At 66.3% G+C, this 57,099-nt stretch carries 49 protein-coding genes and 3 pseudogenes (2 of these 52 cut by a window edge); 33 read left to right on the top strand and 19 right to left on the bottom strand.

All coding sequences use genetic code 11. The features are described from left to right. The 6 genes in view from fdnG to selB are tightly spaced (at most 38 nt apart) and all read left to right on the top strand, a layout consistent with a single transcriptional unit that may run on beyond the window. Nucleotides 1-1,255, top strand: the 3' portion of a protein-coding gene (fdnG, locus tag H1S04_RS01655) for a formate dehydrogenase-N subunit alpha (RefSeq protein WP_181743828.1). 1,823 nt of this gene lie to the left of the window's left edge; 1,255 of the gene's 3,078 nt are visible here — the last part of the coding sequence; its start codon lies beyond the left edge, outside the window; it ends in the stop codon at nt 1,253-1,255. Then, nucleotides 1,252-2,268, top strand: coding sequence for a formate dehydrogenase subunit beta (gene fdxH / locus H1S04_RS01650; RefSeq protein ID WP_220185067.1), 1,017 nt, complete (start codon nt 1,252-1,254; stop codon nt 2,266-2,268). Before fdnG ends, fdxH begins: the two co-directional genes overlap by 4 nt. Further along, nucleotides 2,268-2,954, top strand: coding sequence for a formate dehydrogenase subunit gamma (locus tag H1S04_RS01645; protein ID WP_181743827.1), 687 nt, complete (start codon nt 2,268-2,270; stop codon nt 2,952-2,954). Before fdxH ends, H1S04_RS01645 begins: the two co-directional genes overlap by 1 nt. Nucleotides 2,955-2,992: 38 nt before the next feature. After that, nucleotides 2,993-3,904 (top strand): formate dehydrogenase accessory protein FdhE, encoded by a 912-nt coding sequence (fdhE, locus tag H1S04_RS01640; RefSeq protein WP_181743826.1) that lies wholly within the window; start codon nt 2,993-2,995, stop codon nt 3,902-3,904. A gap of 1 nt (nt 3,905) precedes the next feature. Further along, nucleotides 3,906-5,282 carry an L-seryl-tRNA(Sec) selenium transferase gene (gene selA / locus H1S04_RS01635; protein ID WP_181743825.1) on the top strand — a complete coding sequence of 459 codons (1,377 nt, stop codon included), beginning with the start codon at nt 3,906-3,908 and terminating at the stop codon, nt 5,280-5,282. After that, nucleotides 5,279-7,165 carry a selenocysteine-specific translation elongation factor gene (gene selB, locus H1S04_RS01630; RefSeq protein ID WP_181743824.1) on the top strand — a complete coding sequence of 629 codons (1,887 nt, stop codon included), beginning with the start codon at nt 5,279-5,281 and terminating at the stop codon, nt 7,163-7,165. Before selA ends, selB begins: the two co-directional genes overlap by 4 nt. On the opposite strand, the gene H1S04_RS01625 is transcribed toward selB, so the two are convergent. Further along, nucleotides 7,162-7,794 carry a hypothetical protein gene (locus H1S04_RS01625; RefSeq protein ID WP_181743823.1) on the bottom strand — a complete coding sequence of 211 codons (633 nt, stop codon included), beginning with the start codon at nt 7,792-7,794 and terminating at the stop codon, nt 7,162-7,164. The two genes, selB and H1S04_RS01625, sit on opposite strands and share 4 nt — an antisense overlap. 193 nt (nt 7,795-7,987) lie before the next feature. Between H1S04_RS01625 and fdhD the strand changes: the two genes are divergently transcribed. Continuing rightward, nucleotides 7,988-8,776 (top strand): formate dehydrogenase accessory sulfurtransferase FdhD, encoded by a 789-nt coding sequence (gene fdhD, locus H1S04_RS01620; RefSeq protein ID WP_298945567.1) that lies wholly within the window; start codon nt 7,988-7,990, stop codon nt 8,774-8,776. On the opposite strand, the gene H1S04_RS01615 is transcribed toward fdhD, so the two are convergent. Continuing rightward, on the bottom strand, nt 8,773-9,996 hold the full coding sequence (locus tag H1S04_RS01615) for a multidrug effflux MFS transporter (RefSeq protein ID WP_255435425.1): 1,224 nt from the start codon (nt 9,994-9,996) through the stop codon (nt 8,773-8,775). The genes fdhD and H1S04_RS01615 overlap by 4 nt on opposite strands. 122 nt (nt 9,997-10,118) lie before the next feature. On the opposite strand from H1S04_RS01615, the gene H1S04_RS01610 reads away from it, so the two are divergent. The 3 genes from H1S04_RS01610 to H1S04_RS01600 all read left to right on the top strand — a co-directional run bounded on the left by H1S04_RS01610 (nt 10,119) and on the right by H1S04_RS01600 (nt 13,548). Then, nucleotides 10,119-11,093, top strand: coding sequence for a glycosyltransferase family 2 protein (locus tag H1S04_RS01610; protein ID WP_181743822.1), 975 nt, complete (start codon nt 10,119-10,121; stop codon nt 11,091-11,093). A 102-nt stretch (nt 11,094-11,195) separates the two neighbouring features. Next, nucleotides 11,196-13,142, top strand: a complete 1,947-nt coding sequence (gene thrS / locus H1S04_RS01605) for a threonine--tRNA ligase (protein WP_181743820.1) — start codon at nt 11,196-11,198, stop codon at nt 13,140-13,142. Nucleotides 13,143-13,341: 199 nt separating this feature from the next. Then, nucleotides 13,342-13,548 (top strand): cold-shock protein, encoded by a 207-nt coding sequence (locus H1S04_RS01600; protein WP_166326223.1) that lies wholly within the window; start codon nt 13,342-13,344, stop codon nt 13,546-13,548. A gap of 21 nt (nt 13,549-13,569) precedes the next feature. Here the strand turns inward: H1S04_RS01600 and H1S04_RS01595 are convergent, their stop codons facing one another. Continuing rightward, a complete protein-coding gene (locus H1S04_RS01595) occupies nt 13,570-14,337 on the bottom strand; it encodes a hypothetical protein (protein WP_181743818.1) in 768 nt (255 codons plus the stop codon). Nucleotides 14,338-14,447: 110 nt separating this feature from the next. On the opposite strand from H1S04_RS01595, the gene H1S04_RS01590 reads away from it, so the two are divergent. Further along, the gene (locus H1S04_RS01590) at nt 14,448-16,127 is read left to right on the top strand and encodes a sialate O-acetylesterase (protein ID WP_181743817.1); all 1,680 of its coding nucleotides are present in this window, start codon (nt 14,448-14,450) and stop codon (nt 16,125-16,127) included. 156 nt (nt 16,128-16,283) lie between these two features. Next, complete coding sequence (locus H1S04_RS01585; protein ID WP_181743815.1) at nt 16,284-16,937, top strand: DsbA family oxidoreductase; 654 nt, start codon at nt 16,284-16,286, stop codon at nt 16,935-16,937. Nucleotides 16,938-17,045: 108 nt separating this feature from the next. Here the strand turns inward: H1S04_RS01585 and H1S04_RS01580 are convergent, their stop codons facing one another. After that, nucleotides 17,046-17,603, bottom strand: a complete 558-nt coding sequence (locus H1S04_RS01580; protein ID WP_181743814.1) for a DUF882 domain-containing protein — start codon at nt 17,601-17,603, stop codon at nt 17,046-17,048. A 285-nt stretch (nt 17,604-17,888) separates the two neighbouring features. Between H1S04_RS01580 and H1S04_RS01575 the strand changes: the two genes are divergently transcribed. The 4 genes from H1S04_RS01575 to H1S04_RS01560 all read left to right on the top strand — a co-directional run bounded on the left by H1S04_RS01575 (nt 17,889) and on the right by H1S04_RS01560 (nt 22,183). Further along, a complete protein-coding gene (locus tag H1S04_RS01575) occupies nt 17,889-19,484 on the top strand; it encodes a murein L,D-transpeptidase (protein WP_298945559.1) in 1,596 nt (531 codons plus the stop codon). Between the two features lie 69 nt (nt 19,485-19,553). Next, the gene (locus H1S04_RS01570; protein WP_181743811.1) at nt 19,554-20,639 is read left to right on the top strand and encodes a UDP-3-O-(3-hydroxymyristoyl)glucosamine N-acyltransferase; all 1,086 of its coding nucleotides are present in this window, start codon (nt 19,554-19,556) and stop codon (nt 20,637-20,639) included. Between the two features lie 12 nt (nt 20,640-20,651). After that, nucleotides 20,652-20,912, top strand: coding sequence for an acyl carrier protein (locus H1S04_RS01565; RefSeq protein WP_181743810.1), 261 nt, complete (start codon nt 20,652-20,654; stop codon nt 20,910-20,912). A 62-nt stretch (nt 20,913-20,974) separates the two neighbouring features. Then, nucleotides 20,975-22,183 (top strand): beta-ketoacyl synthase, encoded by a 1,209-nt coding sequence (locus H1S04_RS01560; protein WP_181745363.1) that lies wholly within the window; start codon nt 20,975-20,977, stop codon nt 22,181-22,183. Nucleotides 22,184-22,361: 178 nt separating this feature from the next. Here the strand turns inward: H1S04_RS01560 and H1S04_RS01555 are convergent, their stop codons facing one another. Further along, entirely contained in the window at nt 22,362-23,126 is a 765-nt protein-coding gene (locus H1S04_RS01555; protein ID WP_181743808.1) for a hydroxypyruvate isomerase family protein, read from the bottom strand. Continuing rightward, complete coding sequence (locus H1S04_RS01550; RefSeq protein WP_181743807.1) at nt 23,102-23,695, bottom strand: DUF1285 domain-containing protein; 594 nt, start codon at nt 23,693-23,695, stop codon at nt 23,102-23,104. Before H1S04_RS01550 ends, H1S04_RS01555 begins: the two co-directional genes overlap by 25 nt. 57 nt (nt 23,696-23,752) lie before the next feature. Between H1S04_RS01550 and H1S04_RS01545 the strand changes: the two genes are divergently transcribed. From H1S04_RS01545 to lpxB, 8 genes are all read left to right on the top strand, one after another. Further along, entirely contained in the window at nt 23,753-24,751 is a 999-nt protein-coding gene (locus tag H1S04_RS01545) for a MoxR family ATPase (RefSeq protein WP_181743805.1), read from the top strand. Next, on the top strand, nt 24,748-25,626 hold the full coding sequence (locus H1S04_RS01540) for a DUF58 domain-containing protein (protein ID WP_298945554.1): 879 nt from the start codon (nt 24,748-24,750) through the stop codon (nt 25,624-25,626). The genes H1S04_RS01545 and H1S04_RS01540 overlap by 4 nt, the downstream gene beginning before the upstream one ends. Next, nucleotides 25,626-28,337 (top strand): DUF4159 domain-containing protein, encoded by a 2,712-nt coding sequence (locus H1S04_RS01535; protein ID WP_366521892.1) that lies wholly within the window; start codon nt 25,626-25,628, stop codon nt 28,335-28,337. Before H1S04_RS01540 ends, H1S04_RS01535 begins: the two co-directional genes overlap by 1 nt. After that, a complete protein-coding gene (locus H1S04_RS01530) occupies nt 28,334-30,466 on the top strand; it encodes a hypothetical protein (protein ID WP_255435424.1) in 2,133 nt (710 codons plus the stop codon). Before H1S04_RS01535 ends, H1S04_RS01530 begins: the two co-directional genes overlap by 4 nt. A 79-nt stretch (nt 30,467-30,545) precedes the next feature. Next, nucleotides 30,546-31,022: a 3-hydroxyacyl-ACP dehydratase FabZ gene (gene fabZ / locus H1S04_RS01525; RefSeq protein WP_181743802.1), complete on the top strand. Its 477-nt coding sequence runs from the start codon at nt 30,546-30,548 to the stop codon at nt 31,020-31,022. Continuing rightward, complete coding sequence (gene lpxA / locus H1S04_RS01520; protein WP_181743801.1) at nt 31,015-31,797, top strand: acyl-ACP--UDP-N-acetylglucosamine O-acyltransferase; 783 nt, start codon at nt 31,015-31,017, stop codon at nt 31,795-31,797. The genes fabZ and lpxA overlap by 8 nt, the downstream gene beginning before the upstream one ends. Then, the gene (locus H1S04_RS01515) at nt 31,794-32,588 is read left to right on the top strand and encodes an LpxI family protein (RefSeq protein ID WP_181743799.1); all 795 of its coding nucleotides are present in this window, start codon (nt 31,794-31,796) and stop codon (nt 32,586-32,588) included. The genes lpxA and H1S04_RS01515 overlap by 4 nt, the downstream gene beginning before the upstream one ends. A 46-nt stretch (nt 32,589-32,634) precedes the next feature. Continuing rightward, nucleotides 32,635-33,801, top strand: a complete 1,167-nt coding sequence (lpxB, locus tag H1S04_RS01510; RefSeq protein WP_181743798.1) for a lipid-A-disaccharide synthase — start codon at nt 32,635-32,637, stop codon at nt 33,799-33,801. Between the two features lie 89 nt (nt 33,802-33,890). Here the strand turns inward: lpxB and mnmA are convergent, their stop codons facing one another. Then, nucleotides 33,891-35,048: a tRNA 2-thiouridine(34) synthase MnmA gene (mnmA, locus tag H1S04_RS01505; RefSeq protein WP_370470450.1), complete on the bottom strand. Its 1,158-nt coding sequence runs from the start codon at nt 35,046-35,048 to the stop codon at nt 33,891-33,893. 134 nt (nt 35,049-35,182) lie between these two features. Between mnmA and H1S04_RS01500 the strand changes: the two genes are divergently transcribed. The 6 genes from H1S04_RS01500 (at nt 35,183) to H1S04_RS01475 (ending at nt 42,275) form a co-directional block, all read left to right on the top strand. Continuing rightward, nucleotides 35,183-35,458: a DUF1153 domain-containing protein gene (locus tag H1S04_RS01500; protein WP_181743796.1), complete on the top strand. Its 276-nt coding sequence runs from the start codon at nt 35,183-35,185 to the stop codon at nt 35,456-35,458. Between the two features lie 96 nt (nt 35,459-35,554). Then, a complete protein-coding gene (ctrA, locus tag H1S04_RS01495) occupies nt 35,555-36,265 on the top strand; it encodes a response regulator transcription factor CtrA (RefSeq protein WP_181743794.1) in 711 nt (236 codons plus the stop codon). Nucleotides 36,266-36,466: 201 nt separating this feature from the next. After that, nucleotides 36,467-38,764, top strand: a complete 2,298-nt coding sequence (gene ligA, locus H1S04_RS01490; protein ID WP_181743793.1) for an NAD-dependent DNA ligase LigA — start codon at nt 36,467-36,469, stop codon at nt 38,762-38,764. Continuing rightward, nucleotides 38,737-40,851, top strand: a complete 2,115-nt coding sequence (recG, locus tag H1S04_RS01485) for an ATP-dependent DNA helicase RecG (protein ID WP_181743792.1) — start codon at nt 38,737-38,739, stop codon at nt 40,849-40,851. The genes ligA and recG overlap by 28 nt, the downstream gene beginning before the upstream one ends. 73 nt (nt 40,852-40,924) lie before the next feature. Continuing rightward, a complete protein-coding gene (locus tag H1S04_RS01480) occupies nt 40,925-41,062 on the top strand; it encodes a hypothetical protein (RefSeq protein ID WP_181743791.1) in 138 nt (45 codons plus the stop codon). A 145-nt stretch (nt 41,063-41,207) separates the two neighbouring features. Continuing rightward, the gene (locus tag H1S04_RS01475; protein WP_181743790.1) at nt 41,208-42,275 is read left to right on the top strand and encodes a patatin-like phospholipase family protein; all 1,068 of its coding nucleotides are present in this window, start codon (nt 41,208-41,210) and stop codon (nt 42,273-42,275) included. On the opposite strand, the gene H1S04_RS01470 is transcribed toward H1S04_RS01475, so the two are convergent. The 4 genes from H1S04_RS01470 to H1S04_RS01455 form a co-directional block, all read right to left on the bottom strand. After that, a complete protein-coding gene (locus tag H1S04_RS01470; protein WP_181743789.1) occupies nt 42,218-42,934 on the bottom strand; it encodes a DUF502 domain-containing protein in 717 nt (238 codons plus the stop codon). The two genes, H1S04_RS01475 and H1S04_RS01470, sit on opposite strands and share 58 nt — an antisense overlap. Nucleotides 42,935-43,031: 97 nt before the next feature. Further along, nucleotides 43,032-43,961, bottom strand: a complete 930-nt coding sequence (locus tag H1S04_RS01465) for a pseudouridine-5'-phosphate glycosidase (protein WP_181743788.1) — start codon at nt 43,959-43,961, stop codon at nt 43,032-43,034. Beyond that, on the bottom strand, nt 43,958-44,851 hold the full coding sequence (locus H1S04_RS01460) for a PfkB family carbohydrate kinase (RefSeq protein WP_181743787.1): 894 nt from the start codon (nt 44,849-44,851) through the stop codon (nt 43,958-43,960). Before H1S04_RS01460 ends, H1S04_RS01465 begins: the two co-directional genes overlap by 4 nt. 64 nt (nt 44,852-44,915) lie before the next feature. After that, a complete protein-coding gene (locus H1S04_RS01455; protein ID WP_181743786.1) occupies nt 44,916-47,369 on the bottom strand; it encodes a penicillin acylase family protein in 2,454 nt (817 codons plus the stop codon). A 125-nt stretch (nt 47,370-47,494) separates the two neighbouring features. On the opposite strand from H1S04_RS01455, the gene H1S04_RS01450 reads away from it, so the two are divergent. Next, nucleotides 47,495-48,361, top strand: a complete 867-nt coding sequence (locus tag H1S04_RS01450; protein ID WP_181743785.1) for an NAD(P)-dependent oxidoreductase — start codon at nt 47,495-47,497, stop codon at nt 48,359-48,361. A 26-nt stretch (nt 48,362-48,387) separates the two neighbouring features. On the opposite strand, the gene dctP is transcribed toward H1S04_RS01450, so the two are convergent. From dctP to H1S04_RS01425, 5 genes and pseudogenes are all read right to left on the bottom strand, one after another. Beyond that, on the bottom strand, nt 48,388-49,437 hold the full coding sequence (dctP, locus tag H1S04_RS01445) for a TRAP transporter substrate-binding protein DctP (protein ID WP_181743784.1): 1,050 nt from the start codon (nt 49,435-49,437) through the stop codon (nt 48,388-48,390). A gap of 32 nt (nt 49,438-49,469) precedes the next feature. Continuing rightward, entirely contained in the window at nt 49,470-50,759 is a 1,290-nt protein-coding gene (locus tag H1S04_RS01440; RefSeq protein ID WP_181743783.1) for a TRAP transporter large permease, read from the bottom strand. Continuing rightward, a complete protein-coding gene (locus H1S04_RS01435) occupies nt 50,760-51,350 on the bottom strand; it encodes a TRAP transporter small permease (protein ID WP_181743782.1) in 591 nt (196 codons plus the stop codon). It lies immediately after the preceding gene. Between the two features lie 460 nt (nt 51,351-51,810). Further along, nucleotides 51,811-52,704, bottom strand: coding sequence for an aldo/keto reductase family oxidoreductase (locus tag H1S04_RS01430; RefSeq protein WP_181743781.1), 894 nt, complete (start codon nt 52,702-52,704; stop codon nt 51,811-51,813). Then, nucleotides 52,704-53,860, bottom strand: a pseudogene (locus H1S04_RS01425) (LLM class flavin-dependent oxidoreductase). Before H1S04_RS01425 ends, H1S04_RS01430 begins: the two are co-directional and overlap by 1 nt. A 132-nt stretch (nt 53,861-53,992) precedes the next feature. Here H1S04_RS01425 and H1S04_RS18570 point away from each other — a divergent pair. Together H1S04_RS18570 and H1S04_RS01415 are read left to right on the top strand one after the other, a co-directional pair. Continuing rightward, a pseudogene (locus H1S04_RS18570) lies at nt 53,993-54,082 on the top strand (GntR family transcriptional regulator); the annotation flags it as partial. Nucleotides 54,083-54,113: 31 nt separating this feature from the next. Further along, nucleotides 54,114-54,530: pseudogene (locus tag H1S04_RS01415) on the top strand (Gfo/Idh/MocA family oxidoreductase); the annotation flags it as partial. A 469-nt stretch (nt 54,531-54,999) separates the two neighbouring features. Here the strand turns inward: H1S04_RS01415 and H1S04_RS01410 are convergent. The 3 genes in view from H1S04_RS01410 to H1S04_RS01400 are tightly spaced (each overlapping or abutting the next) and all read right to left on the bottom strand, a layout consistent with a single transcriptional unit that may run on beyond the window. Further along, nucleotides 55,000-55,740 carry an ATP-binding cassette domain-containing protein gene (locus tag H1S04_RS01410; RefSeq protein WP_181743779.1) on the bottom strand — a complete coding sequence of 247 codons (741 nt, stop codon included), beginning with the start codon at nt 55,738-55,740 and terminating at the stop codon, nt 55,000-55,002. Beyond that, entirely contained in the window at nt 55,737-56,750 is a 1,014-nt protein-coding gene (locus H1S04_RS01405) for an ABC transporter permease (protein ID WP_181743778.1), read from the bottom strand. The genes H1S04_RS01410 and H1S04_RS01405 overlap by 4 nt, the downstream gene beginning before the upstream one ends. After that, nucleotides 56,747-57,099, bottom strand: partial view of an ABC transporter substrate-binding protein gene (locus tag H1S04_RS01400; protein ID WP_181743777.1) — the 3' portion only. Its footprint extends 628 nt past the window's final position; 353 of the gene's 981 nt are visible here — the last part of the coding sequence; its start codon lies beyond the right edge, outside the window — the gene reads right to left on this strand; its stop codon occupies nt 56,747-56,749. Before H1S04_RS01400 ends, H1S04_RS01405 begins: the two co-directional genes overlap by 4 nt.

Here is a 57,099-nt window from a genome sequence, read left to right as displayed (position 1 = left end):
CGCATCGATCCAGACCGAAGTGATCCAGCTGCCCTCGACCTGCTTTGCCGAAGATGACGGCTCGCTGACCAATTCGGGGCGCTGGCTGCAATGGCACTGGAAGGCTTCGACCCCGCCGGGCCAGGCCAAGCTGGACACCTGGGTCATGGCGCAGATCTTCCTGCGCGTGCGCGAACTGTATCGTCAGGAAGGCGGGGTCTTCCCCGATCCGATCCTGAACCTGAACTGGGAGTATGCCGATGAAGGCGATCCCACCCCGGATGAGCTTGCGCGCGAGATCAACGGCCGGGCACTCACGACCGTCTATGACACCACCGATCCCACCAAGGTCGTGGTCGAGGCGGGCAAGCAGGTGCTGAACTTCAGCCAGCTGCGCGATGACGGCTCGACCATGTCCGGCTGCTGGGTTTATTCCGGCTGCTGGAACGAGGACGGCAACAACATGGCCCGGCGCGACAATGCCGATCCCTCGGGTATGGGCGTCTATCCGAACTGGACCTGGTCCTGGCCGCTGAACCGCCGGACGCTGTATAACCGCGCGTCCTGCGACATGGATGGCAAGCCCTGGGATCCCAGCCGGATGGTCATCGAGTGGAACGGCGAGAAATGGGTCGGCAATGACGTGCCCGACATTTCGCCCACCGCCAAGCCGCAGGATGTCGGCCCGTTCATCATGAACGCCGAAGGCACCTCGCGGCTGTTCAGCCGGGCGATGATGCGCGACGGGCCGTTCCCGACCCATATGGAGCCCTTCGAAAGCCCCGTCCCCAACGTTTTCAACGCCGAGATGCGGGGCAATCCGGTGGCGCGGGTGTTCGAAGCCGATGTGGCCGATCTGGGCACCTCGGAGGAGTTCCCGTATGTTGGCACCTCCTATCGCCTGACCGAGCATTTCCACTACTGGACCAAGCACAACCGGGTGAACTCGGTGCTGCAGCCGCAATTCTTTGTCGAACTCTCGGTCCAGCTGGCCGAGGAGAAAGGCATCACCAATGGCGGCTGGGTGCGGATCTGGAACAAGCGCGGTTCGGTCAAGGCCAAGGCGGTGGTGACGAAGCGGATCAAACCGCTGATTTGCGACGGCAAGACCGTCCATGTCGTCGGTATGCCGATCCATTGGGGGTTCACCGGCAATGCGAAGAAGGGTTTCGGCCCTAATTCGCTGACCGTGTTCATCGGGGACGCGAATATCGAGACCCCTGAATCCAAGGCCTTCCTTGTCAATATCGAACCGTCAGAGGAGCCGGTGGCATGAGCGAGAATATGGCCCCTCCGCCAACCACGGCGGTGTCGAACCCACCGGTCGAGGCGCTGGCGCCCAATCTGGGCGACGGTGATATCGTCCTCGCTTCGGCCACGCCGAACCTGCCGCCGCCCACGCGGCAGCTGGAGAAGCTGGCCAAGCTGATCGACATCAGCAAATGTATCGGCTGCAAGGCCTGCCAGTCGGCCTGCATCGAATGGAACGACACCCATCCCGAGATCGGGGTCAATTTCGGGTCCTACGAGAACCCGCATGATCTGAGTTCCGAGATGTTCACGCTGATGCGCTTCAACGAATACGAGGACCCCGAGACGGGGAATCTCGATTGGCTGATCCGCAAGGATGGCTGTATGCATTGCGAGGATCCGGGCTGCCTCAAGGCCTGTCCCTCGCCGGGCGCGATCGTGAAGTATTCCAACGGCATCGTTGATTTCATTCACGATAAATGCATTGGCTGCGGCTATTGTATTTCGGGCTGTCCCTTCGACATCCCGCGCATGTCGCCGACGAAACATGTCGTCGCGAAATGCACCCTGTGTTCGGACCGGGTGTCCGTGGGGCAGGGGCCGGCCTGCGCCAAGGCCTGTCCGACCCAGGCCATCGTCTTCGGCACCAAGGACGACATGATCGCCCATGCCGAGGAACGCATCACCGATCTGAACGGGCGTGGCTACGACCACGCGGCGCTTTATGACCCGCCGGGTGTCGGCGGCACGCATGTGATGTATGTGCTGCCGATCGGCGACAAGCCGGAACTCTATTCGGGGCTGCCGGCCGATCCGAAGATCTCGGATGTGGTGCAGGGCTGGAAGGGGCCGACCAAGTCCGTCGGCATGGCGGCGATCGGGCTGGCGGCGGTGGGCGCGGTGCTGCATTCGATCTTCACCAAGCCGAACCGCGTCACCGAACACGATCAGGTCGAGGCCGAGGAGATGGTCGAGGACATCCTCGGTCCGGTCGAGACAGCAGAGCTTGCCACCCCGCAGGATGAAGGGAAGGCCTGATGGCGGATCGCGAATATTCCGAAAGCAGCGACCGAATCATCGCGACCGAACCGGTCGAGGTGCGCCGCTACGCGGCCCATACCCGCATCAACCATTGGTTCACCGCCATCCTGATCATCCTGCTGATCCTGTCCGGTTTCGCGCTGTTCTGGCCGCGTTTGTTCTTCCTGACCGGGATTTTCGGCGGTGGTCAGAATGCGCGCTTCCTGCACCCGATCTTCGGTGTAGTCGCCTGTCTCAGTTTCCTGCTGCTGTTCCTGCAGCTGTGGAAACTGAACCTGATGCGGCGCGAAGATGTCGTCTGGGCCAGCAAGATCACCGATCTGCTGGCCGGCCACGAGGAGCGCCTGCCCGAGTTGGGCAAGTATAACCTCGGCCAGAAGCTGGTCTTCTGGGGCATGTTCTGGCTGCTGCTGACGATGGTGGCTTCGGGGCTGATGATCTGGCAGCAGTTCTTTCCCGATCTGGTCTCGATTCCGGTGCGGCGGTGGGCGCTGCTGGTGCATTCCATCGCGGCGGTGCTGTCGGTGCTGGTCATCATCGTGCATGTCTATGCGGCGATCTGGACGCGCGGCACGATCAGCGCGATGACCTCGGGCAATGTCACTGGCGGCTGGGCCTGGCGGCATCACCGGAAATGGCTACGCGAAGTCGCTAGACGTCAGGACAGCCCTCCGGCAGAATAGGGAAGCCGGCCCGCAAGGGCCGCGCCCCGGAATTGATGATGAGCCTGACACCAGACCCCTCCGTGATCGGTGGCGTTGCGACCCCGCAATTTGCCCGACTTCCCGACCCGCGCGCGCTGTTCCAGCGCCGGGCCACGCGCCTGCGCCATCTGGCGCAGTCATCGAAGCTGGCCCCTTACCTACGCTTCCTTGCCGATCTGTGCGACGCGCAGGGCAGGGTGGCGGCATCGCTGGATGCGCCGGCGCCCCCTGATTCCGCGATGATCGAACGGAACCGCAGCTATCGCATGCCGCCCATCGACCGTGCGGCGCTGATCGCCTCGGCAGGGACGGCGCGCATCGTCGATGCGCTTCTGACCGAGGCCGAAGCGATCGGAATGCCCGCCCCCGCCCGCGCCGCCCTGCAGGCGCTGCGCGCGGCGCCCGCCCCGGACCGGCAGGCTTTGCTGGCGGAACTGGCCGCCGACCGGGTGCCCGACGGCTTCGCCGCGCCGGCGGCATTTGTCGCGGCGGCGCTGCAGGTGGCGGCGGCCCGCGCGGCGCAGGTGCTGGAAGGCGCGAAGTTGGTCCCGATCAGGATCGGCACATGTCCGGCCTGCGGCGGGCGGCCGGGTGCCTCGATGGTCACGGCGACCCAGCATCAGGAAGGCGCGCGCTATGCCTGCTGCGCCACCTGCGCGACCCAGTGGAACGAGGTCCGGCTGAAATGCCTCTGCTGCGGCTCGACCAAGGGCATCGGCTATCGCGCCATCGACGATGGCGGCACCGATCCGGTCATCAAGGCCGAAGTCTGCGACGAATGCCATTCTTGGGTAAAGATATTCTATCAGAATCGCGACCCGGCGCTGGAAGCCGTCGCGGATGACATTGCCAGCCTCGGACTTGATGCGCTCTTGCGGGACAGCGCGTGGCGGCGAGGTGGGTTCAATCCCTATTTGATCGGCTACTGAGATGACGCTGCGCAGATTGCCTTCCGTGGACCGCCTGCTGGGCACCGATATCGGGGAAACGATGGTCGGGATGCATGGGCGGATCAAGACCACGGCGGCGATCCGCAGCGCGGTCGAGACAATGCGCGGCGAAATCCTGAACGGCGGTCCGATGCCGGTTGATCCTTCGGCCATCGCGCTGGCAAGCGCCTTTGCCCTGCTGGACAAGCTGGACCCGCTGCGGCCATGCCTTAATCTGACCGGCACGGTTCTGCACACCAATCTGGGCCGGGCACTGTTGCCCGAGGAGGCGATCGAAGCCGCCGCCGCCGCCATGCGCGCGCCGGTGGCGCTGGAATTCGATCTGGACAGCGGCGGCCGGGGCGAGCGTGACGACCACCTGCGCAAGCTGCTGCGCGAGTTGACCGGGGCCGAGGATGCCACCGTGGTCAACAACAATGCTGCCGCCGTGTTGTTGTCGCTGAACACGCTGGCGCTCGGCCGCGAGGCTGTGGTGTCGCGCGGCGAGTTGATCGAGATCGGCGGCGCCTTCCGCATCCCCGACATCATGGCCCGCGCCGGCGCCGATCTGGTCGAGATCGGCACCACCAACCGCACCCATGCGAAAGATTATCGGGCTGCGATCTCGGACGCGACCGGCGTGGTGATGAAGGTCCACACCTCCAATTACCGGATCGAGGGCTTCACCCATGAGGTCGCCGCCCCCGAACTGGCCGAGATCGCCCGCGCGGCCGGGGTGCCGTTGCTGAACGACCTCGGCTCGGGGTCGTTGATCGACCTGTCGCGCTATGGGTTGCGCAAGGAACCCACCGTGGCCGATGCGGTGACGGAGGGCGCCGATCTGGTGACATTCTCCGGCGACAAGCTGCTGGGTGGCCCGCAGGCGGGTTTCATCGTCGGGCGCGCCGATCTGATCGCGAAAATCAATGCCAACCCGATGAAGCGCGCCATGCGGCTGGACAAGATCCGCATCGCCGCGCTGGCGGCAGTGCTGAAGCTGTACCAAGACCCCGACCGGCTGGCCCAAAGGCTGCCGACCCTGCGGATGCTGGCGCGCCCGCAATCCGATATTGCCGAGCAGGCGGCCAGGCTGCTGCCGGTGGTGGCCGATGCGATGGGCCGGATCGGCTATACGGTCGCCGTCTGCGAATGCGAAAGCCAGGTCGGTTCGGGCGCGCTGCCCACCGATACGCTGCCAAGCGCGGGGCTTGCGCTGAGCGGGCCGACGGGGCGGGCACCGCAGACCCTCGCCGCCGCGTTTCGTGGCCTTGCCGTGCCAATCATCGGCCGGATCGAGGGCGGCGCGCTGATCCTCGACCTCAGGGCCCTGCGGGAGGATGGCGAGCTGGCCTCGGCGCTCACGGGACTGGGGCGGTGATTGTCGGCACGGCCGGCCATATCGACCATGGCAAGACCGCGCTGATCGAGGCTCTGACCGGAACCGATGCCGACCGTCTGGCCGAGGAAAAGGCGCGGGGCATCACCATCGATCTGGGGTTTGCCTATGCCGACCTGGGGGATGGCAGCCTCACCGGTTTCGTCGACGTGCCGGGACATGAAAAGCTGATTCACACCATGGTGGCCGGGGCAGGCGGCGTCGATCTGGCGCTGATCGTGATCGCCGCCGATGACGGCATCATGCCGCAGACGCGCGAGCATCTGGCCATCCTGTCGCTGCTGGGCGTGAGCCGCGCGGTGGTGGCGATCAGCAAGGCCGATCTTGCCGATGCGGACCGGATCGCGGCCCTTCACGCCGAAATCGCTGCGGAACTGGCAGCAACACCGATGGCGGGGGCACCGATGGTGGCGGTTTCGGCCCGCACCGGGCAGGGGATTGCCGATCTGCGCGGCCTGCTGGCGCAGGCGGCAGCCGATACCGTGCGCCGCGACGCCGCGGGGCAGCCGCGGCTGATTGTCGACCGGTCCTTTACCATGGAAGGCACGGGGACGGTGGTGACCGGCATTCTTCGCGCAGGCCGGATCGGGCCGGGAGATCATCTGACGATCTCGCCTTCAGGGCAGGCCGTCCGGGTGCGGGGTGTCAGGGCGCAGAACCGCCCCGTCGCGCGGGCGGAGGCGGGGATGCGGGTGGCGCTGAACCTCGCCGGGGTGGCGAAGGATCAGGTCGGGCGCGGCGATGTCGTGCTGGCGCCGGAGCTGCACGCCCCCACCGACCGGATGGATGCGGTGCTGCGCTGGATCGCGCCGACGCCCCTTCGCAGCGGGATGCGGGCGCGCCTGCATATCGGCACCGCCGAGGCGGAGGCCCGGATCGTGCCGCTGAACGCCTATCTGCCCGGCGGAGAACTGGTGCAGCTGGTGCTGGACCGGCCGCTGGCGCTTGGCTGGGGTGACGCCTTTATCCTGCGCGACGGCTCGGCGAGCCGGACCCTGGGCGGTGGCCGGGTGTTGGACCTGCGGGCGCCCGCGCGGCGCCGGGGGGTGCCCGATCGCCATGCCGCGTTGTCGGCGATGGCGCTGGCGGACCCTGCCGAGGCGCTGGCGGCGCTGCTGGAAATTGCGCCCTTCCACGTCGCCCTTGATGTGTTCCTGCGCGACCGCGCGCTTGCGCCCGACGCCCCGGTAACCGGCGCGGCTGTCATCCTCGGGCCGGCAGAGGCGCGGATCGCGCTGTCCCTCTCGCGGCTGGCGGCTTTGCAGGATCAGATGAGCGCGCTGCTGGCCAGTTATCACGCCGACAACCCGGATCATCAGGGGATCGGGCAAGAGGCGCTGCGGCTGTCGCTGACGCCCCGCCTGCCGGTGCCCGGCTTCGCGGCACTGCTGCGGCAGGAGGCCGACGCCGGGCGCATCGCGGTCGAGGCCGGGTTCGTCCGCCTGCCCGGACACGCCCCGAGCATGGGTCCCGAGGACGAGGCGCTTTACGCGCGCATCCTGCCACTGCTGAGCGGCGAGGGGCGGTTCCGCCCCCCGCGTGTGCGCGACCTTGCCGAAACGCTGGACGTCCCGGAAAGCGAGACCCGGCGGCTGCTGAAACTCGCCCAGCGGCTGGGGCGGGTGGACCAGATCGCCCGCGACCACTTCTTCCTGCGCACGACCACCGCCGAGATGGCGGCGATCATCCGGGCGCTGTCCGATGCGGCTTTGGACGGCTGGTTTGGCGCGCCCGCCTTTCGCGATCAACTGCAGAACGGCCGCAAGGTCGCAATCGAGATCCTCGATTTCTATGACCGGCTGGGCCTGACCCTGCGCCGTGGCGATCTGCGGCGCGTCAATCCGCACCGCGCCCGGCTGTTCTAGCTGCGGGGATTGCCCTTCAGATCGATGCCACTGGCAACCGGCGGCTGCCATGTCGTCGATTCCGGCAACGGGTCCGAGGCGTTGGTCGCCGGCTGTGTGGCGTCCGTGGCCCCGGCGCTCGCCGCTGCCGTGCTGTTCTCAACCGCCGCTGGCGGCGCCGTGGGCACGGCTTCGGGCGCCTCGTTTCCGGCCTTCGGCTGGGCCGCCGTCGCCGATTCGGGGGCCGCGTGCGGCGCGGTGCTGTCCGCAGCTGCGCTGTCTGGCCCCGGCGCGCTCTCGGCCGGTGCCGGGGCGGCGGTCGTGGTGGCGGTGCTCTCGGCCGGCTGTGGCGGATCGACTGGCGCGGCTGCCTCGGGCGACGCCTGCGTGGGCACCTCGACCACCGATTCCGTCTCGACCACGGTTTCGGTGGCCGGGTCGGCGGCGGGAATGGCGGGGCTGCTCTCGGCCTGTGCCGGCACGATTCCGGCCTGAGGGGTGGTTTGGGCGGCGGGATCAGGCTCGGGAATATCGGCCAGAATTTCCTCGATCGCCATGGCCGGGCCGTCCGGGATCGGCGTTTCCGAGACATCGGCGCTTGCAGAAAGTGCCGTCATCGCCAGCAGGGCCGAAACAGGAAGTATGTGCATGGCCGGGTCCTTTCTGCTGTGTCAGGCCCACCCTGTGCAACGTTCGGGTGTCGGGCGGGTTCCCGGATGGTAGGCTTGTCGGGCCCGCTGCGGCAAGGGATTCGTCACGCGTTTCCCGTCCGAGCGACACCTTGCGCCCTTGACCGCGCCCCCGGCTGCGGCTTCAGTCGCGCCAGTTTGACAGGAGACCCACGTGAGCGTTCTTGCTACCTCTGCCCGGCGGATGTCGGATAAATCCCCGGTCGAGGTCGACCTGGCCGAGGAAACCGCCATCGCCATCAGCTATGACGGCAGCACCCAGGCGGTGCTGATGGGCAGCCCCGCCGATCTGGAGGATTTCGCCTATGGCTTTTCGCTGACCGAAGGCATCGCTACCCCCGACGAGATCGAGGCCGTCACCCCCGAGCGGGTGGCGGATGGGATCGATCTGCGCATCTGGCTGGCGCGCGAAGCCGGGCAGCGCTTCATAGGGCGGCGGCGGCGGACGGTGGGGCCGGTGGGATGCGGACTTTGCGGGGTCGAGACGCTGGCCGCCGCCATGCGCGTGTTGGAGCCGGTTTCGGGGACCTGCGTGATTTCCCCCGATGATCTGGATTCGGCGCTGGCGCAGATGGATGCCGGGCAGCGCCTGCGCGATGCGACCGGGGCCAGCCATGCGGCGGGGTTTCTGGTGCCGGGGCGAGGGCTTATCGCCCTGCGCGAGGATGTCGGGCGGCACAACGCGCTGGATAAGCTGGCGGGCGCGCTGCTGCGGGGCCCGGATGCGGGGCTGATCGGGCAGGGGGCGGTGGTGCTGACCAGCCGCATTTCGGTCGATCTGGTGCAGAAAACGGCCACGCTCGGGGCGCCGGCGCTGATCGCGCTGGCGGCGCCGACCACGGCCGCGGTGGCGGCGGCGAACGCTGCGGGGATCGGGCTGGCCGGTCGCGCGCGCTCGGCCGCGCGGGCCGAGATCTATGCCCGGCCAGAGCGGTTCGGCTAGTCGCGCAACCGGCCCATCAGCAGCCACGCCAGCCCCGAACAGATCAGCGTGGCCAGCATGATCGGCAGCGGTGTACCGTTATAGGCCAGCCCGACCGGTGCCGCGATCAGCACCGCGCCAAGGCTGGACAGGGCGGCCACCACGCTGGCGGTCATCCCGGCCAGATGCGGCATGTTCTGCATCGCAAGGGCGTTCAGGTTGCCGAACGTCACCCCGGCCATGAAGAAGACGCTGACCGCCCAGACAAAGAATCCGTAAAAGGCCAGATCGCCCTTCAGAAGACCGGAGGCCACCAGGATCAGCGCTACCGTCGAGGACAGGATCTGCATCGCATAGGCCGAGCGCGCGATCCGCCGCATCCCGTAGCGCATGACGTAGCGGGCGTTGGCAATGGTGCCGATCCCCGACAGAAGCGCCATCAGGGCGAACCATTTGGTGAAGGTTTCGCTGCGGCCATAGGTATAACCGAACAACTGTTGTGAGCTGGACAGCAGCGCGAACATCTGGGCGAAGCCAAGCGTCAGGACCAGCGTGACCAGCATGACCTGCCGGTTCGACAGGACCTCGCGGGCCGAGCGGAAGATATTGCCGAGGCTCAGGGGAATCCGCCGCTCGGTCGGCAGGGTCTCGGGTTGGCGCAGCGCGACCCAGAAGCTGCCGAGCAGGCCGAACAGGATGAAGGCCACGAAGACCGCGCGCCAGCTTCCGGCCAGGTCGATGATGAACTTGCCCAGCGTCGGCGCAATCGCCGGGATCATGATGAAGATCATCATCACGAAGCTGGTGATGCGCGCCATTTCGCGCCCCGCATAAAGGTCGCGGATCAGCGCGGTGCCGGCGATGCGCGGGCCGGCCGCGCCAAAGCCCTGGATGAAGCGCAGGATCAGCAGCCCCTGCAGGCTCTGGGCATGGATCGCGGCGAAGGACGCACCGATATAGATCGCAGCGCCCAGCAGGATCGCCGGCTTGCGGCCGATGGCATCCGAGATCGCGCCCACGCCCGCCGTGCCCACCCCCATGCCGGCCACGAATGAGGTCAGCATCAGCTGGGCGCGGTTGATGTCGGTCGGCGACAGCTCGCGGGCAATTTCGGGAAGCGCGGGCAACATCGCGTCGATGGAAAAGGCGACCGTCGCGAACAGCACCGCCAACATGGCGACGAATTCGGGGATCGACAACGAACGCGCATTGGCCGGACGGTTCTGGGCCGTGCTTTGCATGAGTTTCCCCTGTCAGGAGAATTGCGCCTTATACCTCCTTGCGGGAATCAGCAAGCCGACTCGGCGACTTGCGCCGGTGGCGCGGGTTTGGCAATTTCGCCGCCGAACATCAGGATTCCCGCATGAGCAGCCCCCTCCGTCACGTGTTGCTGAGTTCCATGAAGGACGAGGGGCCGTTCATTCTGGAATTCGTGGCCCATCACCGGGTGCTGGGCTTCGACGCGATCCATATCGCCAGCAATGACTGCAGCGACGGCACTGACCTGCTGCTGGACGTTCTGGACGCCAACGGTATCGTGACCCATACCCGCAACCCGCTGAAGCCCGGCGATGTGCCGCAGCATCGTGGCTATGCGCGGATCAGGCGGAAGCATCACTTCGATGCAGATGCCGACTGGATCATGGTGCTGGACGCAGACGAATTTCTGTATGTCGCGCAGGGCGCCGGACGGGTCGGCGACCTGACTGCGCTCGCCGCACCCGAGGTGGACGTCATCGCGCTGAACGCGATGAATTTCGGCACCAGCGAGGGGATGGAGTGGCGTCCGGGCCGCGTGACCCGGCAATTCACCCGCCGCCTGCCCGAGAATGCCAGGCAGAATGGCCCGGTCAAATGCCTCAGCCGGGGACGCGGGCGGTGGCGCGGCCTGCACAATCATTATCCGATCGGCTTTCAGGGCGCAGGGGATGCCGTCCGCTATATGCGCGCCAACGGCGCTGAGGAGAGCTTTCCCGTTGCGGGCAGGACTTGGGACTATCTGCGCAATGTCCCGGCCGATCGGATCACCCACGAGCTGGCCTGGTATAACCACTATCCGATCAAGTCGATCGACGCCTACATGATGCGGCGCAAGCGCGGGCGCGGCGCCAGCGCCATCGACAGCCCATCCCAATTCGAACGTCACAGCGAGGCCTACTGGATGGGTTTCGCCCGCGCCGATATCGAGGATCGCCGCATCCTGGACCGTTACGGCGCCGAGACGGAGGCCGAGATGGCGCGCCTTCTGGCCCTGCCGGGCGTGGCAGCAGCGCAGGCCGAGACCGAGCGCCGCTATGGCGCGCTGATCGCCGAAATCGCCAACGATCCCGACATCTGACCGCCAGCCGGTTGACTTTGCGGTGCTTTCATCGCATTTCAGCATCCGACATAACCCGCAACCGGGCGTTCCGTGGGCGCCAAACCGACGAGGAGAACGGCCATGAGCCAGATTTCCCTGACATTCCCCGATGGCGCGAGCCGTGAATATCCGGCCGGCATCACCGCCGCCGAAGTGGCCGAGTCCATCGCCCCCAGCCTTGCCAAGAAGGCGATTTCCGCCAGCCTCGACGGGCGGCATATCGACCTGTCCTGGCCGATCACCGAAAGCGGGCGCGTCGCCATCAACACGGTGAAGGACGAAACCCCGGCGCTGGAACTGATCCGCCACGATTTCGCCCATGTGATGGCGCGTGCGGTGCAGGAGATCTGGCCGGATGTGAAGGTGACCATCGGCCCGGTCCGCGATTTCGGCTGGTTCTACGATTTCGACCGCGAAGAACCCTTCACGCCCGAGGATCTGGGCCGCATCGAGGCGAAGATGAAGGAAATCATCGCCGCCCGCGACCCGGTCCGCACCGAGGTCTGGGACCGCGACCACGCGCTCGCCTATTACAAGGAGCGTGGCGAGCCCTTCAAGCTGGAGCTGATCGACCGCATCCCCGAAGGCGAGGATCTGCGGATGTACTGGCATGGCGACTGGCAGGATCTGTGCCGCGGCCCGCATCTTCAGAACACCGGGCAGTTGCCCGCCGACGCCTTCAAGCTGACCCATGTGGCGGGCGCCTATTGGCTGGGCGACAGCTCGCGCCCGATGCTGCAACGGATCTATGGCGTGGCCTTCCGCAACCGCGACGATCTGAAGGCCCATCTGCACATGCTGGAGGAGGCCGCCAAGCGCGACCACCGCAAGCTGGGCCGCGAGATGGACCTGTTCCACATGCAGGAGGAAGCGCCGGGCCAGGTCTTCTGGCACCCGAATGGCTGGAACATCTATGTTGCGCTGCGCGACTACATGCGCCGTCGCCAGCGCGAGGACGGCTATGTCGAGGTGAACACGCCCCAGGTGGTCAGCCGCAAGCTGTGGGAAGAATCCGGCCATTGGGACAATTATCAGGATCACATGTTCATCGTCGAAGTCGACGAGGAACATGCCAGGCAGAAGACGGTCAACGCGCTCAAGCCGATGAACTGCCCGTGCCATGTCCAGATCTTCAATGTCGGGCTGAAATCCTATCGCGACCTGCCGCTGCGCATGGCCGAATTCGGCGCCTGCAACCGCTATGAGCCGTCGGGCGCGCTGCACGGGATCATGCGGGTGCGCGGCTTTACGCAGGACGATGCGCATATCTTCTGCACCGAGGACCAGATCGAAAGCGAATCGCTGCGCTTCATCCGGCTTCTGTCGCGCGTCTATGCCGATTTCGGCTTCGACAACTGGCGCATCAAGCTGTCGACGCGCCCCGAAAAGCGCATCGGGACCGAGGAAAGCTGGGATCATGCCGAGGCGGCGCTCGCCAATGCGGTTACGGCCGCCGGCCATACCTACGAGATTTTCGAAGGCGAAGGTGCATTCTACGGTCCGAAGCTGGAATTCGTGCTGACCGACGCCATCGGGCGCGACTGGCAATGCGGCACCCTGCAGGTCGATCCGAACCTGCCCGAGCGGCTGGATGCCAGCTATATCGGCGAAGACGGGGCCAAGCATCGCCCGGTCATGCTGCACCGTGCCGTGCTGGGCAGTTTCGAACGCTTCATCGGCATCCTGATCGAGAATTTCGCCGGCAAGCTGCCTTTGTGGCTGGCGCCGCGTCAGGTCGTCGTGGCCTCGATCGTGTCGGATGCGGATGATTACGTCCACGAGGTCGTGGCCGCCCTGCGCGCCGCCGGGATCCGCGCCGAGGCCGATATTCGCAACGAGAAGATCAACTACAAGGTCCGTGAACATTCCGTCGGCAAGGTGCCGGTGATTCTGGCCATCGGCATGAAGGAAGTCGAAGACCGCAGCGTTTCGATGCGGCGTCTGGACAGGCAGGGCAGTGAAACGCTGGACCTCGACGCGGTCATCGCTCAACTTGGCGTTGAGGCGACCCCGCCGGACTTGGGCTGATTTACGCCGATGCCAACAAAAGTTAACGCCGCAAGCCTGATTTGCGGCGTTTCCCGCTTGCGTTTCCGCCGCGCTCGTCCATGCTGCCGGTGTGAGCATGACTTTCTACCGCCTCCCTTCACGGGGCAGCCGGAATATCGAAAGGGCTGCACGGCCTGGTCGCAAACCCGCGATCGGGAAATTTGAAGGAGAGAACGGAATGGCCACTGGCACCGTCAAATGGTTCAACAATACCAAAGGCTACGGCTTTATCGCCCCCGATTCGGGTGGAAAAGACGTGTTCGTCCACATTTCGGCTGTTGAGCGCGCCGGCCTGACCGGTCTGCAGGACAACCAGAAAATCAGCTTCGAACTGCAGTCGGGCCGCGACGGCCGCGAATCGGCTTCGGATCTGAAACTGCTCTGATCCGAGATCTTCCGATTTCGATCACCGGGGGGGCCTTTTGGCCCCTCTTTTGTCTCTGGCATCCAGATAGGACGCCATGCCGTTCAGATACTCGATTGTTTCTTCGCGCTTTTTGCGGCGAATCTTGTGGAACCAAGCGGCCGGGCTGTCATCGCGGAACAACCGATAGCCGTATTTCCAATATTCCGATTTCGGCAGCAGAAACTTGTTCGCGGGATGTCCGGTGAACGGCGTCGCGACAAGCTGCATCCGTGGCGCGATGCGCCCCAATGCGCGGGCATGAAGAACGTCCATGCGAATACGGGGATCAAATACGATGACCCCTTCCAGATCGTGCTTTATGGTCTGATCCAGATCGTCGAGCGCTTCGTCATAGCTTTTCGAGATTCCGTTTCGCCGCTTGTCCCAGGGGGCTTTGGCGGGAAAAATGGAATATTGCGGCGAAAACATGACGGCCCGGCGCATATTCAATGCGCGCGACAACAGGGCGCATCCAAAACCACCCATGGAAAAGGTCATTGCGCGAATGTCGCGCGCATTTTCGCAATGTTTCTGAAGCGCATCCCGTAATGCCGGCAATTCCGGCGTCAGAAACCAGTTATTTTGCGACACCGTCACGGACAGGGTGCCAATACCTCTTTTGGCCATTTTCATTTGCTGGCCAATTACCGGGAAACCATCACGATCCTTACGGCCATGGTCGAAACTGACCACAATGCGTTCGGTTTCCCCGAAATGAACGGCGCGAATATCGTGTCCAGAGAATATCGGGGTGCCGTCGATGGTCATTACAATTTTACGCAAAATTCCGGCGGGTTAACGATGATTTGGTTGGCTCGGTAACGAAATTTTCTACTGGATGGGCTTTGCTAAGTCAAACGCCCGCCCAGGAGACAATGATGAAGAAGACGCCCATCTATGTGATCGCCGGGCAGTCGAACGCCAACAACAGCGCGATGATCGCGGCGGTGGAAGCGCGGGTGAAGGCGGAAGGCGGCGTTCTGGTCAATCTTGCGGTCAATGGGACTTCGCTCAGCCCCTATCTGGATGTTCACGGAAACGGTGACTGGTCCCCCGGTACCAAGGCGAACGAGGGGGAATTGCTGGACCAACTGACCGCGAAGATCAGGGCGGTGACGGCGGGTGGGCAGGCGGAACTGATCGGCATGATCTGGATTCAGGGCGAAACCGATGGTCGTTCCGCCAGTGCCGCGCGCGGTTATGGTGACCGGCTGGTTGAGCTTCACGACACCATGACGGCCAGGTTCGGCGCGCATCAGATGGTGGTCTCGGCCCTGTCGGACGACATCTCGACTTATCGCGGCGATAGCGCCGATATCCAGGCCAGTTGGGACAAGGTGCGCGAGGGGCAGGCATACGCGGCCGAGGCGCGTGGCTCGATCCTGCTTCTGCAGCCGGACGAGCTTGCTCGGATCAAGGGTTATGACACGGCCGAGATGTTTCGCAGCGACTTGCGCCACTACAAGACCGATTTCGCGATCGATCTGGGTCTGGCGCTTTATGATGTTGCGAAACTTCCCAAAGGGATTGCGAACAGCAATGGCGGAGGCGGGAATGACCGGATCGTTTATAACGGTAAGTTTAACGTTTTTATCGAAGGCGGAAAAGGCGCCGACACGCTTGTATTTTCCGTAAGCGGCGGCGCCACCTCGCTGGTCTTCAATGATTCGGGGACGGCGAAAGTTGCGTCTCATCTGGGGACATATGAAATCGGCGTCAGTTCGATTGAGAAGTTGGCGACATTTTCCGGAAATGATCGCGTGGTGATGGCCGGGTCGCTGTCGCATGTCGCGACCGCAGGGGGCCATGACACGGTCCTCGGCAGCGGCAGGGCGGATGATATCTGGTTGGGTGAGGGGAACGATCGCGGGCTCGGCCATGGTGGCGATGATCGGCTATATGGCGGCGGAGGCAATGACAGCCTCTCTGGCGGTAATGGCGACGATATCCTGCACGGACAGGGCGGCAACGACATCCTGGATCTCGGGGTCGGGGATGATCGCGGCTTCGGCGGTGATGGGCATGACTGGATCGCCGGCTATGCTGGCAACGATATCATCAATGGCGAGGCGGGGAACGACTCCCTTTATGGCTGGGGCGGCCAGGACCAGTTGAACGGCGGCCCAGGGAATGATGTCATCGACGGAGGAGGCGGCAATGACATGCTGTGGGGTGGCGCGGGGAACGACGCGCTGAGCGGCGGCCCGGGAAATGATGGTCTCTGGGCCGGACCGGGCCCCGATTTCCTGCGCGGGGACGATGGAAACGACACCCTGAACGGTGGCGACGGGAACGACACCCTGCGCGGAGGCCGGGGCGATGATATGCTGACGGGAGGGGCGGATGCCGATGTCTTCATCCTCGATCGCGGCCGTGACGTCATCCGCGATTTCAACGCGTCGGAAGATACGCTTATGTTCTTTTCGGGCGCCGAACTCGAACTGTCGCATCTCGGAACCAATACGGTGGTCGATTGGGCGATCGGCAACCTGCACGGCTCCGTCACGCTGCTGGGCGTCAATCTCACCCAAACCGCACTGGATATCGACTATTTCTAGATCCTGCTGCGCCAAGGGCTGATGGCACATGCGGACCTTTGCGCGGATGCGAGGCGATCAGGGTTGTTTGCGGTAGCCATGCCGGGGTATCGCAGCAAGGACGCGGCCGTGCAGGACATGCGCCGGCGCGGACTCAACTGCAAGGAGCCACCCCGGATGACGACCACGCTGGATATTTTCGCCGATCCAACCTGCCCCTGGTGCCTGATTGGCAAGGCCGAGCTTGACCATGCGCTGGAAACACGGCCCGACCATCCCTTCCAGTTGAACTGGCACCCGTTCCGGCTGAACCCCAACCTGCCGCCCATGGGTGCCGATCATCTCGACTATATGAAGGCGAGATTCGGGGATGAGGCGGGGATCATCGCGGCCAACAAGCCGTTCCTCGAAGCGGCCGAGCGCCTGGGGCTATCGATCAACATGGCAGCGATCCAGCGCGTGCCGCAGACCTTGGATGCATTTCGCCTTCTGCACTGGGCTGGGATCGAGTTGGCGCAGACACGGGTCATGTCAGGGCTGATGCGCGCCTATTGGCGCGAGGGGCGGAATATCGCTGACCATCAGGTGCTGGCGCAAATCGGGCAACAGGCCGGCATGGATCCCGAAATGATCCTGCGGCTGCTGGCGAGCGACGCCGACCGCGATGAAGTTCTGGCCCGCGAGGCCCATGCGCGCGAGCGCGGCATCCGCTCGGTTCCGACCTTCATCATCGGCAATAGCCATGTCCTGACCGGTGCGCAGCCTGCCGCGCTGTGGCAGCAGATCATCGATGAACTGGACGGGGCAGGGACGGCCGATGCGCAGTCGTAAGGGGCAAGCGCTTCCCGCGGGAAATTTGCAGAAGCGCGGCGGGCGCCGCCGATGTCGGAAATGCATCAGGCCCGTCATCTGACGGGCCTGATGCTGAGAGTACTGACCTCAGGCGCCCCAGGTCCGAATGGGACCGCAATCCATATGCACGAAGTTGGAGCGTGAGTATTTGCCGACGCCGCCGGCGCGGCAGGCCATCGCGGCCTTGTACATCTGGCTGACCGAGCGCGATTTCAGCCGCAGATCAGCGGCCTTCCCGCTCATGTGCAGCGAGTTCTTGGCCACCCCTTCCGAGCGCGAGCGCAGCATCGCGTTGGTCTTGGGCGAGCGGTAGCCCGACAGCATCATGTAGGGTTCGTTGGTCTGCAGCATCCGATGCGAGGCGGCAGCGATGTCGATGGCACGCGGATCGATCCCGATCGCCTGCCCACTGCGCCAGTCGCGCATGAAGTAGTTGATCTCATTCAGGGCGTCGCGGATGTATTTCCCGTCGATCCAGTAGACCGTGTCGATGCTTTCGCCGGTGCGCGGCGAATACATGCTGACGCGCCGATAGTCGCCGGCGCGGCGCAAAATGCCAAAGGCGTTGCTGGCTACGGGCGCGGCCACAACGGCGGTTGCGGCAAAAATCCCGAAGATGCCGCGGCGGGTGATGTCGATTGTCATTTCAGATCGCCTGTCCTGCTTTTCTTAACTCACCACGGTCGGTGGCAGGTCCCTGGTTATCCGGGACTGGTTAAGAATATGTCACCAAGCCCGCACGGCCTGAAAGCAATTCGTTCCCTCGACGGCGATTTCGTGCCAAAATCGGCGGAAATCCGCCAGTTTGTTGTTGGCTGGCAACGATTCGATCAGCAAGGATGCGTCAAGCCCCAAGACGTCGCAGCTTCACTGGACGATTCCGGTCGGCGCTGGCAAAAGGGGGTAAAAGCGCCGAGCAGAGGTCAAAACGTGAACAAGTTTGCGAATCGTATTCGCCGAATCACCCTGTCGGGTGCCTGTATGGCGCTGATCCCCGCACTCGCCGCGGCGATGCCCGCGCCCAGGCTCGATTTCAGCGAGGCCGAAATGGAACTGGCCCAGACCGTCGCGGGCGATCCGGGGCTGGCGGCCTTTTACGGCGCCCATGGCCTGCAGCCCGTCTTTCTGGGGTCAGAGGCCGAAGCGCGCCGTGCGGCGCTGCTGACCGCCGTCGCCACCGCACCGAGTCATGGGCTGCCCCCGGCCCGCTATGACGTGACGGGGTTGAGCGCCGGGGAAACGGCCCGGGACATCACTGCGGAGCTGCGTTACGCGCGCCTGCTTTCGCGTTGGGCCAATGATGTCTCGAACGGGCTGGTCGATCCGCAGCGCACCGATTCGATGAACAAGCGCAGCGTGATCCCGGTCGACATGGCGGCTCTGCTGAAGGGCTTGACCGGGGGCGATCCGGCCGCCGCGCTGGCGTCGCTGCCGCCGCATGACCCGGCATATCTGCGCTTGCAGGAGATGCTGGCGGAACACGCGGCACTGATCGCCCCGGCGGACGCGCCCGTGGTTGCCTCGGGTCTCTACAAGCCCGGCGTCACCGGACCCGAGGTCGCCAATCTGCGTGCGCGCCTGGCCAGCATCGGATTTGCCGCGCCGACCGCCCCGGCGGATGCGCAGGTCTTCGATGAGGGCCTCGGGCAGGCGGTCGCCCGGTATCAGCAAGCCGCCGGGCTTCCCGACGATGGGATTGCTGGCCCGAAGACGGTGGCGCGGCTGAACGGTGGCGATGCGGGACCGGACGTGCGCCGGCTGATGATCGCGATGGAACGTCTGCGCTGGCTGAATGGCCACGACCTGAACGCGCGCATGGTCTGGGTCAACATTCCCAGTTACATGGCCGAAATCCGCGAAAACGGGCAGACCGTTTTCGATACCCGCGTTGTTGTCGGCAAGCCCGATCCCGACTGGGAAACGCCCGAGTTCAGTGACGTGATGGAATTCGTCGTGCCCAACCCGCGCTGGAATGTGCCGCAATCCATCGCCGCGCAGTCCTATCTGTCGAAGCTGCGCGCAAACCGCTATGCGGTCGCGCATCTGGACGTGGTCGATCGCAAGGGTCGTATCGTGCCGCGCGATCAGATCGATTTCAGCAAGTACAGCGACAAGAACTTTCCCTATCGGCTGCGGCAGAAGCCCTCGGCCGACAATGCGCTGGGGCTGGTGAAATTCATGTTCCCGAACCCGTGGAATATCTATCTGCATGACACCCCGTCAAAGGGGCTGTTCGGCAATCGCGACCGTGCCGCCTCGCATGGCTGCGTGCGCGTGGCCAAGCCGTTCGAGCTGGCTTACCAGCTGCTGCGCGGCAATTCCGCGGACCCGAAGGCGCTGTTCCACAAGGTGCTGGACACCGGCGAGGAGCGCTGGCTGAAGCTGGACGAGCCGCTGCCGATCCACCTGGTCTATTTCACCGCCATTCCGGGGCCGGACGGGACGCTGCGGACCTATCCCGACACCTATGGGCGCGATGCCAAGGTCTGGGCGGCGATGCAGAAGGCGGCGGAGGCCGGGACCTGACGCGCGCAGGCGCGGGACTGGCAAAGCGGCGCGCGGATGTCTAGATCAGTCCGCGAAAAGGAGACCGCCATGCAGATCACGATCAAGGAACTCGCGCAGGCGCTGAACGCCCGTGCCTGGGGCGACCAGACGATGCTGATCTCTGGCGCGGCAGAGCCGGGGCAGGACCAGCCGGGCCAGATCGCGCTTGCCATGTCGCCCAAATATGCCGAGGCGCTGCGCCCCGGCGCCGCCGCCATCCTGTCCGAAGGCATGCAGCCCGAGGCTTACGGACTGGCTGCCGCCATCTTCGCGCCGCGCCCGCGTCTGGTCATGGCCGGGCTGACCCGCAGCTTTGATCCCGGCCCCGACATCGCCCCCGGCATCCATCCCAGCGCAGTCATCGACCCCTCGGCCACGATTGGCGCGGGCGCCGCCATCGGACCCTTCGTCAGCATCGGCGCGGACGTCGTGATCGGTGCGCGCGCCCGCATCGCCAGCCATGTCTCGATCGAGCGCGGAGCCCGGATCGGCGACGATGCGCTGATCCTGAACGGCGCACGCCTCCAGCACGGCATCCGCATCGGCGACCGGGTGGTGATCCAGCCCGGCGCGATCATCGGCGGGGACGGATTTTCCTTTGTCACGGCGGAAGAATCCGGTGTCGAGGAAATGCGCAGAAATCTTGGAAAACGCGAAAATTTCATGCCGCAATCCTGGGAGCGTATCCACTCGCTCGGCGGCGTCGAGATCGGCGATGATGTCGAGATCGGCGCCGGCGCGGCCATCGACCGGGGAACGGTCCGGGCGACCCGGATCGGGTCGGGGACCAAGCTCGATAACCTCGTTCATCTCGGCCACAATGTGGTGATCGGGCGCGACTGCCTGATCTGCGGTCAGGTGGGGGTTGCAGGATCCTCGGTGCTGGGCGACCGGGTGGTGCTGGCGGGCCAGGTCGGCGTTTCCGACAACATCACCATCGGCGATGACGTGATCGCGGGCGGTTCGGCCAAGATCTTCAGCCGGGTGCCGGCAGGGCGCGTGGTGCTGGGCAATCCGGCGGTCGAAATGACGACCCGGCTGGAAATGGATCGCGCCACCCGGCGCCTGCCGCGACTTGCCGCCACAGTCGCAAAGCTTCAGAAAACTGTTACAGACTTGATCGAAAAGGCCTGAACGGAGACCCACATGACCGATATTCGCGATCGCATCCGCAACATCATCGCCGAGCAGGCCATGCTGGACGTCGAACAGGTGACCGACGATTCCTCTCCCGCTGATCTGGGCATCGACAGCCTCGGGCTGGTCGAATCGATCTTCGCCCTGGAGGAGGAGTTCGACATCACCATCCCCTTCAACGCCAATGAACCCGAGAAATCGGAATTCGACATCAGCAGCACCGGCAGCATCATTGCGGCGGTGGAAAAGCTGGTGGCGGCGAAAGGATGAGTGTGAAGCAGGCCAAGGATGGCGCATCCGCAACCGTCGAGGTCGCCCGGCCCATGCGCGGGCTGCGCCGGGTCGCCATCACCGGAATGGGCACCGTCAATGCGCTCGGGCTGGATGTGCCTTCCACGCTGGAGGCGCTGCGCGAGGGGCGTTGCGGCATCTCGCAACTGGATTTTCGCGATGTAGACCGCTTGACCATCCAGATCGGCGGCCAGATCCATGACTGGCAGCCCGAGACCTGGTTCAACCGCCAGCAGATCCTGCTTTACGACAAATTCACCCAGTTCACGCTGCTGGCGGCAAAGGAAGCCGTCGCCCAGTCCGGGTTGGACTTTCAGGGCGAGCTGGGTCTGTCGGCGGGCGTCGTGCTGGGCACGGCCGCAGGTGGCATGAACACCTGGGACGAGAATTACCGCACCGTCTATGAGGAAGGAAAGAACCGCGTCCATCCCTTCGTGGTGCCGAAGCTGATGAACAATGCCGCCGCCTCGCATGTCAGCATGGAGTTCGGAATGCGGGGGCCGTCCTTCACCGTCGCCACCGCCTGCGCCAGCTCCAATCACGCGATGGGGCTGGCCTTCCAGATGGTGCGCTCGGGCGCGGCGCGGGTCATGCTGGCCGGCGGCTCCGAGGCAATGCTGTGTTTCGGCGGCGTCAAGGCATGGGAGGGCCTGCGCGTCATGTCCAAGGATGCCTGCCGCCCCTTCAGCGCCAATCGCAACGGCATGGTTCAGGGCGAGGGCGCCGGCGTCTTCGTCTTCGAGGATTACGACCACGCCCGCGCCCGTGGCGCAGATATCCTGGCCGAGGTGGTCGGGTTTGCGATGTCCTCCGATGCGCAGGATATCGTCATGCCGAGCGCGCAGGGTGCCGAACGCGCGATTACCGGGGCGATGCGCGATGCAGGGATAAACCCCGATGAAATCGGCTATATCAACGCCCATGGCACCGGCACCGCGGCCAATGACAAGACCGAATGCGCGGCCGTCGCCCATGCCTTCGGCCATCACGCGGACCGGCTGATGATTTCGTCGACGAAGTCGATGCACGGCCATGTCATCGGGGGCACCGGCGCGATCGAACTTCTGGCCTGCATCATGGCACTGCGCGATGGCATCATCGCCCCCACCATCGGCTATGAAGAACCGGACCCGGAATGCGCCCTGGATGTGGTGCCGAACGTGGCGCGCGAGGCCAAGGTGAATGCGGTCCTGTCCAATGCCTTCGCCTTCGGCGGCCTGAACGCGGTGATCGCGCTGAAGCGCGTCTGAACGCGGCGCCGGGGAGGGGTTCGGGGCGACGCAGCGGACGCGCCGCCTCTTTTTTGGCGCCCGCAACGGGGGCGTTGCCTCGTGGGCCGGGCCTCGTTCCGGAATATCCGGGTCGAAGTGAATTGGCCCGGCTTTCATTCTGGCAAAAATATCCGTTCGGCCGTTCGGCCGGGCGCGGTCAGATCCCGGCGCTCCGGGCCATCCAGCGCAGGCCGGCTTCGGTTGTGGTGCGCGGGGTATATTCCGCCGCCACCCAGCCGGGATAGCACGACGCGTCCACGGCGCGGAAGAAGGCCGGGTAGTCGATCTCGCCCTCGCGCGGTTCGTGGCGGCCGGGGGCGCCGGCGATCTGGATGTGGTGAACGCGGTGGCCGTGCTTTTCCCAGGTGCCCAGCACGTCGCCGGTGATCATATGGGCCTGATAGGCGTCGAATTGCAGTCCGAGATTGGGGGCGTCGACGGCGTCCATCACCTCGGCCGCCATGTCGAAGCAGGACAGGAAATAGCCGGGCATGTCGGTCTGATTCATCGGTTCGATCGTCAGGCTGGCATGGGGCGCTCGGTTGGCGGCCCAACGCAGATTGTCGATCATGCAGGCCATGGCGGCGGCGCCCTCGGCCTTGCCGGACATGATGTGGATATGGCGCGCCGACAGCGCCTCGGCCACGCGCAGCGCACGTTCGAAATCGCGCTGAAAGCGGTCGCTCAGTCCGGGGACGGCGGCGAAGCCGCGCGGTCCGCCGGCCCAGTTCGGCGGCGGGCAGTTGATCAGCACGATATCCATGCCGGCCTGTCGCGCGGCCTGCCGCAATTCGGGCGCCGCTAGGTCGTAGGGGAACAGGATCTCGACCCCCTGAAAGCCTGCGCGTTTGGCGGCATCGAATCGTTGCAGCATCGGAAGTTCGTTGAACAGTAGGGTCAGATTGGCGGCGAACCGTGCCATGATGGTAACTCCAACGGGTAGAAAACACCGGCCGAATACACCCCCATCAGCCCGTCCGGGCCTTTGGTGGCATGTTCGGCCAACCGATAAAAACTCTTGCGGTCGATCCGGGCGCGCAGGCCGCCGCGGATGTCGACATAGGGGCGCGGTCGCTCGGCCGTGCCCACCATGACGAGGGGATGATCGGCGTCCAGCCGGGCGCTGTCACCGATATTGGTGTGAAAGACGATCTCGTCGCCACCGATATCGACATCGGTGGCGATGAAGGGGGCGTCCACGACCCGGATGCCGATCTTTTCAACCGGGGTGACCAGATAGTGCCGACCGTTTTCGTATTTGAGGATATTGGCGAACATGCGGACCATGCCGGGGCGCGCGATCGGGCCGCCCTCGTGATACCACGTCCCGTCGGCGCGGATCTCCATATCCATCTCGCCGCAATAGGGGGGATTCCACAGATGCACCGGCGCCGGCCCGCGCTGTCCGATCTCGCGCGCGGCCTGCGAGATGCCGCTTGCGCGATCCCCCGCCGGGATGCCGCCTGGTGTGATGTCTGACGGATTGCCCATTTCGCCCGTGTTCGATCCGTGGTTTCATATGGCTTAGAGCAGAATGAGAGAATTGTCATGACCGAGGATGACAAACTGGTTGATGAGATCCTGACCCTGGGCGCCCAGCTGATCGCGGCGCGGTCCAGCATCGAGCGCCGCTTCGTCGGTCAGCACGACGTGGTCGAGCAGGTTCTGGCGGCGATCCTGTCGGGCGGCCATGCCTTGCTGGTCGGTCAGCCCGGTCTGGGCAAGACCATGCTGGTCGACACACTGGCCACGGTGCTGGGGCTTCAGGATGCGCGGATCCAGTTCACCCCCGATCTGATGCCCGCCGACATCCTCGGTTCCGAGGTGCTGGACCAGTCGCCGGACGGCCGGCGCGCGTTCCGTTTCGTCGAGGGGCCGGTGTTTACCCAACTGCTGATGGCGGATGAGATCAACCGTGCCAGCCCGCGCACCCAGTCGGCGCTGCTGCAGGCCATGCAGGAGGGGCAGGTGACCGTCGGCGGCACGCATCGCCCGCTTGGCCGGCCGTTCCATGTGCTGGCGACGCAGAACCCGATCGAACAGGAAGGCACCTATCCGCTGCCCGAAGCACAGCTGGACCGCTTCCTGATGCAGGTCGATGTGGACTACCCCGACCGCGACACGGAACGCGCCATTCTGCTGGCCACCACCGGGGTCGAGCGCGAGGATCCTCATCCGGTGATGAATGCGGACGGGCTGATCGCCGCGCAGGCGCTGATCCGGCGGATGCCGGTGGGCGAGACGGTGGTGAATGCGATCCTCGATCTCGTGCGGGCGCTGCGTCCGGGGCCGGAGGGCGCGCCCTGGGTGGCAGAGACGCTGAGCTGGGGGCCGGGGCCGCGCGCGGCGCAGGCACTGATGCTGGTGACACGGGCGCGGGCGGTGCTGAACGGCCGCTTCGCCCCGACGCTGGAGGATGTCGATGCCATGGCCGCCCCAGTGCTGCGTCACCGTATGGCGCTCAGCTTCGGCGCGCGTGCGCGGGGCGAGACCGTCGACGATATCATCGCCCGTATCCGCGATAGCCAGCTTCGGAAGGCGGCGTGAGCCCAGACCGAATCCCGGCGGCCGAGTTGCGCGCGAGGGCCGAGGCGGCGGCTGCGGCCCTGCCGCCGCTGGTGCTGGCGCGCGGGCCCATCGCCGCCACAGTGGCGCCGGGCGGGCACGGATTGCGCCGACCGGGACACGGCGAGGATTTCTGGCAATATCGGCTGGCGCATGAGGGCGACACCGCCTCGGCCATCGACTGGCGTCGTTCGGCACGGGGCGATTCGCGTTTTGTGCGCGACCGCGAACGGCAGACGGCACGGACAGCGGCGATCTGGCTGGGCCGGGGGGCGGGGATGAATTACGCTGGTCAGCAGGGGGGCGAGACCAAGCTCGACCGCTCACGCCTCATCGCGCTGTCGTTGTCGCTGTCGCTGATCCGGGCCGGCGAACGGGTGGCGCTTCTGGGCGACAATCCCGGTTCCGGTGCAGCGCAGGCGGCGAAACTGTCTGCGGGCATCGCTGCGCTGACACCGCTGGTGCAGGACGCCGATGCCCCGCCTGCGGCTGCGGTGCGGACCGGGCAAGTGGTCCTGATGATCGACGACTTCCTGAATGATTTAAGTGCTCTGGAGGTGTTTGCTCGAAGGGTGGCGGAGCTCGGCGCCAGTGGGGTTCTCCTTCAGGTGCTGCAGCCTGACGAGGAAAGCTTTCCCTTCGACGGCGCCATCCGCTTCGAAACTGCGGGCGGCCTGCACCACGACACCCGCGACGCAGGCGGTCTGCGGACGGCCTATCTGGCACGACTGGAAGAACGTCGCATGGCGCTTGGACGGATGGCGCGGCAGGCGGGCATGGTGTTCGGCACCCATGATCTGGGCCGCCCGGTCTCCGAGGCGATGATCTGGCTGCATGGGGTGCTCGCGGCGCGATGATGGTGCTGGGTCCGATAGGTTTCGGCGCGCCGCTGATGCTGTTGGCGCTGGCGGCGCTTCCGCTTCTGTGGTGGCTGCTGCGGGCGCTGCCGCCGATGCCCCGACGGGTCCGCTTCCCCGGCACGGCGCTGCTGGTGGGCCTGCAGGATCCCCATCCCGTCGCGCGGCGGACGCCATGGTGGCTGCTTCTGCTGCGCCTGCTGGCGGTTGCGGCGGCGATCCTGGCCTTTTCCGCCCCGATCTGGCGCCCGGCACCGCCGGTGATCGAGGACGAGGCGCTGCTGATCGTCATGGATGCGGGGGCCACCGCCGCACCGAACTGGCGTGCGGCCCAGACCCGCGCGCTGCGGGCGGCGGAAGGCGCGATCGGCGGTGGCCGCCCGGTGGCGGTCCTGCTGGCCGATGGCCGGTCAGACGGCGCGTTGCCCTTTGGCGCTGATGATGGGGTGGCGGCGCTGCTGCGTGCGGCGACCCCGCAGGCGTGGCCCGGCGCCTATCCCGATGCCCCTGACGCGTTACTGGCGAATGCGCCGGCGGGCGGGCTGCGCACCCTGTGGCTCAGCGATGGGCTGGACCATCCGAGGCGGTCGGCATGGCTGTCGGCGCTGTCGGCGCGCGGCCCGGTGGGAGTGGTGGCGCCCCGCGTCGCCCCACAGACGCTGCGCATGAGCCGCGACGGTGCCCGGCCGGAACTGCAGATCCAGTCGACTGCGGCCGACATGGGCGCGGTGCTGGCGCTCGGTCCCGATCCGCAGGGCATCCCGCGCGAACTGGCCCGGCTGACACCCGGCGCGCCGACAAGCCGCGAGGGCATCACCTCGCGCCCGGTGGTGGTGGTGGATCTCCCGCCCGAATTGCTGGGCCGGGTCACGCGGTTCCAGATCGAAGGGGTTGAATCGGCCGCTGCGGTGGTGCTGGGCGATGACCGGCTGCGCCGGCCGGTGGTGGCCCTGATCGGTCAGGCGCAGGCCCGGTCCGAAGGGCAGGCCCTGCTGTCGCCGGCGCATTTCCTGCGCAGCGCGCTGCAAGGCTCGGCGCGGGTGATCGAGGCGGGCCTGGACGACGCCCTGGCCGCCCAGCCCGACGTGATCGTGCTGATGGATCAGACGCGATTGCAGGCGAACGGTCCGCTGGCCGACTGGGTGGCGAAGGGCGGTTTGCTGATCCGTTTCGCCGGGCCACGCATGGCGGCCGATCCCGAGCTCGCGAACGAACCGCTGCTGCCGGTGCGGCTGCGGCCGGGTGGGCGTGACATGGGCGGCGCGCTCAGCTGGGGCGCGCCGCGCCCGATTGCGCCCTTTGCCGCCGATGGCCCCTTTGCGGGGCTCGCCGTTCCGGCAGAGGTGACGATCCGCGGCCAGTTGATGGCAGAGCCCGCGCCGGATCTGGCGTCGCGCAGCATTGCCGTGCTGACGGACGGCACCCCGCTGGTCACCCGCGCGCCGCTGGGCGAGGGGCGGCTGGTGCTGTTCCATTCCTCGGCCAATGCCGACTGGTCCTCGCTGCCGATCTCGGGGCTGTTCGTGCAGATGCTGGAGCGGCTGATCGCCGGCGCGGGGCGTGCGCCCGTCACCACGCGGGATCTGCCGCAGGGCGGGATCTGGACCGCGACCCAGGTACTGGACGGGCAGGGCCGGTTGTCGGCCGCCGAGGCCCCGGTTCCGGTCACCACCGAGGTCCTGGCCCGCGGTGCCGCGCCCGATCTGCCGGCGGGCATCTATGCGTCGGGCGAACGGATCCTGGCGCTGAATGCCGGGGTGCCCATGACTGTCGCCGACTGGCCCGGCGCGGTGATCGAGTCCGACACGCCATCCGGCATACCGCTGGCCGGCTGGCTGCTGCTGGCGGCGGCGGCGGCGCTGCTGGCCGACCTGCTGGGCAGCCTTGCGCTGCGACGTGGGCAACTTGCGGCTGCGCTGATCGCGGGCCTTCTGCTGACGCTGCCCGGCACCGCGCCCCGCGCGCAGGACATAGATCCCGAACTGGCCCGTGCGGCCTCGGAATTCGCCATGGGTTATGTGCTCACGGGCGATGCGGAACTGGACGAGGTCTCGCGCGCCGGGCTGGAGGGGCTGTCCCAGACCCTCATCGCGCGCACCACGGTCGAGCCGACGCCCCCCGTCGCCATCGATCTGGAAACCGCCGACCTTACGCTGATGACCTTTCTCTATTGGCCCATCGGTCCTGACCAGCCAGTCCCCTCGGCCGAGGCCTATCTGCGGCTGAACCGCTTTCTGCGCGGCGGCGGCATGATCCTGTTCGACACCCGCGACGCCGATCTGGCCGGCAGCGCCGCCGATGGCGCTGACGACCTGCGCCGTTTGGCCGGCCCGCTGGAGATGCCGCCCCTGCAACTGGTGCCGGGCGACCATGTGCTGACGCGCAGTTTCTATCTGCTGGACGACCTGCCCGGCCGTTTCAGCAATGGCGAGGTCTGGGTCGAGGCCACCACGGCCGAGTCGGGGACGGTGAATGACGGCGTCTCGCCGGTGGTCATCGGTGGCAATGCCTGGGCCGAAGCCTGGGCGGTCGACGAACGCGGCCTGCCGCTTTTCGCGGTGGGCGCGGGCCTCGACGGCGAACGCCAGCGCGAAATGGCCCATCGTTTCGGCGTCAACCTGATCATGTATGTGCTGACCGGCAACTATAAGTCCGACCAGATCCACGTGCCCGCGCTGTTGGAACGTCTGGCCGCGGAGGGTGCGCAATGAACGGCAGCCTGGCTTGGGGCGCGTTCGTGCTCGACCCGATTCTGGCGCCGCTGATCGGCCCGGTCGCGGCCGGGTGGCTCACGATCATCGTGGCGCTGCTGGCGGTGCTCGCCACCGCGCTCGCGCTGTGGCGGGGCCTGCGCGGGGCGTGGTGGCGGGGCCTCGCGCTGCTGCTGATCGCGCTGGCGCTGGCGGGGCCGGGGCTGCAGCGGGGGATGGCGCGGCCGCTTTCGGATATCGTGCTGCTGGTCGATGACCGCAGCGCCAGCCAGTCCTTGCCCGGCCGCGCGGCTGCCAGCGACGCGGCGCTGGCGCAGATCGAGGATCAGCTGGCCCGCTGGCCCGACACCGAGATTCGGCGCATCACCGTTGGCGACAGCGAGGATGGCACGCTGCTTGGCGCCACGCTTTCCAGGGCAATCGCCGCCGAACCGGCGAACCGGCTGGCGGGGACCATCGTGATCAGCGACGGGCTCAGCCATGATGCGGGGTCGATGCCGGTAACGGCGCCAGCACCGGTGCATTTCCTGCAGACCGGCACGCCCGAGGACTGGGACCGTCGCATCGTGATCGACGAGGCCCCACGCTTCGCCCTGATCGACAAGCCCACGACGATCCGCCTGCATATCGCCGATGAAGGCGCGCTGCCCCCGGCGGTGGCGGGCCCGCTGACGCTGACGGCGCGCCTCGATGGCGAAGTGATCGCCAGCGTTGCGGTCACGCCCGGCACCCAGGTCGAATTGCCGGTCACGCTAAAGACGGCCGGCCCGAACGTGGTGCTGATCTCGGTCGACACTCAGGCGGGTGAGCTGACCGGTCTGAACAATCAGGCCGCGTTGACGATCAATGCGGTGCGCGACCGGCTGCGGGTGCTGCTGGTCTCGGGCGAGCCGAATCCCGGTGAAAGAACGTGGCGCAACCTGCTGAAATCGGATGCGAATATTGACCTCATTCATTTTACCATCCTGCGGCCGCCGGAAAAATTCGACGGGGTTCCGGTGGATGAACTGGCGCTGATCGCCTTCCCCACGCGCGAATTGTTCATGGAACGGATCGAGGATTTCGACCTCATCATCTTCGACCGCTACCGGATGCGCGGCATTCTGCTGCCGGAATATTACGACAATATCCGCCGCTACGTCGAAAACGGCGGCGCGGTGCTGGTCTCGGCCGGCCCGGAATTTGCCGGCGTCGACAGCATCGCCCGGTCGGAGCTTGGACCGATCCTGCCCGCCCGCCCGACCGGCCGGGTGATCGCGACGCCGCAACTGCCGCGCCTGACCGAGGCTGGCCGCCGGCACCCGGTCACCGCGGGCCTGCCCGGCGCGCCGCCCGAAGATGGAACCCCGTCAGAGGACAGCTGGGGCCGCTGGTTGCGGATGATCGAGACCTCGCCCGCGCCCGATTCGACAGTCGCCATGGTGGGCGAGGACGACCAGCCGCTGCTGATGCTGCGCCGTCAGGGCGAGGGGCGGGTGGCGCTGATCGCCTCGGATCAGATCTGGCTGTGGGGGCGCGGCTTCGAAGGCGGCGGCCCGCAGCTGGACCTGATGCGCCGGGTCGCCCATTGGTCGATGAAGGAACCGGAGCTTGAGGAGGAAGCGCTGGAGCTGCGCGGCCTGCCCGGTCAGCAGATCGAGGTGACACGCCGCAGCCTGCGCGAAACGGTGGGGCCGGTCAGCCTGACCGGTCCACAGGGCCAGACGGCCGAGATCACCCTGCAGCAAAGCGGTCCGGGCCAGTTCACCGGCCGTTTCACGGCGCCCGAACCGGGTCTGTACACGGTGCGGCAGGACGATCTGGCGCGCTCCATCGCGGTGGGTCCGGCGGCGCCACGCGAATTTGATCGCACCGTCGCCAATGCCGCCGATATGGCCGGACTGACCGAGAATTCCGGCGGCAGCATCCAACGGCTGTCGGATGGCATTCCCGACCTGCGCCGGGTGGCGGCAGGCCGCCCGACCGAGGGGCGCGGCGCGGCCGGGCGCTGGATCGGGCTGATCGCGCGCGATGCGGAAACCGTCACCGGTCTCAGCCGCCGGCCGCTGCTGCCGGGCTGGGCATGGCTGTGCCTGATTGGTGGAGTGATGCTGGCCGGCTGGCTGGTCGAGGGTCGTCGGCGCGCCTGACGCGCGCCCGCTTCGCCTTGCCAATCCGCCCCCCCGTTTGCTAGCACCATCAGCGAACATTCCCGAAAGGCACCCGTCCATGGCCGAGATCCCGACCTCCGAAGCCGATATCGGCCTGATCCAGCGGATCATTCCGCACCGCTACCCGTTCCTGCTGATCGACAAGGTCCGCGAGATCGTGCCGCACAAATCCGGCGTCGGCATCAAGAACGTTACCTTCAATGAGCCGCATTTCCAGGGCCATTTCCCCAACCAGCCGGTGATGCCGGGCGTGACCATCGTCGAAGCCATGGCACAGACGGCGGCGGTGGTGGTCGGGGTCAGCCTCGATCTGGCCGATCGCGGAATGCGGACCTATTTCATGGCCATCGACAAGGTGAAATTCCGCCGCATGGTGGTGCCGGGCGACGTGCTGGAACTGCATGTCACCGTCAAGCGTGGCGGCGGCAAGATCTGGAAATTCGAAGGCCGGGGCATCGTCGATGGCGAAGTCGCCTGCGAGGCGGAGTTCACGGCCATGATGGACCAGCCCGCGTGCGAGGCCGCGGATGGCTGATCCGGCGATCCACTCCTCGGCCATCATCGCGCCGGGGGCGGAAATCGGGCCCGATGTCCGCATCGGCCCCTTCTGCGTGATCGGCCCGCAGGTGCGGCTGGGGACCGGGGTCGAGCTGAAATCCCATGTGGTGATCGGCGGCGATACCTCGATCAGTGAGGGCACGGTGATCTTTCCCTTCGCTTCGATCGGGCAGGATCCGCAGGACCTGAAATTCAAGGGCGAGCATACCCGGCTGGAAATCGGCGCCCGCAACCGCATCCGCGAATATGTGACGATGAATCCCGGCACCGAGGGCGGCGGCGGGGTGACGCGCATCGGCGATGACGGGCTGTTCATGGCGAATTGCCATGTCGCGCATGATTGCCAGATCGGCGACCGGGTCGTCCTGGTGAACTCGGTCGCGGTGGCCGGGCATTGCGTGCTGGAAGACGATGTGATCGTGGGCGGATTGTCGGGCATCCACCAATTCGTGCGCATCGGACGCGGCGCGATGATCGGGGCGCTGTCCATGGTCACCGCCGATGTGATCCCGCACGGGCTGGTGCAGGGGCCGCGCGCCCATCTGGACGGGCTGAATCTGGTCGGCCTCAAACGCCGCGGCGCCAGCCGTGCCGAGATCGCCGAACTGCGCGAGGTTCTGGCCCGGCTGCATGACGGCGCGTTCCGCGACACGGCGCGCGAACTTTCCACCATGGACCGGGGGGAAATGGTGGGCGAGGTGCTGGAATTCATCCTCGGGCCATCCGAGCGCAGCTTCCTGAAACCCGCATGAGCCGCACCGCCATCATCGCCGGTCAGGGGGCACTCGCTCCCGCCATCGCCGCCCGGCTGGACCGGCCTGTCGTGGCCGCGCTCGACGGGTTCTCGCCGCCGATGCCGCATGAAAGCTTCCGGCTGGAACGGCTGGTGCCCTTTTTCGACTGGCTGGCCGCGCAGGGCGTCGATCGCGTGACCTTCGCCGGGGCCGTCCGCCGTCCGCGCCTTGACCCCGAGGCCTTCGATCCGCGCACCGCCAGTCTGGTGCCGCGCATCCTGACCGCCATGCAATCGGGCGATGACGCCGCCCTGCGCGAGGTGATCGCCCTGTTCGAGGAGGCCGGCTTCACCGTCGCCGGCACCGAGGAGATCGCCCCGGATCTGGTTCCCGGCGAGGGCATCCTTGTGGGCGAACCCACCGCCGCCGACATCGCCGATGCCGACCGCGCGGCGAAGATCGTCGAAGGGCTGGGGGCGCTCGATCTGGGGCAGGGCGCGGTGGTGGCGCAGGGACTGTGTCTGGCGGTGGAAACGCTGCCCGGCACCGGCGCCATGCTGGATTTCGTCGCTGCCCATCGCGACATGCGGCCGCGCCCGAACGGCCCGCGCGGGGTATTCTGGAAGGCCCCGAAGCCTGGGCAGGACCGTCGCATCGACCTGCCGGCCATCGGCCCCGGAACGGTCGATCAGGTGGCGCGGGCCGGACTTGCGGGCATTGCCTGGCAGGCCGGCGGCGTCATTCTGCTGGAACGCGAGGAGGCGGTGGAACGCGCCCGCGCTGCGGGTGTTTTCCTTTGGGCGCGCTGAACGGCGGTCGCTCTGCGGCGGCCGGTTGCAGCAAGGGAGGAACAGGATGCATGTCTTCCTGATCGCGGGCGAGCCGTCGGGCGACAAGCTGGGCGGGGCGTTGATGGCCGGCCTCAAGGCATTGCAACCAGGCATCGGCTTCGCCGGCATCGGCGGCGCAGAGATGGCGGCGCAGGGTCTCGAAAGCCGCTTCCCGATGGAGGAACTGTCGGTCATGGGCATCGCCGAGGTGCTGCCCAAATATCGCCATCTCAAGCGCCGCATCGCCGAGACCGCCGCTGCCGTGGCCGAAGCGCGGCCGGATGCGCTGATCACCATCGACAGCCCCGATTTCTGCCTGCGGGTGGCACGGGCGGCGAAGGAACTCGGCTATGACGGCCCGGTCGTCCATTACGTCGCGCCCTCGGTCTGGGCCTGGCGTCCGGGCCGGGCGGCGAAAATGGCGAAAGTGGTCGATCACGTCCTCGCGCTGTTGCCCTTCGAGCCACCCTATATGGAGGCCGCCGGAATGAGTTGCGATTTCGTCGGCCATCCCGTCGTGGCCGAGGAGCGCGCCACCAAGGCCGAGGCGGCGGCCTTCCGTGCCGCCCATGACATCGCCCCCGACGCCCCGCTGGTGCTGTGCCTGCCCGGCTCGCGCCGGGGCGAGGTCTCGCGCCTCGGACCCCGTTTCGACGAGGCGCTGATTCGCGTCCGCGACCGTATCCCCGAATTGCGGGTGGTGATCCCTACCGTGCCAGGCGTCTCGCGACTGGTGCGGGAAATGACCCGCCGCTGGCCCACCGCGCCCATCGTGGTCGAGGAAGCCGCGGGCAAGCGCGCTGCCTTCCAGGCTGCCAATCTGGCGCTGGCGGCCTCGGGCACGGTCAGTCTGGAACTCGCCGCCAATGCGGTGCCGATGGTCATCGCCTATGACATGGCGCCGCTGTCGCGCTGGATCATCGGAATGTTGCTGAAGACCGATACCGTCACGCTGGTCAATCTGGTCAGCGATACCCGCGCGATCCCTGAATTTCTGGGCGGCAATTGCCGCGCCGATGCGATCGCGGGGGGGCTTCTGGACCTGCTGGAACAGCCAGAAAAGCGCGCAGCCCAAGCGGAGGCGATGGCGCTGACCATGAAGCGGCTGGGCGAGGGCGGGGCACCCCCCGGCCTGCGGGCGGCAAAATCGGTGCTGGATTTTCTGGCGCGAAGGAAACAGGCCCGCGCCTGAATTATTTCACGCAACACACCGGATATATATAAGTAAACAGACGCGCGAAGTCGACTGCGCGGCTGACGGGCCGATCGTCGGCAGAGGCCTCAGCGGCGGGGCTGAATCCAGCCGCCGCCCAGCACGCGGGTGCTTCCGGTGTCGTAGAAGACGCAGGCCTGACCGGGGCTGACCCCTTCTTCGGGGTCCATCAGATCGACCTCGGCGCTGCGCGGGCCGGTCGGGCGCAGGATCGCGGAGCGCGGCGGCCGGGTCGAGCGGATGCGGACCAGAATTTCGCGCGGTGCCATGCCGTCGAAGTTTTCATCGCCGATCCAGTTCACCTCGCCCACCGGGACGGTCCGCGTCGACAGCGCCTCGCGCGGGCCGACAATGACGCGGCGCGCTTCCGGGTCCAGCTTGACCACGTAAAGGGGATCGCCGAGGCCCCCGATGCCCAGCCCGCGCCGCTGGCCGATGGTATAGTGGATGACGCCATTATGGGTGCCCAGAACATTGCCATCCATGTCCACGATCTCGCCCGGATCCGCGGCGCCGGGGCGCAGTTTTTCGATGACTGCGGCGTAATTTCCATTGGGCACGAAGCAGATGTCCTGACTGTCTGGTTTGTCCGCCACCGACAGCCCGTAACGCGCGGCCATCGCCCGCGTCTCGGCCTTGCTGGCCAGATGGCCCAGCGGGAAGCGCAGGAAATCCAGCTGCTCCTGCGTGGTCGAGAACAGGAAATAGCTCTGGTCGCGATTGGGGTCACTGGCCATGTGCAGCTCGGCACCGTTCGCGCCCATCTTGCGCTGGATATAGTGGCCCGTCGCCATGCAATCGGCATCGAGGTCGCGGGCGGTTTCCAGCAGGTCGCGGAACTTCACCCGCTCATTGCAGCGGATGCAGGGCACTGGCGTGGCGCCGGCCAGATAGGCATCGGCGAATTCATCAATCACCGATTCCTTGAATTTATTCTCATAATCAAGGACATAATGCGGGAATCCGATGCGTTCGGCGACCCGGCGCGCATCGTGAATGTCCTGACCCGCGCAGCAGGCGCCCTTTTTTGCCAGCGCCGCGCCATGGTCGTAAAGCTGCAAGGTCACGCCGATGACGTCATAGCCCTGCTCGGCCAGATAGGCGGCCACGACCGAACTGTCGACGCCGCCCGACATGGCCACAACCACCCGCGTCTCCGCCGGCGGTTTGGCAAAACCCAATGAATTCAAACCCGTTTCCGGGGCGATTTTGGTCGTGACTGTCACGGAATATCCTTTCGGGCTGCCGCTTCGGGCTCCGATCTCGTGAAAATTATAGGAATTATCCGCGTTTTCACAAGGGGCGGCTTCACGCAGTCTTAAACAGTCTGGTCTAGGCAGGTGGCATGAAGGAGGTGCCGATGTATCTGCGAAGAACTACTGGCCCGCGCGCGGTCCATCTGCCGGACGGCACGGTGCTGTCCCTGGCTGACCTGCCGCCTGCCGCGACGCGGTGGGTGGCCAGCCGAAAGGCCGTCGTTGTAAAGGCCGTGGCCCATGGGCTGATCGGGCGCGACGAAGCCATCACCCGCTATGGGTTGTCGGAGGAGGAATTCGACAGCTGGTGCACGGCCATTCGCGACCATGGCGTCCGCGCATTGCGGGTGACCACCTTGCAGCAATACAGACAACCATAAGTTGATATACGCCATGAAATCGCGTTCAGTAACCCGATCTTAACCATTTGCCGTGAATGTGAACTTCAGACATCGATTCGAAACGGGGACCGAGCCATGCGTATCCTTCTGGTTGAGGATGATCCGACCACCGCGCGCAGCATCGAAATGATGCTGACGCATGCGAATTACAACGTCTTTCTCACCGATATGGGCGAGGAAGGGATCGATCTCGCCAAGCTCTATGATTACGACCTGATCCTGCTGGATCTGGATCTGCCCGACATGCACGGGATGGAGGTTCTGCGCCAGATCCGCATGTCGCGGGTGAATACGCCGATCCTGATCCTGACCGGTTCGGACGATACCGAAAGCAAGCTGCGCGGTTTCGGCTTCGGCGCGGACGATTACATGACCAAGCCCTTCCATCGCGAGGAACTGGTGGCGCGCATTGCCGCCATCATCCGCCGTTCGAAGGGACACAGCCATTCGGTGATCCGCACCGGCGATCTGGTGGTCAACCTCGACGCCCGCTCGGTCGAAGTGCATGGCAAGCCGGTGAACCTGACCGGCAAGGAATACCAGATCCTCGAACTGCTCAGCCTGCGCAAGGGCACGACCCTGACCAAGGAGATGTTCCTGAATCATCTCTATGGCGGCATGGATGAGCCGGAACTGAAGATCATCGACGTGTTCATCTGCAAGCTGCGCAAAAAGCTGTCCGAGGCCATGGAGGGCCAAAACCATATCGAGACGGTCTGGGGCCGCGGCTATGTGCTGCGCGACCCGCACCATGCCGATAGCGAGCGGCTGGCAATCGGCGCCTGATCCCGCACCGATCAGGCCCAGGCCGCGGCGGCCGACATCGCGCCGGGCGCCTCTCGGGCCGACATGTCTGGCTTCGTCGCCGCTCCCGGTTTATCACCCTAGGCGCGGGCCGTTTGCAATGCGGCTGCCCGTGACCAACGATGGGGGCAGGACATGGCGGGATCGGATCGAAACGGCGATGCGGACGGCACGCCTACGCGGATGGATCGCCAGGAAGGCACGGCGTTCGCGGACCTGACGGAAGCGGGTGATGACCCGTCCGAACTGACCGAGGCAGAGGCCGCGGATCGGATCGCTGCGCTCAGCGAGATATTGGCCCAGGCCAATCTGGACTACCATCAGAACGACGCGCCGACCATTTCGGATGCCGAATATGATCGCGCCAAGCGCGCGCTCGCGGCCCTCGAAGAAGCTTTCCCGGCCCTGATGCGTGCCGACAGTCCCACCCGGCAGGTGGGCGCGGCCCCGTCCGAGGCCTTCGGCAAGATCACCCATGCGCAACGCATGATGTCCCTGGAAAACGCCTTCGCCGCGACCGAGATCGACGAATTCGTGGCCCGTGTGCGCAGCTTCCTCGGGCTGCGCACCGGGGCGGAGCTTGATTTCACCGCCGAGCCGAAGATCGACGGGCTGTCGCTTTCGCTGCGTTACGAGAATGGCAGGCTCGTGCAGGCCGCCACCCGCGGCGATGGCACGGTCGGCGAAAACGTCACCGCCAATGCCCGCACGATCCCCGACATTCCGCAGGTTCTGAAGGGCGATCCGCCCGAGATCCTCGAGGTGCGGGGCGAGGTCTATATGTCCCACAGCGATTTCGCCGCGCTGAACGCTGGCGAAGGCGCGCGCATCTTCGCCAATCCGCGCAATGCCGCCGCCGGATCGCTGCGTCAGCTGGATCCGGCCGTCACCGCCGCCCGGCCGCTGAAGTTCTTCGCCTATGCATGGGGGCAGATCAGCGCGCCGTTGGCCGACACCCAGATGGGCGCGATCGCCCGGCTGGCCAGTTTCGGCTTCCAGACCAACAGCCTGACGAAGCTTTGCCATAACGCCGCCGAAATGCTCGCCCAATGGGAAGCGATCGAAGGGCAGCGCGCCAGCCTCGGCTATGACATCGACGGGGTCGTCTACAAGGTGAATGATCTGGGCCTGCAGGCGCGGCTCGGGTTTCGGTCGACCACGCCACGTTGGGCCATCGCGCATAAATTTCCGGCCGAAACCGCCTGGACCCGGCTGCGCGATATCGAAATCCAGGTCGGCCGCACCGGCGCGCTGTCGCCGGTCGCGCGGCTGGATCCGGTGACCGTGGGCGGCGTCACCGTGTCCAACGCGACCCTGCATAACGAGGATTACATCGCCGGCCTCAACAGCGCGGGCAAGCGCATCCGCGATACCGATATCCGCATCGGCGACTGGGTGAAGGTTTACCGCGCCGGCGATGTCATCCCGAAGATTTCGGATGTGGATGTGGCCAAGCGCAGCGACGCCGCGCAGCCCTATATCTTCCCCGAGACCTGCCCGGAATGCGGCTCGGCCGCGATCCGCGAGCCGGGCGATGCCGTGCGCCGCTGCACCGGCGGCATGGCCTGCCCCGCCCAGGCGATTGAAAAGCTGAAGCATTTTGTCAGCCGTGGGGCTTTCGACATCGAAGGTCTGGGCGCGAAGCAGATCGAGGCCTTTTACCGCGACGAAACCCTGCCGATCCGGAACCCGGCCGACATCTTCACCCTTCAGGCGCGGGACGGCGCCAGCCTGACCAAGCTGAAGAACCGTGACGGATGGGGGGCGACCTCGGCCGAGAACCTGTTCCGCGCCATTGATGCGCGGCGCGAGATCGGGCTGGCGCGGCTGATCTTCGCGCTCGGCATCCGCCATGTGGGCGAGGTCGCGGCGGCCACGCTGGCGCGCCATTACGGCGATTGGGAAAGTCTCATAGCCGGGATCGATGCGGCGGGCCCCGCCGCCGCCCGACACATTGCCGCCGAAAACGCCGTCGCGGCCGAGCGGTGCGCGGCAGAGGCCGAGAGACGCCGCGCCCGCATCAGCGAGGCGCGGCAGTCCGTCTGGGACGCGCGCCCCGAAGATGCGCAGGACTGGCCCGCCGCGCGCGCCGCCTGGTACGAACTGGTCAGCATCGACGGTGTGGGCGCGGTGCTGGCGCAGTCGCTGGTGACGGCCTTCCACCAGCCGGCCGAACGCGGCGCGATTGACGATCTGGTGGCGCAGCTGCGTCGGATCGAACCCGCCGAAGCGCCGGCGGTCGATGGCAGCCCGATCGCCGGCAAGACCGTTGTTTTCACCGGCACGCTGGAACGGATGACCCGCGCCGAGGCGAAAGCAAGGGCCGAGGCGATGGGGGCGAAGGTGGCGGGCTCGGTCTCGGCCAGGACGGATATTCTGGTGGCGGGGCCCGGCGCCGGATCGAAGGCCGGCAAGGCCGCAGCGCTGGGGGTCGAGGTGATCGACGAGGATGCATGGCTGAGCCTGATCGGACAGCGGTGAAGGGGCGACCTCCGGCGCTGTTTCCGCTGTTCGCGGAGGTCGAGACGCTGCCGGGCATTGGCCCCAAGGCGGCGGATGCGCTGGAAACCATGGGCATTACCCGCCCGCGCGACCTGATCTACACGCTGCCCACCGGCGGGGTGGCGCGGCGCGCTGTGGAAAGCGTCAGGGATCTGCGTCCGCCTGAAATCGCGACGCTGACGGTGACCGTCCTGCGTCACGCGGCGCCTTCGGCCCGCGGGCGGCCTTATCGTGTCATCTGCAGCGACGGCCAGACCGATCTGGTGCTGGTCTTTTTCCACGCCCGCCGCGACTGGCTGGAGAAGGAGCTGCCGGTCGGTCAGCGCCGCATCGTCTCGGGCAAGGTCGAGCTGTTCGACGGTGTGGCGCAGATGGTCCATCCCGACCATATCCTGTCCGAGGGCGAGGCACTGCCGGCGGATTACGAGCCGGTCTATCCGCTGTCGGCGGGCCTGACGCAAAAACAGATGGCGCGGGGGGCCGAAGCCGCGCTGACCCGTGCACCTGCCCTCGCCGAGTGGATCGACCCCGCGCTTCTGGGACGCGAGGGCTGGCCGGGCTGGCGCGAGGCGCTGGCGCAGGCCCATGCGCCGCAGGCACCGGCGGATCTGGCGGCGACATCGAAGCCGCGCATGCGGCTGGCTTATGATGAGCTTTTCGCCCATCAGCTGACCCTGGCCCTGGCGCGGCGGCAGCATCGGCGTGGCAAGGGGCGGCCCAGCCGGGGGGACGGGCATCTGCGCCAGCGGGTGCTGGCCAGCCTGCCATGGCCCCCGACCGGGGCACAGACCCGTGCCGTGGCCGAAATCGCGCAGGACATGGAATCGGACCTGCGGATGAACCGACTGCTGCAGGGCGATGTGGGGGCGGGCAAGACCCTGGTGGCGATGCTGTCCTTGCTGATCGCGGTCGAGGCGGGGGGGCAGGGCGTGCTGATGGCCCCGACCGAGATCCTCGCCCGCCAGCACCTGCGTGCGTTGATGCCGCTGGCGCAGGCGGCGGGCATTCGGATCGAGGCGCTGACCGGCCGTGACAAGGGCGACACGCGGGCCAATATCCTGACCGACCTTGCCGAGGGACGCATCGACATTCTGGTCGGCACCCATGCGGTCTTTCAGGACGAGGTGCGCTTTCACGACCTGCGCCTTGCGGTGATCGATGAACAGCACCGCTTCGGCGTGGCGCAGCGTGTGAAGCTGGCCGCCAAGGGCGAGGCGGCGCCGCCCGATGTGCTGGTGATGACCGCGACGCCGATCCCGCGCTCGCTGGCGCTGTCCCAATATGGCGATCTGGACCTTTCGGTGCTGGACGAAAAGCCCCCCGGCCGCAAGCCGATCACCACGATCATGCTGGACGATCGGCGGCTGGAAGAGATCGTGGACCGGGTCGGCAAGGCCATTCAGGGCGGCGCGCGCGCCTATTGGGTGTGCCCGCTGGTCGAGGAATCGGAACTCTCGGATCTGACGGCGGCGGAGGCGCGGTTTTCGGCGCTCAGGGCGCGGTTCGGCGATGCGGTGCGCATGGTCCATGGCCAGATGCCGCCCGAGGAGCGCGACGCCGCCATGGCCGATTTCATCGCCGGCCGGGCGCAGATTCTGGTGGCGACCACCGTCATCGAGGTCGGCGTGGACGTGCCCGAGGCCTCGATCATGGTGATCGAGCGCGCCGAAAGCTTTGGTCTGGCGCAACTGCACCAGCTGCGCGGCCGGGTGGGTCGCGGGCAGGCGGTGTCGAGCTGCGTGCTGATGTATCACGCGCCGCTGACCGAGAATGGCGCCCGTCGCCTGCATACCCTGCGCGAAACCGAGGACGGTTTCCGCATCGCCGAGGTCGACCTGGAGATGCGCGGCGCGGGCGACCTGATCGGCACCGCCCAGTCGGGCCTGCCGCGTTTCCGTATCGCCGATCTGGAACGCCAGGCCGGCCTGATGCAGGTGGCGCAGGCCGATGCCCGCACCTTTCTGGAACGCGACCCCGAGATGATCAGCAAACGCGGCCGTGCAATCCGCGTTCTGTTATGGCTGATGGAACAGGATCAGGCGATCCGGTTGATCAAGACCGGTTAAGATGTTCTTAAAAAGTTCTTGCGCGACTCGCATGAATGTGAGAACAAAAAGGCAACTCGCAAGGGAGATTGTCATGAGCCAAGCTGTGAAATCCGTTCTCGCCGGTGAAAGCGCCTCGATCGGCGAATTGCTGGCCGATGCGGCTGGCGTTCTCGCGCTTTCGGTCACCATGGCAGCGGTGCTGTGGTTGCCTGCGATCCTGTCTGCCTGACCTGTTCCGCGTTCGTCTCCCGACCCTCGGATCAGTTCCTTGCGGGTGATGTGGCTTTCTGCCCATCACCCGCTTTTTTATGCGGCGTTGCAGCGAATAGTTGAATCGGCGTAAGAATCCGCCAACAAGAAGGCGGGGTACAGATATGGATCGGCGCAGGATCAACCTTGCTCTTCAGGGCGGCGGGGCGCATGGCGCCTTCACTTGGGGCGTGCTGGACCGACTTCTGGACGAAGACTGGCTGGAGATCGCGGCGATCAGCGGCACCTCGGCCGGGGCATTGAACGGGGCCGCGCTGCAGGCGGGGCTGGCGGCGGCGAAGGGGCGGCAGGGCCGGCAGGCGGCGCGCGAGAACCTGGCACATATCTGGGCCGAGGTGGGCGAGGTCAGCGATTCGCGGCTGCTGCGCTGGTGGCATTCCTTCTTCCCGATGCCGCGCGGCCTGGCCCGCTGGACCGAAGCGTTTTCGCCCTTCGTCTGGCTCGACAACATGACCCGGCTGTTCAGCCCCTACGACTACGGCCCCTTTTACACAAACCCCTTGCGGACGATCCTGAAAACGCTGCCTTATCCTGATCTAGGCGCGGAAAGCTCGACCCGGATCTTCGTGAATGCAACAAATGTGCGCACCGGCCAGCCCCGTGTTTTCGCCGATGCCGAGGTCACGGTGGATGCGGTTCTCGCCTCGGCCTGTCTGCCGACGATCTACCGCGCGGTCGAGATCCACGACCCCGCGACCGGCCATCTGGAGGCCTATTGGGACGGTGGTTATTCCGGCAACCCCGCGCTCTGGCCGCTTTATGCCGAGGGGTTGCCGCGCGACATCGTGCTGGTGAACATCAACCCCTGGCGGCGCGAGGCGCTGCCGAAAACCCCGACCGCCATTGCCGATCGGGTGAACGAGGTCAGCTTCAACACCGCGCTGCTGTCGGAACTGAGGGCGATCAATTTCGTCAAGCGGCTGCATGACGAAGGGCGCCTGCAGGGTAAGGTGATGAAGAACGTGCTGTTGCACATGATTCTGGACGACACGCTGATGAACGATCTGAGCGCGCGCACCAAGATACTGCCCGATCCGGGGCTGCTGGAACGGATGTTCAACGCCGGGCGCGCGGCCGCCGACGCCTTCCTCGACCAACACGCCGACGACCTCAATCACCGCGACTCGGTGGATTTCTCGGCATTGTTTCCGCGGGCCTCCTCGGGCGGATAGACCAGGCCGCCCGAGATCACCAGCTTGGCCGCATCCTCGACCCCCATGTCGAGGATGTGAACCTCCGCTTCCGGCACGAACAGCAGGAAGCCGGAAGTCGGATTGGGCGTCGTCGGCAGGAACACCGCCAGATAATTGCCATGGCCGTTCTCGGCCGCGAGCGCGGCGAGTTCCCCTTTTGCAGGTCCCGCAACGAAACCCAGGCCCCACAAGCCCTTGCGCGGATATTCGATCAGGCAGGCGCGGTCGAATTTCTCGTCGCCCTGGCTGAGGATGGTTTCCGCGATCTGCTTCAGCCCGCCATAGATGGCGCCGACGAAGGGCATCCGCGTCACCAGCGCCTCGGCGGCGCGGATCAGGGCGCGACCGATCCAGATCCGGGCGATGGCGCCGATCAGCAGGGTGAAGATCAGAAACACCACCACGCCCACGCCGCGCAGATCGATGCCGATATAGTTTTCCGGCCGCCAGCGCGGCGGGATCAGCGGCAGGACCCAGCTGTCCATCCAGCCGGTCAGCGCCCAGATCAGCCAGATGGTGATGCCGATGGGCGCAATGACGATCAGGCCGGTGAAGAACGACGCCCTCAGCGCCGGAAACGGGCGGGACCGCCGACGTGTTATATGGGCGGGGCGCAGCGGAGGCAGTTCGTTGGTCATCGCGCTTTCCTTCCTGGCGATGCTTTCCCGGCGCGGCCGCTCCGGTCAAGACCCCGCGTGCGGGGCCTTGCAAGCGGGGTGCGTTTCGTCGTCCCGGTCAGACCGATTTGCCGAGCGTCGCCGCCGCGATGGCGATTTGCGCGCCAAGCCGGGCATTGTTCATCACCAGCGCGATATTCGCCTCGAGCGAGGCGCCCTCGGTCAGTTCGAAGATGCGCTGCAGCAGGTAGGGCGTCACCGCCTTGGCGGCGATGCGGTGCTGGGCCGCGTCTGCCAGTGCCTTGTCGACGATGGGGCCGATGACCGCGCGGGGGATTTCTGCCTCGGGCGGGATCGGGTTGGCGACCAGCTGGCCACCCGGCAGGCCAAGATCCGCGCGGATCGCGGCGGCGCGGGCAATCCCAGCCGGATCGTCCATGCGCAGCGGCGCCTTCAGCCCCGATTCGCGCGACCAGAAGGCCGGCAACTGGTCCTGTCCGTAAGCGATGACGGGCACCCCCAGGGTTTCCAGAACCTCCAGCGTTTTCGGCAGGTCAAGGATCGCCTTCGCGCCGGCACAGACCACTGTCACCGGGGTCTGTGCCAACTCGTTCAGGTCGGCAGAGATGTCAAAGCTCAACTCCGCCCCGCGATGGACGCCGCCGATGCCGCCGGTGGCGAAGACGCCGATCCCGGCCAGATGGGCGCAGATCATTGTGGCCGCGACCGTGGTGGCGCCGGTGCGGCCGGTGGCGACGCAGACCGCCAGATCGGCACGCGACAACTTCATCACCTGCGCCTGCGGGATGCGGGCCAGCTGTTCCATCGCCGTGTCGTCCAGACCGATCCGGATGCGCCCGTCCATCACCGCGATGGTGGCGGGGACGGCGCCATGGGCGCGGATCTCTGCCTCGACCCTGCGGGCCATTTCCAGATTTTGCGGGAAGGGCATGCCGTGGGTGATGATCGTCGATTCCAGCGCGACGATCGGCGTGCCCTTGGCACGGGCTTCGGCCACTTCTGGCGCGTAATCGATCAGGTTCTTCATGGCATGTCCTTTCCCGAAACATGGGCAGCAGCGGCTTGGGTGGCGCGGGTCAGCGCCTGCATACGGTCAAGGCCGGCCCGTTCGGCGGCCAGATGGGCGGCAAGGAAGCTGTCGCCTGCGCCGGTCACGCGGGCAATCGTCACCCTGGGCGGGGTCACGCTGATGACCCCGGCGCCTGCCAGTCCGTCCGCGACCGGATGGCCCCCATCGGTGACCAGCACCCGGTGCATCCCGAGATCCAGCATCGCCTGCGCGGCGGTCAGCGCGTCGGGCAGCTCGCGATGGGCCAGAATCTCGGCTTCAAAGCGGTTCAGATAGAAGCAGCCATGGGCGGCGCCGATCAGCGGCGCCAGCCGCTCGGCCTTGCCGGGGCTGGCGGGAACGATGCGCAGATCGGCATGGGCGAGGCCCGGCTCGGTCGCGATGCGCGACAGCTGATCCATGGTCAGGTTGCCGTCGATCACCGCCACACCCGGCCACGGCGCCGCGCCCGAGGCGAGACGGCCATCGCGGATCGGGGCCAGCACCCGCTCGCCTGCGTCTTCCAGCGAATGGGCGTCGGCGATGGCGGCGATCAGGCCGTTCACGTCCTCGATCGCCATATAGACATCAGTGGGGCCGCCATCGCGGCACAGATAGTCGGTGACCACGCCGCAGCGGGCGACAGCCGCGATCAGGGCCTCGCCCTCGCTGTCGCGACCGACGGCGGACAGGATCGCGGGCGCCATGCCCCAGCGGGCGACGGCAAGCGCCACGTTCAGCGCCACGCCGCCCGGAATATGGCTGATACGGCCCGGCATGTCCGCACCCGAGGCCATCGGGCGCGGACAGCGGCCGATTACGTCCCACAGCATCGCCCCGATGCACAGAAGGTCAGCTTGCTTGCTCATCCGCCTTACCACGTTTCATCCGTTGATATTCTGCGCCGCTCTGCTTTGCCAAGACCGGCTGGGCTTATTCGGCGGCAGGCGCGGCCGCGGTCGGGATCAGCCGCGTGATTCCGGCCGCCGCAGCCCGCGCCAGATCGGGATCGAGCGACATGGTGATATATTCGCCGCGCCGCCACTTGACCGCCAGATCGTCATAATGGCGCGAGAAGGGATGTCCCGACTGCCCCGAGGCGATGATGAAGACGGAACTGTCCGGATCGGCCAGATCGTATACCCCGCGATAGCCCGCGCCGGTCGTGGGGCGGAAGGGGCGCCCGCCCGCATTCTCGACGGGCGCGCGCGCCAGCGTCGTGTCGCCCCCCGAAAGCGACTGGCGCAGATTGGCGATCCAGCCCAGCCGCGGGATCGGCCCCAGCGCCGGATGCATCTGCACGGCCTCATGCGCATCGCCCCACCGCCAGCTGGTCACATCGGGGCCGTAGCGGTCGGTCAGGTCCATGATCGCTGCATCCAGCGCCTGCCGCGCCACGGTCGAGCAGGATTCGATCGCCGCCGACTGGCGGATGTCGCACCAGGCCGCCGCCCCTGCACGGTTGCGGTAGACCCGTTCGATGAAGCTGGGCTGCAGGGCGCTGATATGATCGGCCAGCGGACCCAGTTCATCCCGGATCAGCCGGTCCTGCAGGGCGCGCATCCATGCCGCATAGATCAGTGGTTCGGGCAGGTGCTCGCTCATGGCGCCGTCCCATTCGGCCAGCAGGCGCAGGGCGTCCTGACGCTGGCGCTCCGGAGTGCCCTGCGCCGCCGGCTCGCCGGTGAACCACAGATCGGCGCCCACCAGCGGCAGCAGCGCGCGCGCAGCGGGGCTGACGATGTCCAGTTGGGTCTCGATGAAACTGTCACGGCTATGTACCTCGCGGCCATCCAGCAACCGGCGCAGGCGTTCGCGGCGCAGCGCGAAATCGCCGTCGAAGCCGTAAGCGCCGCCGCTCAGCGCGCCGGTCGACAGGTCGAGGCCGTTCACCGTCACGTCGGGCGATTCCGGCCGGCCAAGCGCCTGCCAGCGGTTGCCGGCGATCCAGCCTGGCGTTGGCATCCGGCCCAGTGTGGCGTTTTCGGGCAGGCGCTGCGGCACCAGCCCGACCAGCCGCTCGGCGATGCCGTCGCGATCGGCCAGCGACAGCCGCACCGCCGGGGCGACCCAATCCTGCGCGGCGGTGAAGGCGGTGGCCCGGTCGGGGGCGGTCATGACCCCGATCAGCGCGCTCATGGTGCGGTCGTCGGGCGTCAGCCCGGTCCAGGACAGCGAGGCCGCAAAGCCCGGCGGCGTGACCGAGCCGAGGCCGAAGCTGGTCGCCGACAGAAGCGGGCCGTTTTCCGTCTCGCGCAGGGTGATGTCGCGGTCCTCGCCATCGCGGACGCGGATGATCTCGCGCCGGGCGGTGAAATCCTGCCAGCCGGTGATGCCGCGATAGCGGTCCGTGTCGCCGGGCTGGATTTCTTCGATATGGATGTCGGCATCGTCGATCTGCGCCGGCACGAAGCCCCAGGCCAGCTTGGCCGAGCGGCCCGACATCACCGCCGGAATACCGGGAATGGTGGCCCCGATCACGTCGCCCGATTGCAGCTGCATCCGCGCCAGATACCACAGCGAGGGCATCGTCAGCGCCGCCTGGGGGTCATTGGCCAGCAGCGGCAGCCCGGCGGTGGTGCGCTGTCCGTCTGCGGCGAAGGCAGTCGCGCCCTGACCCGAGAAGGGGCGCAGATAACCGGCGAGATCATAGGGCCAGCCCTCGGCGGGCGCGGGCTGCGTGGGCGAGATGCGGGCGCCCGGAAACAGCGTCGCATAGGCCGGCATCGCCGGCTCGCCCAGACTTGCGACCAGATCCTGACCGCGCTCGGGCGCGACCAGCGACAGCTGGGCGCGCAGCACCTCGGCAGGGATCTGCCGGCTGCTCGCGGCCGCGAACAGCTTCAGGATGGCCAGCGAATCGGCGGCCTGCCAATAGGCGATATCGTCGGGGAACAGGAAGAATTCCGGCGCGCCGCGACCCAGCGCGCCCTGATTGACGATCTCGATCCACTGGTTCACGCCATCGGCATAGGCCTGCAGTGCCGCCCGCGTCTGCGGCGTCTGCGCGGCCAGCGAGGCGCGCGCCACCCGTGCGATCCCCATCCGCCGGGCGAGATCGTCGGCGGGCAGGGCGCGCGCGCCATAGATCTCGGCCAGCCGGCCCTGGGCGGCGCGCCGCAGCACGGTCATCTGGAACAGCCGATCCTGCGCGTGGGCGAGGCCAAGCGCGAAATAGGCGTCGCTGTCAGCCTGCGCGAAGATATGCGGCACGTTTTCGGTCGAACGCACGATCTCGACCGGCGCGGTGATCCCGGCGACGCGGTAGCTGGCGTTGTAATCTGGCAGCGAGCGGACGGCGAAATACCAGATCAGCGCCGCCGCCAGCAGCAGCCCGACGATCAGACCAAGGGTCAGCCGCAGAAACCAGCGGAACAGGGTCAGCATCTTCGGGCGGCATCCTTCGCAACGCCCTCGCTTGACCGCGGGGCCGGGGGGTGGTGTCTTTGCGGCTGTGTAGGCCAAGCGAAGCTGGCTTTCAACGCGGATAACGGCAGGAAAAGGGGGCTTTAATGGCGAAGGTGGCATTTCTGGGACTGGGCGTGATGGGCTTTCCAATGGCGGGCCATCTGGCTGCCGCGGGCCACGAGGTCACCGTCTATAACCGCAGCCCCGCCAAGGCCGGGGCCTGGGTCGAACGCCATGGCGGCCGCGCCGCCCCCACCCCGCGCGAGGCCGCCATGGGCGCCGAATTCGTCATGGCCTGCGTGGGCAATGACGACGACCTGCGCAGCGTCTGTCTGGGCGAAGACGGCGCCTTCGCCGGCATGGGCGCTGGCACGATTTTCGTCGACCACACCACGGTGTCGGCGCGGGTGACGCGTGAACTGGCGGAAATCGCGGCGGACGCCGGGATCGGCTATGTCGACGGGCCGGTTTCGGGCGGCCAGGCGGGGGCGGAAAACGGCCAGCTTTCGGTGATGTGCGGCGGCAGCCCGGCGGATTTCGACCGCGCCCGGCCGGTGATCGAGGCCTATGCCAAGATCTGCCGGTTGATGGGGCCGGTGGGCGCGGGCCAGACCACAAAGATGTGCAACCAGATCGCCATTGCCGGGCTGGTGCAGGCGCTGTCGGAATCGCTGCGCTTCGCCGAGGCATCGGGGCTGGAGATCGAGAAGGTGGTCGAGGTCATCAGCCAGGGCGCGGCCGGCAGCTGGCAGATGGCCAACCGCCACAAGACCATGGCGGCGGGCGAATTCGAACACGGCTTCGCCGTCGACTGGATGCGCAAGGATCTGGGGATCTGCCTCGATGCCTCGGACGATCTGGGCGTCAGCCTGCCGGTCACGGCGCTGGTGGACCAGTTCTACAAGGAGGTGCAGGGCATGGGCGGCGGGCGGTGGGATACTTCGTCGCTGATCGCGCGGTTGCGGCGTTAGGGGCGGCACGCCGCCGCCCCCGCGCGTCAGTTCATCTCGGCTGCGCGTTCGGCATCGACCTCGGACTGGGCCTTGGCGACGGCCTCCTCGAAGGTGGCAAAGATTTCGGCACCGCCATCGACGCTGGTCGTGAACCATTCGTAAACCGGCGCGGCGGCGTCCCGGAAAGCCTGCTTTTCCTCGGGCGTGGGGACGTAAAGATCGCCGCCGCCGGCGACGAAATCCTCGTATCCCCTGATGGATTTGCGCTTGGGGCTGGCGAAGGTCGCCTGCTGCAGCTGATAGAAGCCATCGACGACGACGCGGCGCAAATCCTCGGGCAGGGCCATGAAACTGTCATTCGACATGAACCAGAAGGCGCTCATATAGGCGTGGTTGTCGAGGGTCAGGTAATCCAGCCCGGCATCGGGGAATTTCATGTTCATGATGTCGGTGATGCCGTTCTGCGTCCCCTCGACCACGCCGGTCTGCAACGAGGTGAACAGCTCGGGCCAGGGAATCGGCGTGGGCGAGGCCCCGAAGGCGCGCACCAGTTCCTGCGGCAGGTCGGCTTCGACGGTGCGCAGCTTCATCCCGGCCAGATCGGCGGGGCTGCGGACCTGCTTTTCTGTATTGGCGAAGCTGCGCCAGCCGCCGGTATTGCCGATGGTCATCAGCCGGATCTTGCCGCCGCTGCTTTCCAGCGCCATGTCGCGCAGCTTCAGCGGGAAATCCCCGGTCAGCAGCTTTTCCGCGACCCGGTCGTCATCCATCAGATAGGGCAGGTCGAGCACCTGGATATAGGGGAAGATCCCCGCCGCCCCGCTGGAGGTCGCGATGAAGATGTCGATCGACCCATCGGCCACACCCTGCAGGCATTCGGCGCCGTTGCCGCACAGTTGGGTGCCGATGAACAGTTCGACCTTGATGGCGCCGTTCGAGGCGTTCTCGACATAGTTCTTGAACACGACCAGCCCGTCGAAATCCTCGTCCTGTTCGTTGGAATTGGCGGTGGCACGCAGCGTGTATTCCTGCGCGGCGGCGGCGGTGCCGAACGCGCAGATCAGCGCCATTGCGGTCAGGGTTCTGGTCAGCATCGTCGTCTCCCTTGTGGTTTGTGCATAACAGCCTAATCGGCAAAGCCCGTCAAACGCGGGATCGTCATCGAAATCGCCGGGATATAGGTGATCAGGAAGATCACGATCACCTCCATCGCGAGGAAGGGCAGGATCGCGCGCGCGATGGTGGCGATCCGTTCGCCCGAGACCGAGGATGCCACAAACAGCACCAGTCCCATCGGCGGCGTGATCAGGCCGACCGTCAGGTTGACCGACATGATGATGGCGAAATGAATCGGATCGACCCCCATCTGGGTGAAGATCGGCCCCAGCACCGGCCCGAGGATGATGATCGCCGGCCCCGCGTCCAGAAACATGCCGACGATGAACAGCAGCACGTTGATCAGGAACAGCAGGATCAGCGGGTTCTCGGACAGCCCGAGGATCACCGCGGCAAGGATCTCGGGCGCGTGGGACAGGCTGACCACGGTCTTGAAGGCCATGGCGGCGCCGACCAGCAGCAGCACCACCGCCGAGGTCGCGGCCGAGCGCTGCAGGATGCCCGGAATGTCACGCAGGGTCAGCGTCCGCATGACGAACAGCCCGATCACCAGCCCGTAGGCGGCGGCAACAGCGGCGGCCTCGGTCGGGGTGAAGATGCCGCCCAGGATGCCGCCCATGATGATGACGGGCGTCATCAGCGGGAAGAATGCCTTCAGGCTGGCCTGACCCTTCTCGCGCCAGGTGGTGCGGGGGCTGGCGACGGGAAAGTCATATCGGTCGGCCATGACCTTGACCATCAGCATCAGCGACAGCCCGACGAGGATCCCCGGCACGATTCCGGCCAGAAACAGCGCCGCCACGCTTTCGCCCATCACATAGGCATAGATGATCATGATCCCGGAAGGCGGGATGATCGGCCCGATCACGCTGGAAGCCGCGGTGATTGCCGCCGAGAAGCGTCGCGTATAACCCTGCTTTTCCATCGCCGGGATCAGCATCGATCCCAGCGCCGAGGTATCGGCCACCGCCGACCCCGACAGACCGGCGAACAGCATCGACGACAGGATGTTCACATGCGCCAACCCGCCGCGCAGATGGCCCATCAGGGCTTGGGCGAATTCGACCAGGCGTTCGGTGATGCCGCCCCGGTTCATCAACTCGCCCGCCAGCATGAAGAAGGGGATCGCCATGAGTGGAAAGCTGTCCATGCCGTTATAGACATTGCGATAGAGCAGCGCGACATCGCGTTCCTGCCCGTTCAGCCACAGCACCAGTCCCGGCGCCGCCAGCAGGGCGAAGAACACCGGCAGCCCGATCAGCAGCAGGATCAGAAAAACCGGAAGAAACCACAGCAGCATCTATTCGGCCTCCGCCATGACGGTGGAGGGAATCGTGGTCAGCCGGTCGCCCCCGCCGCCCAGTTGGATAAGGCTGCGCAGGATCAGCTCGGCATTCACGGCCATCAGCAGAGCGAAGCCCAGGAAGATCGACATATACATCCAGGCCAGTTTGACCCGGATCGCCGCCATCCCCAGCAGGTCCAGCGGCACCCACAGCGACGCGGCATTGAACAGCCAGCCCGAATTGACGTGCTTCCAGCCGAATTGCAACGCCATCGCCAGCACCAGTGCCGAGATCACCAGCAATGCCAGTGCCAGCGCCGCGGCCGCCCGGCGCGGCAGCGCGGCCTCGAGCATGTCGATGGCCACGAAGCCGCCCCGGCGATAGACGGCGGGCGCGGCCAGCCCGGTCATCCACAGCATCAGGAAGCGCGCGGCCTCCTCGGGCCAGGGCAGGGCGTTGTTCAGCGCATAGCGGCAGAAAACCTGTGTCAGGATCACCAGAACCATCAGTGCCAGCGCCAGCGCGCCAAGCAGAGATCCCAGTCCCGTCAGCCGCGCATTGATCCATTCCAGCGGCCTCAACAATTTTATGAGGATGTCGCTCATCGCTTCCCCTTCCTGCGGCCCGTCTGTCGTGGGGCCCTTATTGCGACGCGGTTCGGCCGCGACAGAACAGAAGCGGCGCGCCCCTGCCAGGGACCATGGCATGATCGGCTTCGTCATGCACGTCCCGGCGCCGGTATGCGAAACGCGACCGAAAGCCCCTGCGGGCGGCGCAACTGGCCCGGCAGGTCGGGGTTCGCCGCGCGGGCGAGGCCGTGACGCGGCAGGCCCTGTCCGCGGGACGGCATGTGGAGGGCGAGGCGCGTGGCCCCTCTCAACAGGGTGAAGTCGCACGCGGTCGGCGCGGGCGGCCATAGCGCCCGCGTCACCGCACGCGAACGGAGGCCGTGCGCGGACACCCCCGCCATTTCAGGCGCACACCGGCCGGATGCATCGCGACAGGCGCGCACGGTCTCGACCCAAGAAGGGGAATGGTGGGGCTGTTGCATGGGTTCCGCGATCTTCAGGGAACTTCGAAGCCATTGCCGAGCTGGTAAAGCTCGAACCAGCTTTCGCGGTCGAGGGTGATGCGCGTGGCCTCGGCCATGCGGCGGATGCGATCGAGATTGTTGCTGCCCAGCACCGGGATGATCCGCGCCGGGTGACGCAGCAGCCAGGCGACGGCCACGGCAGTGGCGTCGGTGCCGTGCGCGGCGCCGATCTCGCTCAGGCGCGCCAGCAGCGCCGGGTTCGCGCCGTCGAACAGCGCGCCCCCCGCCAGCGGCGACCAGGCCATCGGCGGGATACCGCGCTCCTGCAGGAAGGCGAGGTCGCCATTGCGGAAGGGTTCGGAATGGATCAGGCTCAACTCGATCTGGTTGGTCACCAGCGGCGTTTTCATCGCCGATTGCAGCAGGTTCCAATCGAACAGCCGGAAGTTCGACACCCCGACCGCGCGGACCTTGCCGCTGGTCACCAGTTCGTCCAACACGGCGCCGGTCTCGTTCTGATCCATCAGCGGGTCGGGCCGGTGGATCAGCAGCAGGTCCAGATAGTCCAGCCCCATCTCCAGCAGGGATTGCTCGACCGAGGCGAGCACATGCGCCCGCCCGGTATCGTAATGCTTGATCCGGCGTCCCGGCGCCTTGTCCGAGATCAGCGCGATGTCGGCCTTGCTGACGATCTCGATCCGCTCGCGCAATCCGGGCGCGGCCCTCAGCGCCCGGCCCAGCACCGCCTGGCTTTCGTAATCGCCGTAGATGTCGGCCTGATCGAAACTGGTGATGCCCTGTTCCAGACAGGCATCGATCTTGGCGCGGACATGGGCGGGGCTGGTATCGGCATCCCCGGCCAGACGCCACATGCCATAGACGATGCGGCTGAGGTCCAGATCGGCATTCAGGGCCACGCGTTCCATCAGCAGCGTTCTCCGGTTCCAAGCGGGGTGGCGGGGGTCCTTGCCGGCACCCGTCCGTAAGCCTCGGGCGGCGAACAGGTCTTCACATGCGGCAGGACCAGTTTGCCGAAATATTCGCATTCGTCCAGATGCGGATAGCCCGAGAAGATGAAGGCGCGGATGCCCATCTTCCGGTAGGCCTCGATTTCCGACAGCACCTGATCGGCCGACCCGACGATTGCCGCCCTGCAGCCCGACCGCAGCCGGCCGATCCCCGTCCACAGGTGCCGTTCGATTAAGCCATCCATATCGGCAAGGTCGCGGTTGCGGGTCTGATGCGCCACACGCAGCGACCCCGCATCCAGCGCCCGTTCGCGGATCGCCCGACCCAGATCGTCATCCAGCTTCGAGACCAGCCTGCGCGCATGATCGCGCGCCTCGGCCTCGGTTTCGCGGACGATGACATGGACACGCAGCCCGACATCCAGTGTCCGGCCATGGCGTTCGGCCACGGCGTTCACCGCTCGCATCCGCCCGGCCAGATCCTCGCGCGTTTCGGGCCACATCAGATAAACGTTGCAATGCTGGCCGCACAGTTCCAGCGCGTCGGGGCTGTAGCCGCCGAAATAAAGAAGCGGGCCGCCATTCTGTTGAAAGGGCTTCGCCGGAGCAGTCGGGACGCTGTGGAACCGATAGACCGCACCGTCATGGTTGATCTCGTCCCGCGTCCAGGCCTGTTTCAGGATCTCGACCACCTCGCGCGAGCGTTGGTAGCGGAAAGTGCTGTCGGCCGTCTCGCCGGGAAAGTCGCTGCTGATGATATTCAGAACCAGTCGGCCCTTCAGCATATGGTCCAGCGTGGCGATGGTGCGGGCCAGCATGATCCGCTGCATCTCGCCGCAGCACTGGCAGCCAGCATGTTGATGCGCTTGGTCAGGGGTGCGCAGCCGGCGACGAAGCTCAGCGTGTCCTGCCCCACCTGATAGGAGGACAGGCACAGGATATTGTCAAACCCCTGCGCCTCGGCCATGCGCACGATAGCGGCGCAATGATCCCAACTGGACCGCAGCGTCCCGTCCGGCACCCCCAGATAACGGTAATCATCCGAGCAGAGGGCGGAAAACCACGCGATCTCGGCGGCATCAAGCGTGGCGGAGGTGATCGGGACAACGGTCATGCGATAAATTTCCCCGCCGCGATTCTTCCTTGCCCATCAGGATTTTTTATACAGCAATGATGTATCAATTCATCGCGGGCCGGCCATGAATACCCCACAGCCCTGCTGATCTATATCCGCATCAGCGACCTTATGGCGCGCGAGATCGCCGCCGGTCATCTTCTGGACGGCGAACGCCTCGCGCCCGAACGCGAACTGGCGGCGCGGTTCGGGGCTTCGGTCGGGACGCTGCGCAAATCGCTGGCCGAACTGACCGGGCAGGGGCTTCTGGAATGGAGGCACGCGGGTCGAGAAATGCTGCCATTTCTTCGACCTCATGCGGCTGATCTTGCAGGCCGAACCGGTGCGGGTGATGGCAAGCGCCGGCCAGGCGGTCAATCATCTGGACGAGCGCTATGATGGCGCGACGCCCGATGTCCGGGACCACGGCTTCGTCATCGTCGATTTCGGCGACGGGACCCGCGCCATGCTGGATCTGAGCATGTTCGCGGAGGGCGCGCGCTATCAGGAGGAGCTTGCAGCCCTCGGCCCTGCTGGCAAGATCGAGGCCCTGGTGCCCGGTCCCGACCGGTTCTGGCCGGCCGGACAGAGGCCATCGCCGGTGCCGCAACTCGTCGAAAGCCCTCGTGCGCCGAAGGGCCCTCGCGTGACCCATTGGCCGGTCGATCCGCGCCCGACGCGGGTGCTGTCGGAATGGGCGATATGAGGGATCTCGGCGAGGCGGGTGTCCGGGTTGTGCCGGGGCCGCGAACCCGGTCATGGCCTCATCGCCCTGCTGATTCTCGCGATGGCGCTGACCGTCGGGGCCGGGATAGCCCTCAGCCGGATACGGCGGCAGCACCGGGATTTTCCGGCGCTGACCGCAGGCGGCGCGGCGATTTGCGGGCCTGTGTAACGGTTGCCATCGCAGCAGAGGTCCCGCACGGAAAAAAATCGGACCGACCGTTGATGTTCACCGTGCCGGGGGGAGGTGATGCCGGAGCCGCTTTCCGCCCGGACGCTGCCGATCTCCTGCGCGGCAGTTGGGATGCCGACCGGGCGCACACAGCTGGTGCGGCACGGCGCCCGCGCCATCGCGCAGCGAGGCGCTCAAACCATGTTCCCGGTCGGGGGGTCGGATAAACCCGCGGGGCGCGACTTTACAGGGTCGCGCCCATCATCATGCGGACGATCTCCTCGTCATTGGTGTCGGCCGGACGGCGTTCGCCGGCCACCACGCCGCGCGCCAGCACGATGATGCGGTCGGCGGCGGCGAAGATGTCGGGCAGGTTGTGCGAGATCAGGATGATCCCCACCCCCTTGGCCTTCAGCCGTTCGATCAGCGCCATCACCTCGCGCTGTTCGGGCACACCGAGCGCGGCCGTCGGCTCGTCCATGATGACCAGCCGCGCCTGCCAGTGGATCGCGCGGGCAATGGCGATGGCCTGACGCTGACCACCCGACATCTCGCGCACCGGGGCGCTTGGGTCGGGGACGACGATGCCAAGGCTTTTCATCACCTCGACCGCATCCCTGCGCATGGTCTTGCGGTCCAGAAATGGCAGGCCGAAGCGGCGGATGGTGCGCTCGCGCCCCAGATACAGGTTCAGGCCGGGATCGAGGTTATCCGCCAGCGCCAGATCCTGATAGATCGTCTCGATCCCAGCCGTGCGCACCGCCTCGGGAGTGCGGCCGGTCAACAGCTCGCCATTCAGGTAAACCAGTCCATCGGTCGGCGCATGAACGCCCGAAATCATCTTGATGACCGTCGATTTGCCCGCGCCGTTATCGCCCGCCAACACCACGCATTCGCCGGCGTTCACGGTGAAGGTGACGTTCTTCACCGCCTCGTTGCCGCCGAAACGCTTGCGCAGGCCCGCGACCTTCAGAAGTTCGGTCATGCTCGCGCCCCCACGATCCGATCCTTCGACTGATCGACCAGCACCGCCACGATGATGACCAGCCCCACGGCGACGAATTGCCAGTAGGGGGGCAGACCGCAGAAGACCAGGCCGAACTGGATCACCGCGATGATGAAGGCTCCGATCACCGTGCCGGTGATGGTGCCCTGGCCGCCGGTCAGGGATGCCCCGCCGATGAAGACGGCGGCAACGGCGTAAAGCAGGATCGGCTCGCCCGAATTCGCCGCGCCTGCGGAGAATCGAAACGTATAGATCAGCCCGCCCATCGCCGCCGTCAGCGCCGATATCACGAACAGGATCAGCAGGTGCCGCTTCACATCGACGCCCGCGCGTTCGACCGAGGCGGGGTTGGCGCCAAGCGCATAGGTATGGGCGCCGAAGCGGGTGTGCTGCAAGACGTAGTGGCAGATCAGCGCCAGCACGATCGCGGTGATCAGCGAGATCGGAAAGCCCAGCAGGTTGCCGTTGCCGATCTCGCGCGCATGTTCGTTGCGGATCGACACCGTGGCCCCGCCGGCCATTATCAGTGCTGCCCCCCGCGCTACCCCGTAAGTGCCCAGCGTGCCGATGAAGCTCGGCACCGCCAGCCAGGCGACGAGCCAGCCGTTCACCAGCCCGACGACGGCCGCCGCCCCCAGCCCGGCTAAGGCCGCCAGCGCCACGATCTCCCAGCCCGCGTCGGGGCCGGCCGCCCGGATCACCAGCGCGATCACCACCGATGCAAGGCCCGAGGAAAAGGCGATCGACAGATCAATATGCCCCGCCACGATCACCAGCGTCAGCCCGAGCGCCAGCAGCAGGATCTGCGAGGCCGCCACCGCGATGGATTGCAGGTTATAGACCCGGAACACGAAGGTGCTGCCGGTCTGGGTCTGGGCGTAGATCTCGAAAAAACCGAGGATCAGCACCAGAAACAGCCAGGACCAGGCGTTCAGCAGGGACTTCACGAATGAAGTCCCGTTCTGTTTGGCGATGCGCTCCATCGTCATTCCGAATAGATGAATTTCCTCGTCGCCTCGTCATCGACATTCCCGGCGTCGATGACGGTGAAACCGGTGCCGATGCCGGTCGGGATCGATTGGCCGGTCAGGTTGGCATAGGCGGCCATGACCCCGAAATAGCCGATCTCGGCCGGGTGCTGGGCAATCGCCGCATCGATCAGCCCGGAGGAGATGTTGTTCACGATGGAACCCGGCGCATCGAAGGCGATCACCGTCACGTCATCGACCTTGCCGGCGCTCTCGACCCCGTTCCCGGCCCCGAGTGCCGAAAACAGGTTCGCCCCGAACACGCCCTTGATGTCGGGATTGCGCGCCAGCACAGCCTGGAACTGCGAGG

The organism is Paracoccus sp. S1E-3 (genome assembly GCF_013868135.1).
Lineage (GTDB): Bacteria > Pseudomonadota > Alphaproteobacteria > Rhodobacterales > Rhodobacteraceae > Paracoccus.
This window is presented reverse-complemented; position numbering and strand designations above follow the sequence as displayed.

What these genes read in the sequence shown, in the direction of transcription:
- H1S04_RS01600 (WP_166326223.1), top strand. Translation starts at nt 13,342, where the DNA reads ATGGCCACTGGCACCGTCAAATGGTTCAACAATACCAAAGGCTACGGC.
- H1S04_RS01570 (WP_181743811.1), top strand. Translation starts at nt 19,554, where the DNA reads ATGCAGATCACGATCAAGGAACTCGCGCAGGCGCTGAACGCCCGTGCC.
- H1S04_RS01545 (WP_181743805.1), top strand. Translation starts at nt 23,753, where the DNA reads ATGACCGAGGATGACAAACTGGTTGATGAGATCCTGACCCTGGGCGCC.
- H1S04_RS01615 (WP_255435425.1), bottom strand. Translation starts at nt 9,996, where the DNA reads ATGCAAAGCACGGCCCAGAACCGTCCGGCCAATGCGCGTTCGTTGTCG.
- H1S04_RS01475 (WP_181743790.1), top strand. Translation starts at nt 41,208, where the DNA reads ATGGATCGGCGCAGGATCAACCTTGCTCTTCAGGGCGGCGGGGCGCAT.
- H1S04_RS01645 (WP_181743827.1), top strand. Translation starts at nt 2,268, where the DNA reads ATGGCGGATCGCGAATATTCCGAAAGCAGCGACCGAATCATCGCGACC.
- fdxH (WP_220185067.1), top strand. Translation starts at nt 1,252, where the DNA reads ATGAGCGAGAATATGGCCCCTCCGCCAACCACGGCGGTGTCGAACCCA.
- fabZ (WP_181743802.1), top strand. Translation starts at nt 30,546, where the DNA reads ATGGCCGAGATCCCGACCTCCGAAGCCGATATCGGCCTGATCCAGCGG.
- fdhE (WP_181743826.1), top strand. Translation starts at nt 2,993, where the DNA reads ATGAGCCTGACACCAGACCCCTCCGTGATCGGTGGCGTTGCGACCCCG.
- H1S04_RS01465 (WP_181743788.1), bottom strand. Translation starts at nt 43,961, where the DNA reads ATGAAGAACCTGATCGATTACGCGCCAGAAGTGGCCGAAGCCCGTGCC.
- dctP (WP_181743784.1), bottom strand. Translation starts at nt 49,437, where the DNA reads ATGCTGACCAGAACCCTGACCGCAATGGCGCTGATCTGCGCGTTCGGC.
- H1S04_RS01530 (WP_255435424.1), top strand. Translation starts at nt 28,334, where the DNA reads ATGAACGGCAGCCTGGCTTGGGGCGCGTTCGTGCTCGACCCGATTCTG.
- H1S04_RS01610 (WP_181743822.1), top strand. Translation starts at nt 10,119, where the DNA reads ATGAGCAGCCCCCTCCGTCACGTGTTGCTGAGTTCCATGAAGGACGAG.
- ctrA (WP_181743794.1), top strand. Translation starts at nt 35,555, where the DNA reads ATGCGTATCCTTCTGGTTGAGGATGATCCGACCACCGCGCGCAGCATC.
- H1S04_RS01625 (WP_181743823.1), bottom strand. Translation starts at nt 7,794, where the DNA reads ATGCACATACTTCCTGTTTCGGCCCTGCTGGCGATGACGGCACTTTCT.
- H1S04_RS01515 (WP_181743799.1), top strand. Translation starts at nt 31,794, where the DNA reads ATGAGCCGCACCGCCATCATCGCCGGTCAGGGGGCACTCGCTCCCGCC.
- H1S04_RS01470 (WP_181743789.1), bottom strand. Translation starts at nt 42,934, where the DNA reads ATGACCAACGAACTGCCTCCGCTGCGCCCCGCCCATATAACACGTCGG.
- H1S04_RS01410 (WP_181743779.1), bottom strand. Translation starts at nt 55,740, where the DNA reads ATGACCGAACTTCTGAAGGTCGCGGGCCTGCGCAAGCGTTTCGGCGGC.
- H1S04_RS01500 (WP_181743796.1), top strand. Translation starts at nt 35,183, where the DNA reads ATGTATCTGCGAAGAACTACTGGCCCGCGCGCGGTCCATCTGCCGGAC.
- H1S04_RS01440 (WP_181743783.1), bottom strand. Translation starts at nt 50,759, where the DNA reads ATGCTGCTGTGGTTTCTTCCGGTTTTTCTGATCCTGCTGCTGATCGGG.
- H1S04_RS01580 (WP_181743814.1), bottom strand. Translation starts at nt 17,603, where the DNA reads ATGACAATCGACATCACCCGCCGCGGCATCTTCGGGATTTTTGCCGCA.
- H1S04_RS01480 (WP_181743791.1), top strand. Translation starts at nt 40,925, where the DNA reads ATGAGCCAAGCTGTGAAATCCGTTCTCGCCGGTGAAAGCGCCTCGATC.
- H1S04_RS01435 (WP_181743782.1), bottom strand. Translation starts at nt 51,350, where the DNA reads ATGAGCGACATCCTCATAAAATTGTTGAGGCCGCTGGAATGGATCAAT.
- H1S04_RS01555 (WP_181743808.1), bottom strand. Translation starts at nt 23,126, where the DNA reads ATGGCACGGTTCGCCGCCAATCTGACCCTACTGTTCAACGAACTTCCG.
- H1S04_RS01590 (WP_181743817.1), top strand. Translation starts at nt 14,448, where the DNA reads ATGAAGAAGACGCCCATCTATGTGATCGCCGGGCAGTCGAACGCCAAC.
- H1S04_RS01430 (WP_181743781.1), bottom strand. Translation starts at nt 52,704, where the DNA reads ATGGAACGCGTGGCCCTGAATGCCGATCTGGACCTCAGCCGCATCGTC.
- H1S04_RS01460 (WP_181743787.1), bottom strand. Translation starts at nt 44,851, where the DNA reads ATGAGCAAGCAAGCTGACCTTCTGTGCATCGGGGCGATGCTGTGGGAC.
- thrS (WP_181743820.1), top strand. Translation starts at nt 11,196, where the DNA reads ATGAGCCAGATTTCCCTGACATTCCCCGATGGCGCGAGCCGTGAATAT.
- lpxB (WP_181743798.1), top strand. Translation starts at nt 32,635, where the DNA reads ATGCATGTCTTCCTGATCGCGGGCGAGCCGTCGGGCGACAAGCTGGGC.
- H1S04_RS01450 (WP_181743785.1), top strand. Translation starts at nt 47,495, where the DNA reads ATGGCGAAGGTGGCATTTCTGGGACTGGGCGTGATGGGCTTTCCAATG.
- H1S04_RS01550 (WP_181743807.1), bottom strand. Translation starts at nt 23,695, where the DNA reads ATGGGCAATCCGTCAGACATCACACCAGGCGGCATCCCGGCGGGGGAT.
- H1S04_RS01455 (WP_181743786.1), bottom strand. Translation starts at nt 47,369, where the DNA reads ATGCTGACCCTGTTCCGCTGGTTTCTGCGGCTGACCCTTGGTCTGATC.
- ligA (WP_181743793.1), top strand. Translation starts at nt 36,467, where the DNA reads ATGGATCGCCAGGAAGGCACGGCGTTCGCGGACCTGACGGAAGCGGGT.
- selA (WP_181743825.1), top strand. Translation starts at nt 3,906, where the DNA reads ATGACGCTGCGCAGATTGCCTTCCGTGGACCGCCTGCTGGGCACCGAT.
- lpxA (WP_181743801.1), top strand. Translation starts at nt 31,015, where the DNA reads ATGGCTGATCCGGCGATCCACTCCTCGGCCATCATCGCGCCGGGGGCG.
- H1S04_RS01565 (WP_181743810.1), top strand. Translation starts at nt 20,652, where the DNA reads ATGACCGATATTCGCGATCGCATCCGCAACATCATCGCCGAGCAGGCC.
- H1S04_RS01585 (WP_181743815.1), top strand. Translation starts at nt 16,284, where the DNA reads ATGACGACCACGCTGGATATTTTCGCCGATCCAACCTGCCCCTGGTGC.
- H1S04_RS01535 (WP_366521892.1), top strand. Translation starts at nt 25,626, where the DNA reads ATGGTGCTGGGTCCGATAGGTTTCGGCGCGCCGCTGATGCTGTTGGCG.
- recG (WP_181743792.1), top strand. Translation starts at nt 38,737, where the DNA reads ATGGCTGAGCCTGATCGGACAGCGGTGAAGGGGCGACCTCCGGCGCTG.
- H1S04_RS01595 (WP_181743818.1), bottom strand. Translation starts at nt 14,337, where the DNA reads ATGACCATCGACGGCACCCCGATATTCTCTGGACACGATATTCGCGCC.
- H1S04_RS01405 (WP_181743778.1), bottom strand. Translation starts at nt 56,750, where the DNA reads ATGACGATGGAGCGCATCGCCAAACAGAACGGGACTTCATTCGTGAAG.